The organism is Tsuneonella rigui (genome assembly GCF_003958625.1).
GTDB lineage: Bacteria > Pseudomonadota > Alphaproteobacteria > Sphingomonadales > Sphingomonadaceae > Tsuneonella > Tsuneonella rigui.
This window is the reverse complement of the sequence record NZ_RSEL01000027.1, coordinates 1-47979: the sequence shown is the minus strand read 5'-3', so window position 1 is coordinate 47979 and position 47979 is coordinate 1. Positions and strand designations below refer to the sequence as shown.

Sequence of the window (47979 nt, the reverse complement as noted above, 5' to 3'; positions counted from 1 at the left end):
ATGCGCATCGGCTGCCCCAAGGAAATCAAGAACCACGAATACCGCGTGGGCCTGACGCCCGAGAGCGTGCGCGAGCTGTCTGCGCACGGGCACGAAGTGTGGGTCGAGACCGGCGCCGGCCTCGGCATCGGCGCGGACGACGGGCAGTACCGCCAGGCAGGCGCGGCCATCCAGGACGGCCCGGACCCGATCTTCGCCGAATGCGAAATGGTCGTGAAGGTCAAAGAGCCGCAGGCGGTCGAGCGCGCCAAGCTGCGCGAAGGCCAGGTGCTCTACACCTACCTCCACCTCGCGCCCGATCCCGAACAGACCGCCGACCTCGTCAAGTCCGGCGTCACCGGGATCGCCTATGAGACAGTCACCGGCCCGGGCAACACGCTCCCGCTTCTGAAGCCGATGAGCCAGGTCGCGGGACGGATGAGCATCCAGGCCGGCGCCACCGCACTGGAAAAGGCGCACGGCGGCCGCGGCGTGCTCTTGGGCGGCGTCCCGGGCGTGCTGCCCGGCAAGGTGATGGTGATCGGCGGCGGCGTGGTCGGCTTCAACGCTGCGCAGATGGCGGTCGGTCTCGGCGCCGACGTGACGATCCTCGACCGCGATCCCGAAGTGCTCGAGCGGCTCGGCACGCATTTCGAAAGCCGCGCCAAGACGCTATTCTCGAGCCAGGCGAGCATCGAGCAGACGATCTGCGAGGTGGACCTCGTGATCGGCGCGGTGCTGATCCCCGGCGCCGCCGCACCCAAGCTCGTCAGCCGCGAGATGCTCAAGTGCATGAAGCCCGGCGCGGTGCTGGTCGATGTCGCGATCGACCAGGGCGGCTGCTTCGAAACCAGCCACGCGACGACCCACGCCGACCCCACCTACGTCGTCGATGGCATCGTCCACTACTGCGTCGCCAACATGCCGGGCGCGGTTGCGCGCACCAGCACTTACGCGCTCAACAACGTGACGCTCCCGCACGCGCTCAAGATGGCCGACCTCGGCTGGCGCGAGGCGCTGCGACGCAACTCGCACCTCGCCGAGGGGCTTAATGTGCATGCCGGCAAGGTGACCTACCAGGCGGTCGCGGAAGAGCTCGGCTATCCCTACGCCTCGGTGGCCGAGGTACTTGCGGGAAGCTGAGCGTTTAGTTCGGCTTCCAGCCGATATCGGCGTACTTGGCCGATCGGGGCACGTCGGTCACAGCCTCGTTGATGGTCATCGTTTCACCCGGAGCGAGACGCGACTTGGGCGGGGGAATTTCCCAGCTGTAGACGATCCGATCACGCGCATCGCTCAGCACGATCAGGATCGATGGCACCGACTGCGTTTCCCGGCCGATGTTCTTCACGGTCCCGCTGGCCCCGAAATACTCGGTGCCGTTGGGCAGGGTGCGCCGTTCCTGCTTGTCCTTCGGAAAGTCGAGCCGCAAGTCCGGTTGCGCCATACCGAAGATCGGCCGGCTGATGGGCACCCATTCGGGCAGGCCCCAATAGCTGACCGCGGCGACGGTGCCGAGCGCGAGCACCGCGAACAGCGCGGCGGCCGCGGTCCACACCTTGAGCATATTGCGCCGCGGGCTGAACGGCGGCGCATAGTCGAACTGCGAGACCTCCTCGCCATAGTCCTGCGCTTCCGGCTCGGGGGTGGGCGCGGTTTCGACCACGGTCGGCGCGGGCGGCTCCTCCCACGACGGCGGTTCGGCTAGCGCGTCGGCGGGACGCGCTTCGGCATAGGCCGCCTCCGGTTCCTCGGCGACCGGCTCCTCGAAGGAAGGCGCAGCCGGAGGCGGGGGAGGCGAGGCGGCGGGCGCTTCAGCAGCGGCCGGCGCCGCGGCGACCTCCGCCAGATCGAGCACCGGCCCGTCCTGGAACCAGCTGTGGCGGCATTTGGCGCAGCGCACCGTCCGCCCTTCCGCGCCGATGGCGCTGTCCGGCACAACGTAGCGGGTCGTGCAGGCGGGGCAGGCGATGATCATGGTAAAGAATCTGACGCAAGCCGGAGGTGCGCACAAGAGTCACCGCCGTGCATCGCACTGGCAGACGGCTTTTTTCCACATGGAAGCCGGTCTATAGCCGGTTTTGCCGATGATCGCTGTGCGCTTTTCCCCTTTTGTTTCGAGCGCTTCGCGGTGACCGGCGATTCCGCCGAGGTGGTCACGTTCGACAACGTGGGCCTGCGCTACGGCACCGACCGTGAAATCCTGAGCGACATCTCGTTCACGCTGCATCCGGGCGGGTTCTACTTCCTCACCGGCGCGAGCGGCGCGGGCAAGACCTCCATGCTCAAGCTGCTCTATCTCGCACAGCGCCCGTCGCGCGGGGCGATCCGCATGTTCGGGACGGACGTCATTACCCTGCCGCGCGACCGCCTGCCCGCGTTCCGCCGACGGCTGGGGGTCGTGTTCCAGGACTTCCGCCTGGTTCCGCACCTGTCCGCGTTCGACAACGTCGCCTTGCCGTTGCGCGTGTCGGGCGTACGCGAGAGCGAATTGCGCAAGCCGGTTTCGGATATGCTCGACTGGGTCGGGCTCACCCACCGCGCGGAGGCGCGCCCCGCGACGCTGTCCGGCGGCGAGCAGCAGCGCGTCGCCATTGCGCGCGCGGTGATCGGCCGGCCCGATATGCTAGTTGCCGACGAGCCGACCGGTAACGTGGACCCCGACATGGCGCTCAAGCTGCTACGGCTGTTCGAGGCATTGAACCGGCTCGGCACCACGGTGGTGGTCGCGACCCACGATGTGCATCTGCTGCGCAAGGTGCCGGATTCGCTGATCATGCGGCTCGACAAGGGCCGGCTGAGCGATCCCACCGGTGCGCTGCGCTTTCCGCCCCGCCGCGAGCCGCCACGGGTGCAGGCGCTGGCATGAAGCGTCCTCCCGTACTCGCCCGTGCGGTTGCGCGCAGCCTGGTGCCGTTTGGCGGCGAGCGCGCCGCCGCGCTGGTACCGCACGCGCGGCTCGCCGGGCCGATGCCGTGGGTGATCGCCATCATGGTGGCGCTGACGGTGATCGCCGGGGCCGGTGGACTCGCGCTCAGCAACCTTGCCCACACCGCGCGCAGCGAGCTATCGGGCGCGGCGACGGTGCAGGTGGTCGAGCCGCTCAAGGTCGAGCGCGACCGGCAGACGCGCGCGGCTGAGGCGGCACTGTCCGGTCTGCCAGAAGTCGCCAGCCTGCGGGTGGTCCCCGACGATGAACTCAACGCCTTGCTCGATCCCTGGCTCGGCAGCGAAGGCGACGAAGCGGTACCGGTCCCGGCGCTGATCGATGTCGAGCTGCGCGGGCCTGCCAATGCAGAGCGGCTGACCGCGCTGCGCCGCGCGCTCGGCCCGGTGGCCCCGGCAGCGCGGGTCGATGCGCAGTCTTCATGGCTCGGACCGGTGTTCACCGCAATTTCTTCCCTGCAGTGGCTGGCGATTGCCCTGGTCGTGCTCCTCGCGCTGACGAGTGCCGCGGCGGTCTGGCTTGCGGCGCGCAGCGCGCTTGGCGGCAACCGGGGGACGATCGAGATCGTCCACCTGCTCGGCGGCACCGACGCGCAGATCGCGCGCATCTTCCAGCGATCCGTGGGGTTCGATGCGGCTGCAGGCGGCGCGGTGGGCCTCGCGCTCGGCATGGCGGCGGTGCTGGTGCTGGGGCGCCAGTTCGCGGCGCTCGGCTCGGGCATGGTCGCGGGCGGCGGATTGGCCGCGATCGACTGGGTGCTAATCGCAGCGATCCCGCTGGTCGGCGTGGTGATCGCGATGTTCACCGCGCGGCTGACCGTGCTCGGCGCGCTGAGGAGGATGCTGTGATCGGCCGGGCGCTCTCGTTCCTCGCGCTGCTCTACGCGTTCGGCTTCCTGTGGTTCGCCGCCGCGCTGCCGCAGCCGATGGAGGGCGCGAAGACCGACGGGATCGTGGTCCCGACGGGCGGTCCCGGCCGGATCGACCGTGGGCTCAAGCTCCTGCGCGAGCACCAGGCCCGATCGATGCTGGTCACCGGGGTCGACCGGGAAGTGAAGCCGGGCGAATTTGCCGCCGAGTATCGCGTCCCTGCGTCAACGATGCAGTGTTGCGTGACGCTGGGCTTCGCGGCCGTGGACACGCGCAGCAACGCCGCCGAAACCGCGGAATGGCTGAAGCGCAACGACTACCACTCGCTGCGACTGGTAACGACCGACTGGCACATGCGCCGTGCGGCGGGCGAGCTCGAATCCGCCCTGCCCGGCGGCGTGACGGTCGTCCGCGACGCGGTTCCGTCGCGCCCGCGCCTCGGCATCCTGTTTCTCGAATACAACAAGCTGATCGCGAGCACGCTCGCGCGGCTGGTGCCGCAGGGCGGCTGAGATGGCGGTGCTGCGCAGCCTGCTGTTCTACCTCGTGTTCTACACGGGCTCGATCTTCTACACCTCAGGCTCGCTGCTGGTCCTGCCGTTCAGCGCGCGCGCATTCCGCAAGGTCGTGCGCGGGTGGGCGCAGTTCCACCGCGCCTGCGCTCGCGTGCTGCTCGGCATGCGGGTGCGGATCGAGGGGGATGTGCCGGATGGTCCGGCGTTCTACGCGATCAAGCACGAGAGCTTCTTCGAGGCGATCGACGCGCCCGCGCAGTTCCGCAATCCGTCGGTCTTCGCGAAGGAAGAGCTGTTTTCGATCCCGCTTTGGGGGCCTTCAGCGCGAGCCTATGGCCTGGTGCCGGTGGCCCGCGACCAAGGTCCCAAGGCGCTGCGGACGATGATCGCGGCGGCGAAGGAACTGGTCGCGAGCGGGCGCCCGCTGGTGCTGTTCCCCGAAGGCACCCGCGTGCCGCACGGGACCGGCCCCAAGCTGCAGGCGGGTTTCGCGGGCCTCTACAAGCTGCTCGGCCTGCCGGTGATCCCGGTCGCCGTGAACAGCGGCCCGCTCTATCACCGGCGGTGGAAGAAGAGCGGGGTCATCACCTACCGCTTCGGCGAGCCTATCCCGCCGGGCCTCCCGCGCGGGGAGGCCGAGGCGCGCGTGCACGCCGCGATCAACGCGCTGAACGACTAGCCGTCGTGGTCGCCGCGGCCGAAATCGGGCCGCGCGTCATCCTGGCCCTGCTCGACGATCGAGCGGCGGATGTCGCGGGTGCGGGTGAACAGGTCGAACAGCGCGTCGCCGTTCCGCTCCCGTATCGCGCGCTGGAGCGCGGTCAGGTCCTCGGTGAAGCGGCCGAGCATCTCGAGAACCGCCTCCCGGTTGGTCAGGAACACGTCGCGCCACATCGTGGGGTCGCTCGCGGCGATGCGGGTGAAATCGCGGAAGCCGCCCGCCGAGTACTTGATCACCTCGCTGCGGGTCACGCCTTCGAGATCGCTGGCGGTGCCGACGATGGTGTAGGCAATGAGGTGCGGGATGTGGCTGGTCACCGCGAGCACCAGGTCGTGGTGCGCGGCGTCCATCAGCTCGACCTTGGCGCCGAGTGCCTCCCAGAACGCCGATAACCTGGCGAGCGCGGCCGGATCGGTGCCTTCAACGGGAGTAAGGATGCACCAGCGCTGGCGAAACAAGTGCGCGAAGCCCGCGTCGGGCCCGCTGCGCTCGGTACCTGCGACGGGGTGCGCAGGGATGACCGTGGCTCCGGGCAGCGCCTTCTTCAGCGCCTCCCCCACCGCCGCCTTGGACGAGCCGACATCGCTGACGATTGCGTCGGTGGGGAGCACATCGGCGATCTCGCGCGCGGCCTGTTCCATCGCGCCGACGGGGACGCAGAAGATGACCAGTTCGGCATCGGCGACAGCCTCGGCGGCGCTGTCGCAGACCCGGCTCACCAGCCCGCGCACGCCCGCGCGGCGCCGGACATCGGGGTCCGCGTCGAACCCGGTGGTGGTGCAACCGGCGAGGCTTTCCCGCACCGCCAGCCCGATCGATCCGCCGAGCAGGCCGAGGCCGATGATCGCGACACGCGCGAAGCTCATGCCGCGCTCCGCGCCGCTCGGGCGATCGCGTCGGCGACCGCGTCCATGTCCGCGCGCGTGCCGATGGTGATGCGCAAGGCGTGGCCCAGACCCTGGCTCGGCAGGTGCCGCACCGCGTAGCCCGCGTCGCTGATCGCCGCCATCGCCGCTTCTGCGGACAGTGCGCCTTCGAATAGCACGAGTACGAAATTGCCCTGGCTTGGCACCGGGCGGATCCCGTGATTGCCGAGCGTCTCCAGCGCGACGACGAAGCGGGCGCGCTCGGCGGCATTCTTGGCCCGGCTGCGCTCGACCCACTCATCATCGCCCAGTGCGGCGAGCGCCGCCGCCTGACCGTGATTGGTCACGTTGAATGGACCACGGATGCGGTTGAGTTCGCCGATCAGATCGGGCGCCCCGGTCGCCCAGCCGATCCGCTCCCCGGCGAGGCCATGAATTTTCGAGAAGGTCCGCGTCACGAGCACGTTGGCGTGCCGCTCGGCCAAGGCCAGGCCCTGGTCGTCGTCAGCGGGATCAAGATACTCGGCGTAGGCCTGATCGAGCACGAACAGCACGTTCGCCGGCAGCCCTGCGTGCAGCCGCGCCACCTCGCTCGCGGTCAAGAAGGTGCCGGTCGGATTGTTGGGATTGGCGAGCATCACCACCCGCGTCCGCTCGGTGACCGCGGCGAGCAGGGCGTCGACGTCGCAGCCGTATTCGGCGTCCGCGGCCTCGATCGGTTCCGCGCCGCAGCGCCGCGCGGCGATGTCGTACACCGCGAAGCTGTAGCGCGGAAACAGCACCTCGTCGCCCGGCCCCGCGAATGCCTGCACTGCGAGGTTGAGCAGCTCGTCCGAGCCCGTCCCGCAGACGATGCGCGCCGGATCGATCTCGTGCTTGGCGCCGAGCGCCTCGCGCAGCGCGGTGCTACCGGGATCGGGGTAGCGGCTCGCCGGCGCCGCCGAGGCCATCGCCGCCAGTGCCGCAGGCGAGGTGCCGAGCGGGTTCTCGTTCGCCGACAGCTTGAACAGCGGACGACCGCCGTCGCTGCTCGCCTTGCCCGGCGTGTAGGCATGGATGCGCGCGATCCAGGGCTTCGGAGTGGGACGGTCGGCCATGCGCGGCGCTTATGGCAGCGCCGCCGCGCTTGCATCAAAGAAATGCGAGAGGTTGCCCAATGGCGGCTCTTCCTATTTAGCGGCCCGGCAATGGCTCCCACGACTGCCACCCAGAGCTATGCGCTCCCCGCCCCGCTGCCGCTCGACAACGGCAGCGCGCTTGAGGGCGTCACGGTGGCATACGAGACGTATGGCCAACTCTCGGAGAAGCGCGATAACGCGATCCTCGTTTGTCACGCGCTGACCGGCGACCAGTATGTCGCGAGCGCGCATCCGCTGACCGGCAAGCCGGGCTGGTGGGAGCGAATGGTCGGCCCCGGTAAGCCGATCGATACCGACCGCTTCCATGTCATCTGCGCCAATGTGATCGGCGGCTGCATGGGCTCGACCGGCCCCGCCAGCCCCGCGCCCGACGGCCAGCCGTGGGCGATGCGCTTCCCGGTCATCACCATCCGCGACATGGTGCGCGCCGAGATCGCCTTGCTCGATGGGCTCGGGATCGAGCGGCTGCATGCTGTGGTCGGCGGATCGATGGGCGGGATGCAGGCGCTGAGCCTTGCCGCCAACTTCCCTGACCGCGCCGCGCGGGTGCTGGCGATCGCGACCACCGCGCGCCACTCGGCGCAGAACATCGCCTTTCACGAGGTCGGCCGCCAGGCGGTCATGGCCGATCCCGAGTGGCAAAGCGGCGACTACTACGGATCGGGCCGCGCGCCAGACAAAGGGCTGTCGGTCGCGCGGATGGCGGCGCACATCACGTACCTGTCGGAGAACGGCCTGACCGAGAAGTTCGGTCGCAACCTGCAGGATCGGGAGGCCAAGTCGTTCGGCTTCGATGCGGATTTCCAGGTCGAGAGCTACCTGCGCTACCAAGGGAGCGGCTTTACCCAGCGCTTCGACGCCAACAGCTACCTCTACATCACCCGCGCGATGGACTACTTCGACATTGCCGAAGAGCATGGCGGCCGGTTGGCGGATGCCTTCGCCGGAGCCACGGCCCGCTTCTGCCTAGTCAGTTTCGACAGCGATTGGCTCTATCCCACCGCGGAGAGCCGCCACGTCGTTCACGCGCTCAACGCGGCAGGCGCGGCGGTGAGCTTCGTCGAGCTCTCCGCGCCGCACGGGCATGACAGCTTCCTGCTCGAGCACGCCGCGCTCGACCGGGTTGTGAAAGGGTTCATCGAGTGAGCGCGCTGCGGCCTGATCTGGCGGTGATCGCGCGCAACGTGCGCACCGGTGCGCGCGTGCTCGACATCGGCTGCGGCGACGGCGCGCTGATGGCCGAGTTGCAGGGCGAGCGCGGGTGCGATGCGCGCGGGATGGAAGTCGACCCCGTGCTCGTCGAGCGCTGCGTCGCCCGGGGCCTTAGCGTGGTGCAAGGCGATGCCGACCGCGACCTCGCCGACTATCCCGACAAGGCGTTCGACTACGCGATCCTGTCGCAGACCCTGCAGACCGCGGCGCGACCCGACCGCATGCTCGACGAACTGCTGCGGGTCGGCCGGCAGGCGTTCGTGTCGTTTCCCAACTTCGCCCACTGGCGCACCCGCGCGGCGCTGACCCTGCGCGGGCGGATGCCGGTGACGCGCCATCTGCCGGTGAGCTGGTACGAGACCGAGAACATCCACCACGTCACCGTCGCCGATTTCCGCGAACTGATCGCGGCCAAGGGCGTGCGCTGCGAACGCGCGTGGTACTTCTCCGGCGAGCGCGCATTGTCGCCCGCCTTTGCCAACCTGCGCGCCGAGTACGCGCTGTTCGAGCTTTCCCGATGACCGTTACCCGTTTTGCCCCCTCTCCCACCGGCAACCTGCACGTCGGCAATATCCGCACGGCGCTGCACAACTGGCTGCTGGCGAGGAGCGCGAGCGGACGGTTCCTGCTGCGGATCGACGATACCGATGCCGTCCGCAGCGCGGAGGAATACGTCGACGGAATCCGCGCGGACCTGACCTGGCTCGGCCTCGAATGGGACGGCGAGGAGCGTCAGTCGGCGCGGCTCGCGATCTACGAAACGGCGTTCGAACGATTGCGCGAGGCAGGCAGGGTCTATCGCTGCTACGAAACCGCGCAGGAGCTCGACCTCAAGCGCAAGGTGCTGCTGGGACGCGGCTTGCCGCCGATCTACGACCGTGCCGCGCTCGCGCTCACCGAGGCGGATCACGCGCGTTTCGCGGCCGATGGCGTCGCGCCGCATTGGCGGTTCAAGCTCGACCATGCGGAGCCGGTCGAGTGGGTCGACGGCATCCGCGGACGCCAGCACTTCGAGGCCGCACAACTGTCCGACCCGGTCGTCCGCCGTGCCGATGGATCGTGGCTCTACATGCTCCCGAGCGCGATCGACGACGTGGAGATGGGTGTGACCGACGTGCTGCGCGGCGAGGACCACGTCAGCAACACCGCCGCTCAGCTCCAGATGTTCACCGCGCTCGGCGCCAATCCGCCGCGCTTCGCGCACGAAGCGTTGCTGGTCGGCAACGAGGGCAAGCTGTCGAAGCGGCTGGGCTCGCTCGGGTGCGATGCCTTCCGCGAGCGTGGAATCGAACCGCAGACGATCGTCGCGTTGCTCGCCCGGCTCGGCACTTCGCAGCCGGTCGAGCCAATCATGGACCGCGCGCGGCTGATCGAGAGCTTCGATCTCGCCACCTTCGGCCGCGCGCCGGCGCGGTTCGACGAGGCCGAGCTGGAGCGCTTGAACCACGCGATCGTGCACCAGCTGTCGTATAGCGAAGTCGCAGATCGCCTGCCCGCCGGTATGAACGAGCGCGCATGGCTCGCGGTGCGTCCGAACCTGGAACGGGTCGCCGACGCGGCCGATTGGTGGCGGGTCATCACCGGACCGATCGTTGCGCCCGAGTTCGGAGAAGAGGATCGCGCCTTTCTCGCGCAGGCAGCCGATCTGCTCAGCTGGGGCGAGGATCCGTGGGGCGCACTGACCTCAGCCCTCAAGGACGCAACCGGGCGCAAGGGCAGGGCGCTGTTCATGCCGCTGCGCCAAGCGCTGACGGGCCGCGATCATGGCCCTGACATGCACGCCTTGTTGCCCCTGATCGGTGAACGGCGCGCGCGCGAGCGGCTCGACTTCTACCGCCAAGGCTAAGCCCCGACCTGGGGGCTCTATCGCGGCCAGCCAACGGGCCGCCGCATCTTTCATCGATCTCGGAACGGGCACGCGGGAAGGGGGTTGGTCCCACTCCTTCCAGACCCGGAACAAGAGGAATTTGCGATGTCTTTCCGTAAGTTGTCGTTAGCTGCCGCGGCTACGTCGTTGGCTGCGCTGCCGGTCGCCGCGCAGGCCGCGCAAGCTGCGCCGATGCCCCGCGCCAGCGCTCCCATCTCGGACGAATCCGAACTTGGCGGCAGCGACCTGGTGCGGGCGCTGATCATCGTGCTGATCGGCGCAATCGGCATGGGCGTCTTGTTGCTAAGCGACGACGACGCGCCGGTCAGCCCCTGACCTTACCCCGGGTGGCGGGTCAACTCGTCGCCGCTCAGCGTGACGACGTGCAGCAAGTTGGTGCTGCCCGGGGTCCCGAACGGCACGCCGGCGAGCGCAATCAGCTTGCTGCCCGCCTCGCCGAAACCGTGGCGCAGCGCCATTCGCTTGCCCTTGGCGATCATCTCTTCGAAGCTGCCGATGTCCTTGGTCGAGACGGGGTGCGCGCCCCATAGCAAGGCGGTGCGCCGAGCCGTGCGCACCGACGGCGTTAACACGATCATCGGCACGCTCGGCCGCTCGCGAGCCACGCGGCGGGCGGTGCTGCCAGAGCCGGTGAATACCACGATTCCGCTGATGGTGACGGTGTCGGCAATCGTCATGCACGCATGGCTGAGCGCGTCGGCGGTGGTCCGATCGGGCGGGGTGTCGAGGAAGCGCACCCGTGCGAGGTAGGCGTCGTCGCGTTCGACCTGGGTGGCGATGCGGTCCATGATCGCGACCGCTTCTTCGGGCCACTGGCCGGCGGCGGTTTCGGCCGACAGCATGACCGCGTCGGCACCGTCGTAGACCGCGTTGGCGACGTCCGAGACCTCGGCGCGGGTCGGCGTCGGGCTCTCGATCATCGATTCGAGCATTTGCGTCGCGACGATCACCGGCTTGCCCGCGGTGCGCGCGCAGTTGACGATACGCTTCTGCAGCGGCGGCACTTCTTCGGGGTCGAGCTCTACGCCAAGATCGCCTCGGGCGACCATCAGCCCGTCGCTCAGCTCGATAATCTCCTCCAAACGGCGCACAGCAGAGGGCTTCTCGATCTTGGCGCACAGCGCGCCGTGACCGCCCATCAGCCGCCGCGCCTCGGCCAGGTCCTCCGGCCGCTGGACGAACGACAGGCCGATCCAGTCGACGCCCTGGCTGATCGCAAAGGCCAGGTCGCGCCGGTCCTTGTCGGTCAGCGCGGGGATCGGCACTTCGGCGTCGGGCACGTTGACACCCTTGCGGTCCGAGATCACGCCGCCGACCTCGGCCGAGCACAGCACGCTGTCTGGCTCGGTCTTGATCACCCGCAGGCGGATCTTGCCGTCGTTGATCAGCAGACGCTGGCCCTTGTGGAGCACCGCGAACAGCTCGGGATGCGGCAGTTCGACGCGGGTCTCGTCGCCCGGCTCAGAATTGCGGTCGAGCGTGAAATGGCCTGAGTGGCGGATCACCGCCTGGCCGTTCTTAAAGGTGCCGACCCGCAGCTTCGGACCTTGCAGGTCGGCGAGGATCGCGATCGGGCGGCCGGTGCTCTTTTCCAGGTCGCGAATCGCCTTGATGGTCGCCGCGTGGTCGGCATGCTCGCCGTGGCTCATGTTGACGCGGAAGGCGTCGGCGCCTGCGCGCAGCAGCTTGGCGAGCATCTCGGGGGAACGGCTGGCGGGACCCACCGTCGCGAGGACCTTGACCTTGCGCTTGCGCGGTTCGAGCGTCTGCATGGAGCGCCGCCTAGGCAGCAGGCCCGATCAAGACAAGGATTGATATGACCGCGACCGACCCCCTCGATCAACTCGATGATGCCCAGGCCGCCGCCGCCTTCCGCCGGCTGGTGCGCCACCTGCGCCATCGCACTGACGCGCAGAACATCGACCTGATGGGGCTGGCGGGCTTCTGTCGCAATTGCCTGGCCGACTGGATCGGGGAGGCGGGCTATTCGGGCGACAAGGCAGCAGCGCGCGAACTCATCCACGGTATGCCGGCGGGGGAATGGAAGGCCAAGCACCAGGCCGAGGCGACGCCCGAGCAGCTCGCCCGCATGGAGGCGAGCCTCAAGCGCAACGCGGCGGAATAGTTTTCCACTCGGCCTTCAAACGCTCCAGCGGGCTGGCTATCGAGCGGCCAACCGATTCTCACATCTCACCGGAGCTCACTTGAAATGGCCGACGCCACCGACGACCGCCTGCGCCTGCTGATCGAACGCATCGAGCGTCTCGAGGAAGAAAAGAAGGGCATCGCCGACGACATTCGCGACGTCTACGCGGAGGCTAAGGCGGTCGGCTACGACGCCAAGATCATGCGCCAGGTGGTGCGCCTCAGGAAGATGAAGCCCGACGACCGCGCCGAGATGGAAACCATTCTCGAGGTCTACAAGAACGCGCTCGGCCTGGGCTGACGCGCGACGAAGCGGCGGAACGGCGCCGCAAAGTGTCGGTTGGGATGGGTGAAAGGACACTCATCCCCATGACTGAGGACACACAGGAACTCGAAACCGTCGACAAGGCTCACGTCGAGGAAACCGGCGAAGAGCCGCGGATGCCCGGCCACGAAAGCCAGATGAAGGACAAGCCCGAGTGGGAGCCGCGTTATCCCGGCTCCGGACGGCTCAAGGGCAAGGTCGCGATCGTCACCGGCGGCGACAGCGGGATCGGCCGCGCGACCGCCATCCTGTTCGCGCGCGAAGGGGCCAAGGTCGCCATCGCCTATCTCGAAGAGGACGACGACGCCAAGTTCACTGCCGACCGGATCAAGGACGAAGGCAGCGAAGCCCTGCTCCATCGCGGCGACCTGGGTGATCCGGAGGTCGGCAAGGAGCTGGTCAAGAAGACGATCCACCAGTGGGGCCGGCTCGACGTGCTGGTCAACAATGCGGGCGAGCAACACCCGGACGAGGACATCACCGACATCACGGTCGAGCAGCTCCAGCGTACGTTCCAGACCAACATCTTCTCGATGTTCTATCTTGTCCAGGCGGCGCGGCCGCACCTGAAAAAGGGTGCGTCGATCATCAACTGCACCTCGATCACGATGTACCAGGGCTCGAAGGAGCTGCTCGACTATTCGAGCACCAAGGGCGCGATTACCGCGTTCACCCGCTCGCTGTCGGAGAACCTGATCGCAGACGGGATTCGCGTGAACGGCGTGGCGCCGGGACCGATCTGGACCCCGCTCAACCCGTTCGGCGGCGCGTCGAAGGAAAAGATGAAGACCTTCGGTGAGGACACCCCGATGGGCCGGCCCGGCCAGCCGAACGAGGTGGCGCCCGCGTTCCTGTTTCTCGCGTGCGAGGATTCAAGCTACATGTCGGGACAAGTGCTGCACCCCAACGGCGGGACCGTCGTCAACGGGTAGGACTAGCTCGCCCCGAGCAGCATCAGGCCGGCGAATGCGGCGTTGTGCAGCATGTGCAACGCCGCGCCGGTGAACAGGCCGTAGTTCACCCGGATGTAGCCGAGCACCAGCCCGAGCATGAGCTGCGGCAGCACCAGCGGCAGGAACGTCGGCGAAATGCCGCCGGCGGCGAAATTGGTCAGGTGCATGGCCGCGAACAGCAGCGCGCTCGCGTAGTAGAACCAGCGGAAATGGCGCTGGAACCACGATAGCGCCGGTCGGCCGCGGAGCATGACGAGGGCCGCTATTGCAGTCAAACCGCCCGCGACGCCGACGAGTTTCACGATCGGATGCGGTATAATCACCAGCAGCGCGCCGCCGACCAGCAGTGCGACCACGGCGAGGATGTGGCCCGGTCGGCCCGACAGCCAACCGCGGAACAGCGCTTCCTCGGCAATCGGCGCGCCGATCACGATGAAGGCGATCAGTCCCGGGCTCAGCTGAAGCTCGTTGAGCATGTGCTCGGGCAGCTTGAGACCCAGCGCGGTGGCGACACCGATGCCACCCAACACCACCGCCATCAGCAGCATGTCGAGCACGAACAGCGGCGGCAGCGCGCGCGCCGAGCCGAGCAGCGAGATCCGCGCCCGGTCGGGCAGGACTGGATTGCGCAGGAACGCCGCGAAGGCGCGCCATTCGCCGGGCACGCGCCCGATCCATCCCGCTCTTGTCGGTTGCCCGCTCATGCGGCTAATGCGCCCCCGTTTTCGAAAATCACAGTCAGCAGAACGGACCCATGGCAGGCCATTCCAAGTTCAAAAACATCATGCACCGCAAGGGCGCGCAGGACAAGAAGCGCTCGGCGCAGTTCTCGAAGCTGTCCCGCGAGATCACCGTCGCGGCCAAGATGGGGGCGCCCGATCCGGACATGAATCCGCGCCTGCGGCTGGCGGTCAACAACGCCAAGGCGCTGTCGATGCCGAAGGACAATATCGCCCGCGCCATCGAGAAGGCGGCGGCAGCCGGGGGCGAGGATTACGAGGAAGTGCGCTACGAAGGTTACGGCCCCGGCGGCGTCGCGCTGATCGTCGAGGCGCTGACCGACAACCGCAACCGGACCGCCACCAACGTGCGCACCGCGTTTGCCAAGAACGGCGGCAATCTCGGTGCGAGCGGCGCGGTCAGCCACGGGTTCGAGCGCAAGGGCCTGATCGAGTATCCGGCGAGTGCGGGCGACGAGGAGAAAGTCCTCGAAGCCGCGATCGAGGCGGGCGCGGACGATGTCGAAAGCGACGATGACGGCCACACCATCTGGACCGACATGGAGTCCTTGCACGAAGTGGCGGGCGGCCTGCAGAAGGTCTTGGGCGAGCCGGAATCGGTCAAGCTGGCGTGGAAGCCGAACCTGACGGTCGACGTGGCGGAAGGGGATGCGCCCACGCTGTTCAAGCTGGTCGATGCGCTGGAAGACGACGACGATGTGCAGACCGTGTGGGGCAACTACACCGTCAGCGACGCGGTGGCGGAAAAGCTGGGATGACCTGGGCGCTCGTCGCCAGGGCGTTGCTCGCCGGGGCGATGATCGCGGCCATCTCGGAGATCGGGCGGCGGTTGCCGGCGACCGCGGCGGTGGTCGCGTCGCTGCCGCTGGTCTCGGTGCTGGGGATGATCTTCCTGTGGCACCAGAGGCCTGATGCGGAAAACATGGCCATCCACGCACAGGCGACCTTCTGGTACGTCCTGCCGAGCCTGCCGATGTTCCTGCTCATCCCCGCACTGCTGCGTGGCGGCGTCAACTTCTGGCTCGCGCTCGCGGCTGGCTGTGCGCTGACGGTGGTGCTCTACCTCGCAATGATGCAGGTCGGGCCGCGACTGGGACTGCGGCTCTGATAATGCCTTCATGATTATTCTGGGCCTCGACCCTTCACTTTCGTGCACCGGGTGGGGCGTCGTCCGCGCCGAGGGTTCGCGGCTGAGCCACCTCGCCAACGGCCAGATTCCGACCGACGCGAAGGCGCCGATGGCCGAGCGGCTGCACCACCTCCACGACGCGGTTGCCGCGCTGATCGCGGTCCACGCGCCCGACCGGGTCGGGATCGAGGAAGTGTTCGTCAACAAGAACCCGCAGTCGACCCTCAAGCTCGCGCAGGCGCGCGGCGCGGTGCTGGCGGCGTGCGGGCGGGCCGGGGTGCCGGTGCGTGAGCATGCCGCGCGGTTGGTGAAGAAAGCGGTGGTCGGCACCGGCGGCGCGGAAAAGGCGCAAGTTCAGGCCATGCTCAAGGTGCTGCTGCCCGGCGCGCAGATCGCGGGCGCAGACGCAGCCGATGCGCTCGCGGTGGCCATCGCCGACGCGCACCTGGGAGAGCGCTGATGTTTCTCGTCGTCTTTCGCAACCGCAAGCGCGGCGACATGGACGCCGCCGCCTATGATGCCGACGCCGACGAAATGGAGCGAATGGCGCAGGCCCAACCCGGCTACCGCAGCTTCAAGTCCTACACCGCCGACGACGGCGAGGTGGTCGCGATCAGCGAATGGGACGATGAAGCGAGCGCCCGCGCGTGGGGCAGGCTTGCCGAGCACCGCGCGGTCCAGCACAAGGGGCGCCAACAATACTATGCGGAATACACGCTGTTCGCCTGCGCTGAGCCGCGGGTGCACCGTTTTACTGGACAGGACCCATGACGATCCATTTCTACGGCATCACCAACTGCGACACGGTCAAGAAAGCGCGCACCTGGCTCAGCGCGAAGGGCACCGAGTACGAGTTCCACGACTTCAAGAAGGAAGGCGCCGACCAGGACCGCGTGCGCGGCTGGGTCGAGGCGGTGGGGTGGGAGAAGCTGCTTAACCGCCGCGGCACCACATTCCGCAGCCTCGAACCTGCGCAGCAGGAGAACCTCGACGCCGAAAAGGCGATCCGCCTGATGGTGGCGCGCCCGACGGTGATCAAGCGCCCGGTGATCGAGTGCGGCGAGGCGTGCGGCGGGGGCGTGCTGGTGGGGTTCGACGCGGCGGAATGGGAAGCCAAGCTGGGCTGAGCCGATGAGCCCGCTGGAGATCGCCGGGTTCGTCCTCGGCTTCCTCAACATTATTTTGCTGATCCGCCGATCGGTGTGGAACTTCCCCGTCGCGATGGCGATGGTCAGCTGCATCGGCGTGGTGCTGGTGGAGGCGCGCCTCTACGCGGAGGCCGGGCTCCAGGTGTTCTTCTTCATCGTCAACGCGTGGGGCTGGTGGCTGTGGTCGCGCGCCAAGGGGGCGGATGACGAAGTGCCGGTGCGCTGGCTAAGCTGGCCCGCCCGGATCGCCTGGCTCGCCGCCACCGCTGCGGGCAGCGTGGCGCTCGGGCTGACGATGGCGCGCTATACCAACGCCGCGCTGCCGATGGCGGACAGCGCCGTCACCGGCATGAGCATCGCCGCGCAGATCCTGCTCTCGTTCCGGCGGATCGAAAACTGGGCGGCGTGGGTGGTGATCGACGTGGTTTCGATCGTGCTCTACGTGATCCGCGATCTTCATCTGCTCGCGGTGCTCTACGCCGCGTTCCTGGTCCTATCCATCATCGGCCTGCGCGAATGGACCCGCGCCTATCGGGGGAAGCCGGCATGATCCGGGTGTGTTTTCACGGTGCCGAGAGCACCGGCAAGTCGACCCTCGCGCAGCAGCTTGCGGCGGACTTCGATTGTCCGCTGGTAGCGGAATACGGGCGCACCTACGCCGAGACGGTCTCGACAGAGTTCACCATGGACGCGCTGCTCACGATTGCGCGGGCGCAGGACCGATCGATGCGCGCCGCGACCGCGGACAAGCCCCGGCTGGCGCTGCTCGATACCGACCCGCTGATGACCGCCGCCTGGTCGCAGATGCTGTTCAACCATATCCCGGACGAGCTGCTGCAATACGACAAGGCGGAGCTCTACCTGCTGTTCTCGCCCGACGTGCCGTGGGTGTTCGACGGAACTCGCTTCTTCGGCTTGGAGGAAGCGCGCATGGAGTTTGCCCAGGTCGCCGAGGACCTCCTGCGACAAACGGGCGTCACTTATCGCACGATCTCGGGCGACTGGGCCGCGCGCGAAGCGCAGGCGCGCGAGGCGATCACCGCGGCGCTCGGTTGATATTCATCGGGCCCTTGCCACAACCGCCGCCATGCGAATCCTGCTTGTCCTCGCCGCCTTCCTGACGGCCATGCCCGCTCACGCCCAGCTGATCATCGCGCACCGCGGCGCGAGCGGGGAACGGCCCGAGCACACCCTCGCCGCCTACGAGCGCGCGATCGATGCGGGGGCCGACTTCATCGAGCCGGACCTCGTCGTAACCAAGGACCTGGTGCTGGTCGCGCGGCACGAGAACGAGCTGAGCGACACCACCGATGTCGCGGACCGCGAACAGTTCGCCGACCGACGCCGTTCGAAGGAGATCGACGGGCAGTTGGTCGTCGGCTGGTTTGCGGAGGACTTCACGCTCGCCGAACTGCGCACATTGCGCGCGAAGGAGCGCCTACCGGCGATCCGCCCCGGCAACGCCCGCTTCGACGGTCTCTATCAGGTGCCGACTTTCGCCGAAATCGTCAGCCTGGTCCGGGCCAAGGAGGCCGAGAAGGGCCACCGGATCGGTCTCTATCCGGAGCTCAAGCACCCCGCCTTCCTGCTCAGCCAGGGGATCGACAGCGTCGACTTGCTGGTCACGGCGCTGAAGAAGGAAGGTCTCGACACAGCCGACGCGCCGATCTTCATTCAGAGCTTCGAGGTGGCGCCGCTCAAGCGTCTCGACAAGCTGACCGACGCACGACTTGTGCAATTGGTGTCACCCGATGGCGGTCCGGCGGACGAGCCCGGCATGACTTATGCCGAGATGCTGACGCCCAGTGGTCTCGCCGAAATCGCGGCTTATGCCGATGCGATCGGGCCCGACGTTCGGCAGGTTGCCGCCGCCGACGGCAAGGCGACACCGCTGGTCGAGCAGGCGCATTCCGCGGGCCTCAAGGTGCACGCGTGGACGCTGCGGAAGGAGAACGCGTTCCTCCCCGCACCGCTGCGGAACGGCAGCGATCCCACCGCGGAGGGCAACTACGCAGCGGCTTGGGGCCTGCTCGCAGCGACCGGAGTTGATGGCCTGTTCACCGACGACCCCGCGCTCGCGGCGGCGCTCAGGCGCTCCGCACGGCCGTGACGATGTAGTTGAGCGACAGGTCGGGCGAGAGGTGCAGGCCTCTCGTCGGCGAGAAGGCGATGCCTTGGGGTTCGCCCATCGCCAGCCCGGCTCCGGCCAGCAGTTCCCGAAGCTCGTCGGGGGTCGCGAAATCATCCCAGTGATGGGTGCCGCGCGGGATCACGCCGACGGTCTCCGCCGCATCGACCAATAAGAGCCGCGACTGCGGCGTGCGGTTGGGCGTGGAGAGGATCATCAGTCCGCCCGGCGCCAGCCGCGCCGCCAGTTCGCCGATGAAGGCGCGTTTGTCGGCGACGTGCTCGATCACCTCGAGGCAGGTGACGAGATCGAAGGTCGCGGCTGGCAGCGTGGATAGCTCGCCCGCGCGATAGTCGATCGTCAGGCCCGATCCCGCGGCGTGCGCCTGCGCCGCCGCGATGTTCTCCGGCGCGGCATCGACCCCGGTGACGTGCGCGCCCAGCCGGGCGAGCGGCTCGCACAGCAGGCCCGCCCCGCAGCCGACGTCGAGCGCCGTCTTGCCGGTAAGTGGCCGCACGCATTCGCCGTCCAGGCGCCAGTGGCGGTCGATAGCGTCCCGGATGAAGCCGAGCCGCACCGGGTTGAGGCGGTGGAGCATCGCCGACGAGCCTTTAGGATCCCACCATTCGGCTGCCAGCTTGCCGAAGTGCGCGGCTTCTTCGGCGCGGATCGTTGCGGCCGGCAAAGATTTGCTAGCGGCGGGCTGTGTTGCATCGACCATGCGGCCCCCGTAACAGCGCCGCCGTAACGCATCCAGCGGGAGTCGTGCACACTTGGCGCGCATCGTGATGAAATTCGGCGGTACCTCGATGGCCGGGACCGAGCGCATCCGCCGGGTGGCGAACATCGTGCGCAAGCAGGCCGCGGGCGGGCACGAGGTCGCGGTGGTCGTCTCCGCAATGGCGGGCGAGACCGACCGGCTGGTCAATTTCTGTCGCGAGGCCAACCCGCTCTACGATCCGGCCGAGTACGACGTCGTCGTCGCCAGCGGCGAGCAGGTGACCAGCGGCCTCCTCGCGCTCACCTTGCAGGCATTGGGCTGCAAGGCGCGCTCGTGGCTCGGCTGGCAATTGCCGATCCACACCATCGAAGCGCACGCCAAGGCCCGGATCGAGGACATCGATAGCGAGGCGCTGCTCGCCAGCATGGCCGCGGGCGAGATCGCGGTGATCCCGGGTTTTCAGGGCCTGGGGCACGACAACCGCGTGACCACGCTGGGGCGCGGCGGGTCGGACACCTCGGCGGTCGCGGTCGCGGCGGCGATCGGGGCGGACCGGTGCGACATCTACACCGATGTCGACGGCGTCTACACCACCGACCCGCGCATCGTCGCCAAGGCGCGCAAGCTCAAGGCGGTGACCTACGAGGAAATGCTCGAGCTCGCGAGCGTCGGCGCCAAGGTGCTGCAGACCCGCTCGGTCGGGCTCGCGATGAAGGAGGGCGTGCGGGTGCAGGTCCTCTCGAGCTTCATCGGCGACGACGCCGTGCCCGCCGACGAGATCCCCGGCACCATGATCGTCTCGGAAAGCGAGATGGAAGAGATTTTGGAGAGAGGCGAGATGGAACGCCAGCACGTCACCGGCATCGCGCACGACAAGAACGAAGCGAAGGTCATCCTCACCCGCGTGCCCGACCGGCCCGGCGCGGTGGCGCATATCTTCGAGCCGCTTGCCGCCGCCAGCATCAACGTCGACATGATCATTCAGAACGTCGGTCGCGACAAGGGCGAGACCGACGTGACCTTCACCGTGCCGATGGCCGACCTCGCCCGCGCGCAGGCGCTGCTGGAGGACCGGCGCGAGGAGATCGGCTTCAACCGCATCATCACCGACAGCAAGATCGCCAAGATCAGCGTGGTCGGCGTCGGCATGAAGAGCCACGCGGGCGTCGCCGCGACGATGTTCAAGGCGCTCGCCGAGCGCGGGATCAACATCCAGGCGATCTCGACCAGCGAGATCAAGGTCTCGGTCATGATTGACGAGGACGAGACCGAGCTCGCGGTGCGCGTGCTGCACACCGCCTACGGGCTCGACGCGAGCGACGAGGCCGCCTGAGGACCCAAAGGTGAGCCACACCGCGACGATCCTGCTGCTCGGCTCGGGCGAGCTTGGGCGCGAATTCGTCATCTCGGCCAAGCGCCTCGGCGCTTATGTGATCGCGTGCGACGCCTATGACAACGCGCCGGCGATGCAGATGGCCGATGCGCGCGAAGTGTTCTCGATGCTCGACGGCGCGGCCCTGCGCGCGGCGGTGGAGAAGCATCGGCCGGACTTCATCGTGCCCGAGGTCGAGGCGATCCGCACCGAGGTGCTGGTCGAGCTGGAGAGCGAAGGCTTCCACGTCGTGCCCTCTGCCCGCGCGGCGCAGCTGACGATGAACCGCGACGCGATCCGCGATGTCGCGGCGGGAGAGCTGGGCCTCGTCACTTCGCGCTACCGCTATGCCGAGAGCCTGGAGGAAGTGCGCGCGGCAGCCGCGTTCACCGGCTTCCCGTGCGTCATTAAGCCGGTGATGTCGTCGAGCGGGAAGGGCCAGTCGACCGTCCGCAGCGAGGCCGAGCTGGCCGCAGCGTGGGACTACGCCGTTTCCGGAATGCGCGGCGACCGCGCGCGGGTGATCGTCGAGGCGTTCGTCGAGTTCGACTACGAGATCACCCTGCTCACCGTCCGCCACGCGGGTGGAGTCAGCTTCTGCCCGCCGATCGGTCACCGCCAGGAACGCGGCGACTATCGCGAAAGCTGGCAGCCGACTCCGATGTCCGAGACTGCAATCGCCGCCGCGCAGGATATGGCGCGCAAGGTGGTCGACGATCTCGGCGGCCATGGCCTGTTCGGGGTCGAGTTCTTCGTGAAGGGCGACGAAGTCATCTTCTCCGAACTCAGCCCGCGCCCGCACGATACCGGCATGGTGACGCTGGCCAGCCAGAACCTCAGCGAGTTCGACCTCCATGCCCGCGCGATCCTCGGCCTGCCGATCCCCGCCGCCATCCGCGCCCGGCCCGCAGCCTCGGCAGTGATCCTGGCCGATCGCGACAGCGAGACGGTATCCTACTCCGGTCTCGCTGAGGCGCTGACCGAGGAGGGCACCGACGTGCGCATCTTCGGCAAGCCCACCAGCCGTCCCTATCGCCGCATGGGAGTGGCGTTGGCGACCGCCGGGGATGTCGAGGACGCCCGCCGCAAGGCACGCGATGCCGCCGCCCGCATCACGCTGTCCTACGGCAGCTGATCGCCCCCTCTTCGCAGCCCCCGCCGGGCGGTGTATGGCCCGAAAAATGGGACGCCGTTCGCGGCGCGTGAGGGAGGCAAGTCCATGAAATTTCGTCTGATCGCCGGCACGGCGGTGGTTTGCGGCGCGGCCGCGGCGGTCACGCTTCCGGCGCCGGCGGTGTCGCAAGGCGCCTCGACCACGGTGGCGCGCTATACCGTCGATGCCTCGACGCTTTCGGGCATGGCGGGAATGGGCGCCGGCGGCAGCGGACTGGGCATGGCGATGAACATGATGCGCGGCGGCGGCGGGCAGGTCGCGCACACGGTGGAGCTGCGGCTCGGCTCCAATCGCGCGGCGACCGGCGCGCCCAAGGCGGATCACTTTATGCCGGCCGTCGCCAAGCTGGGCGCTTCGGTTCCGCTGATCACGCCCGAGCGCGCGCAGGCGCCTGAATACGTGCCCGGCACCATCCCGCCGGGTCAGATGCCCAAGGGACGGCTGCTCCTCTATTGGGGCTGCGGGGAGCATGCGCCCAAGGGGCAACCGGTCGTGATCGACTTCGCCAAGCTCGCCAAGGGGCAGGTCCCGCCAGGCCTGTTCGCCCAAGGGGTGAACCTACCCGAAGACTGGCAGATTCTCGCTTCCAACAGCGCGACCTACGGCGAATGGCCCAACGCGCGCGACAGCAAGCAGGTGTCGGCGCAATCCTCGCTGCTCGGCCCGCACAAGGTGGTCAGCACGTACGCACCGCAGATCGACTTCACCCTGGCGGACGATTTCATGCCGGCGCTACAGGCGCGCTCGGCCAACCTGCCGAGCGGCGCTGTCCAACTGAACTGGAACGCGCTGCCCAAGGCGACCGGCTATTACGCCTGGCTGATGGGCGCGAAGGACGGCGGGCAGGGCGGCGACATGGTGTGGTGGAGCTCGGCCTCCAGCCAGCAATTCGGCGGCGCGCTCGCGGGCTGGCTCTCGCCCGCCGCGGTCGGCAAGCTGGTGGCGGCGGGGACGGTCATGCCCTCGTCGCAAGTCAGCTGCACCGTGCCCGCGGAGGTCAAGCAGGCAGCCGGCGAGGTCGCGATGACGCAGCTCTACGGCTACGGCCCGCAGGCCGATTTCTCCTACCCGCCGCGCCCGGCGAACGCGAAAGCGGCGTGGAAGCCCGACTGGATCGCGCGCGTGCGCTTCCGTTCGAACACCACGCTGATGCTCGGCCTGCCCGGGATGGATGGCACGCCGCAGGCGGAAAATGCCGCACCCGCGCCCTCCGGCAAGCCCAAATGCAAGGGTCTCTCCGGGATCGCCAAACGGGCCGCGGGTCTTTGCGAATAGGCGCCGTCCCGCTTGCCCGGTGGGCTCGCCGTCCCTAAGCGCCCGCGCATGAGCAGCTATCCCAAGACCAGCGCGCTGATGCGCCGCGGCCGCGAGTTTCTCGGCACCGAGTATGCCATCCTGTGCGGGGCGATGAGCTGGGTTTCCGAGCGCAACCTCGTCTCGGCGATCAGCAACGCGGGCGGCTTCGGGGTGATCGCGTGCGGAGCGATGACGCCCGAGCTGCTCGATGCCGAGATCGCTGCGACCAGGGCGCTCACTGGCAAGCCGTTCGGGGTGAACCTCATCACCATGCACCCGCAGCTGTTCGACCTGATCGAGGTCTGCGGGCGGCACGGGATCGGCCACGTGGTGCTCGCGGGCGGCATCCCGCCCAAGGGCAGCGTCGAGGCGATCAAGGCAGGCCAAGGAAATGGGGGCGGCGCCAAGGTGCTGGTGTTCGCGCCGACGCTCGCGCTGGCGAAGAAGCTGCTGCGCTCGGGCGGCGACGCGCTGGTGATCGAAGGGATGGAGGCGGGCGGCCACATCGGTCCGGTCTCGACCAGCGTGCTGGCGCAGGAGATGCTACCCGAGCTCAATGAGGAATACCTCGTGTTCGTCGCCGGCGGGATCGGCCGGGGCGAGGCGATCGCGGGCTATCTGGAAATGGGCGCGGTAGGGGTGCAGCTTGGCACCCGCTTCGCCTGCGCGACCGAGAGCATCGCGCACCCGAACTTCAAGAAGGCGTTCTTCCGCGCCGGTGCGCGCGATGCGGTGGCGAGCGTGCAGGTCGATCCGCGCCTGCCGGTGATCCCGGTCCGCGCGCTCAAGAACAAGGGCACCGAGCTGTTCACCGCCAAGCAGCGCGAGGTCGCTGGCCTGCTCGACAGCTCCGCGGTCGAGATGGCCGAGGCGCAACTGCAGATCGAGCACTACTGGGCCGGTGCGCTACGCCGCGCGGTGATCGACGGCGATGTCGAGAACGGCAGCCTCATGGCGGGCCAGTCGGTCGGCATGGTCAAGGCGGAGGAGCCGGTCGCCGACATCATCGCCGAGCTAATGAGCGAGAGTGAGGCCGCACTGGCCCGCCGCTAATAATTATCAGGTCGACTGAAACCGGAGCGGCTCTGGTTCGTTAACTTTGCAACCATCTCCGCTGCGATGAGGTTGCCCATGTCCACGCCGATCATCCCCAAGGCGACGCTGCATGGCGTGCCCATCCATGCGATGCTGGTGCCTTTCCCGATCGTGTGCTTCATCGGCGCGCTGCTGACCGATATCGCCTATGCCAACACGGCGAACGTGCAGTGGACCAACATCTCGCAATGGCTGCTCGCGTTCGGTACGCTGTTTGCGGGAATCGCGGCGGTGTTCGGGGCGATCGATTTCTTCCTCGGCACTTGCAAGGATGGTCGGCCGCTGATCGGCTGGATCCACATGATCGCCAACCTCGTGCTGTTCGTGGTCGCGCTGTTCAACAACTTCGTCCACGCCCGCGACGGGTGGACCTCGGTGGTGCCGACGGGGCTGACGCTGTCGATCATTACCGTGTTGCTGCTCGTCGTCAGCGGACACCTCGGGGGGCGGCTCGCCTATGTCCACGTGGTGAGGAGGGACGAACGATGAGCCCGCGCCTGCTCGCTACCGCCGCTCTCGCCGCGCTCGCGCTGACGGGGTGCTCGAAGGAGATCATCGACCCCTCGCGCCAGATCGGTGCCGATCCGTTCCTGCCTGAGCCGCAGCAGTTCCTGATCCCGCCGATGGGCATCGCCAACATCGTCGGTTGGAAGAGCGGGCAGACGCCGACAGTCCCCGAAGGGTTCACCATCACTGCGTTCGCGACCGACCTTGCCGGCCCGCGCCGGGTGCTGGGTCTGCCCAACGGCGACGTGCTGGTGGTCGAATCCGGCGGGCCTGGCCTCGAGGGAGTGAACCGGCCGAAGGACATCATCTACGGGATGGTGCTCGGCGCGTCGCACGCCGACAAGCCACCCGCAAACGACCTGCTGCTGCTCCGCGACACCGATGGTGACGGCAAGGCGGACCAGAAGACCGTGCTCGCCTCGAAGCTCGATTCCCCATTCGGCATCGTCGTCAACGGCGGCTATCTTTATGTCGCGGAGACGGGCGCGATCCTGCGGTGGGATTTCACGCCCGGCCAGACCAGGCTCGGCCGCCCCACGCGGTTGACCGACTTGCCCAAGGGCACGATCGATCACCACTGGACCAAGGACCTGACCATCAGCCCCGACGGCAGCCGCCTCTATGCCGGGGTCGGCTCCAACTCGAACATCGTCGAGAACGGGCTGGAAGCCGAGGAAGGCCGCGCCGCCATCTGGGAAGTGCACCCGGAGGACGGCGCCAAGCGCATCTATGCCACCGGCCTGCGCAATCCCAACGGCCTCACCTTCAACCCCACCACCGGCGAGCTGTGGACCGTGGTCAACGAGCGCGACGAGCTCGGCAACGATCTCGTGCCCGACTACATGACGCACGTGCAGGCCGGGGCGCACTACGGCTGGCCGTGGAGCTATTACGGCCAGCATGTCGACAAGCGGGTGAAGCCCGAGCGGCCCGACATGGTCAGGAAGGCGATTCCGCCTGACTACGCGCTGTCATCGCACGTCGCCGGGCTTGGGCTTGTCTTCGAGAACGGCTCGGCCTTCCCCGCGCAGTACAAGGGCGGTGCGTTCATCGGCGAGCATGGCAGCTGGGACCGCGAGAAGCCCAACGGCTACCAGGTCGCGTTCGTGCCGTTCGCCAATGGCCGGCCGAGCGGCAAGGCGCAGACCTTCGTCGGCGGGTTCACAGACAAGGACTTCACCGTGCGCGGGCGCCCGGTTGGTGTCGGGTTCGACGCGAGCGGCGCGCTGCTGATCGCCGACGACGGCGGCAACGTGATCTGGCGGGTGGCGCCGAAGGTGGCCGCCACGCCCCCGAAGCCCGCCGCCTGAACGGTCGCCTTCAGCCCATCGGCTTCGGCTCCCACAGCTCGATCTTGCGGCCATCGGGATCCATGATGTGCGCGAAGTGGCCGTTGGCCTCGTTCGGCATGTGCAGGATCGGCTCGACCCCGTGCCCGGCGCAGCGCACCAGCATGCTTTCGAGATCGTCGACCATCAGGTTGATCATGAACTGCTCTTCCGACGGCGCGAAGTAGTCGTTCGCCGCGTCGAACGGGCTGAACACGGTGCCGGCGCCAGGGTGGGCGGCAGCGGTTTCGGGCAGGAAAACGGTTCCCCCCCAGCCTTCGAACTCGATGCCGAGCACCTGATTGTACCACTCGCGAGTGGCCTGCGGGTCGGCCGACTTGAAGAATATGCCGCCCACTCCGAGCACTTTTGCCATCATCGTCTCCCTATCGGGCGCGTGCCGGCAGGAAGCCGGGCTTGCGCAGCAATGCGGCCGCGATCAGCGTCACGATCAGCGCGACCGGGGCGATCTCGCTGAGGGTGAACAGCAGCCGGATCAGCGGGTTCTCGTACGATTTGGCGAACGCGTCCATCTCTGCCGACATCTTCGCGATCTCCTGCGCCGAAGCGCCCGCGGCGCGCTGCGCTTCGATCAGGCTGGCGGTGTATTCGGGCATGAAGCGATAATCGGTGGCGTAGAGGTACGCCTCCCACCCCAGCGCATAGAACAGCGAGGCTACGCCAGAGATGCCGAGCCCGACCGCGATCGCGGTCCAGAAGCGGATGGTGCCGCCCAATTGCTCGTCGCGGTATCGCTTGATGCCGATGAAGACCATGCTCAGCGCCACAAGCATCGACAGGTAGCCCAGCACTACGCTGTGCACGCCCGAGCCGATCGACAACAGCATGATCGCGGTGACGATACCGCCGGCGGTCGATCCGTAGAGCAGAATTATGCGAGTCATCTTCCAGTCCCCCGTGTTGGCCTGAGCCCGCGAGGCTAACCCGAACCGCACCAAAACCAATCGCCCATCCGGGTGATTTGCGCGATTTCAGGGCAGGATATCGAGCGCGCGCGCCTTGGCGATCGCCTGCGTCCGATTGGTCGCCTCCAGCTTCTCGAACAGCCGCGCGAGGTGCGTCTTCACCGTGTTGGGCGAGATCGCGAGTTGGCGGGCGATGACCTTGGTCGAGGCGCCTTCGGCCAGCCGATCGAGCACCTCGAGCTCGCGCGCGCTGATGCCGAGCGCGGCGATGCCCGCGGCATTGCGCTCGAAAGCCTCGCGCCGCCGGGGCGACAGGCGCAGCCCGAGCCAGATGCCGAGCCCCGAGAACAGCAGCGCGAGCATTAGCCCCGACAGCCGCGCCGGGCCGCCGCCGAGCGTCAGGCGGAAGTCGATCAGCGCCGCCGCCAGCGCGAGGATCGCCAGTACGCCGCCATAAAGCAGCGCGTGGCGGATCAGCGGACGGTAGGACGATCCCATACGCCGGCACCTGACGACGAAGGCGAGCGATTCGCTAGAGCGTTTCGACCAGCATCCACGCGCCGACCGCGACGAACAGCGCGGCGGCGGCGATCCGCACGGCTTTGAGCGACACGCGCTTGACCAGCGCATCGCCCAGCAGGACCGCGGGTACGTTGGCGATCATCATGCCGAGCGTGGTGCCGGCCGCGACCGCCAACACATCGTGATACTGCGCGCCGAGCGCGACCGTCGCGAGCTGGGTCTTGTCGCCCATCTCGACGATAAAGAACGCGACCAGAGTGGTCAGGAACGCACCCCGCGACGTTACCGCGGGCGCGTCGTCGTCATCGAACTTGTCGGGTATCAGGGTCCACAGGCCCATCACGACGAAACTTGCGGCAACGATCAGGCGAAAGGCCTGCCCGGCAAAGAACTCGGCGGCCAAGCTTCCCGCCCAGGCGGCGAGCGCGTGGTTCGCGATGGTGGCGAAGAAAATACCGGCGATGATCGGCAGGGGGCGGCGAAAGCGGGTGGCGAGGACGATCGCCAGCAGCATTGTCTTGTCGCCGATCTCGGCGAGCGCGACCAGCGCGGTGGAGGTGAGCAGGGCTTCCATATCGGCGGCGCTGTGGCGGGCGCCGCCGTGGAGAGCAAGGGAGGTTACCGGAACCAGCCCCGCTTGCGCTTGGCCTGCGGCAACCGCTCGGAGATCGAATAGAGGTAGTTTGCCAGCACGACCGCCTGGTTCTTGGTCATGAAATAGCGGAATTCATCAAGCGTGCTGTCGGAGCCAAGGTCCGCATGCTGCGTGCTCTGCAGCCGCACCATCACCCGGTCGCCGAGGTCCTGGTGATCCCACCCCACCAGCGCGCCGAAATCGGCCGGGATGTCCGTGCCCTTTGCCATCGTAATCCTCCCCGGCGCGAGAGACTACGCTCGCCGCGCCGGGGTGGGAAGTTCCCAAAGTTAGGCGAAGGCGTCCTTCTTGACCGTGATCACCTGCGGGTAGGTGAACTCCTTCAGGCCTTCGAGGCCGTACTCGGCGCCGAAGCCCGACTGCTTGTGCCCGCCGAACGGCGCGAAGGGCGACAGGTGGAGGTACTCGTTGACCCACACGGTGCCGGTCTCGAGCTGCTCGGCGACTTCGACTCCCTTGGCCGGATCGGCGGTCCACACCGCGCCGGCGAGGCCGTATTCGGAGTTATTGGCGCGCTCGATCGCTTCCTCGGTGGTCGAGAACTTCATCAGCGGCATGACCGGGCCGAACTGCTCTTCCGCGACGATCCGCGCATCCTCGGGCGGATTGTCGAGAATGGTGATCGGCACGTAGTAGCCGGTGCCCGAGGGATCGACGTCGCCGCCGGTCAGGAACTTGTAGCCGTTGTCCTTGGCGTCCTGGATCAGCTCGCACACCCGGTCGAACTGCTTCTTGTTCTGGATCGGACCGACGCCGGTCCCCTGCTCGGAACCGTCGCCGACTTTGACCTGCTTGGCGTACTCGGCGATCGCTTGGGAAAGCTCGTCGTAGATGTCCTCGTGGATGTAGATCCGCTTGGCGGCGACGCAGATCTGCCCGGCGTTGGAGAAGCTCGACCAGAACAGTTGCTCGGCGACCTTGGAGACGTCGGCATCGGGCAGCACGATCGAGGCGTCGTTGCCGCCGAGCTCCAGCGTGATGCGCTTGAGGTCCTTCGAGGCGCCTTCCATGATCTTCTTGCCGGTCGCAGTGGAGCCGGTGAAGGTGATCTTGTCGATGTCCGGATGCTCGGTGATGAGCGGGCCGAGGCTGTCCTCGCCGGTGATGATGTTGACCGTGCCGGCGGGCACCACGTCCTTGATCAGCTCGGCGATCTTGAGCGTGGTCAGCGGGGTGAACGGGCTCGGCTTGAGCACGATCGTGCAGCCCGACAGCAGCGCGGGGACGATCTTCTGGATCGCCATCATCACCGGGAAGTTCCACGGGACGATGCCGCCGACCACGCCCACCGGCACCCGGCGGGTACGGCTGAGGCGCTGCTCGTCATCCTGGTTGATGGTCTCTTCGAGATTGAGCGTCGATTGCGCGGCGGCCATGCCGGCGGCGCCGTAGATCTCCATCTGCGCCTGCGCGTGGGGCTTGCCCTGTTCGGTGGTGAGCAGGCGGAACAGCTCGTCGGCGTTGTCCTTGATCGCGGCGGCGATGCCCTGGATCACCTTGCGGCGATCGTCGACCGGGGTCTTCTTCCAGGTCTGGAACGCGCGGCGCGCGGCGGCGACTGCGCGGTCGAGCTCGTCCTTGCCGCACGAGGGGACCAGCGCGATGACCTGCTCATTCGCGGGGTTCAGCACTTCCATCGTCGCGGCGGTGGTGACCAGCTCGCCATCGATCAGGTTGGGATAGGTCTCGGGCATCGGGCTCTCCGGGTTTTGTTTGGAATCGGTTTCGGGCGGCAACCTACCACGCGCGGGCGGGTGGCCAAATGGTTATTGCTGCTAAGCCCTCTCCCCTTGAGGGAGAGGGTTGGGAGAGGGTCGGCGGCGTGAGCCGCCGCTGGCGCGGCGGTCCCCTCTCCCTCCGCGCCTGACGGCGCTCCTCCCTCTCCCGCAAGGGGAGAGGGCTAAGGAATCAGCGCTTCCCCTCCAGCGCCTTGTCCTCGTTGGCGCGCTTGATCAGGTACTGGCGGATCGCCTCGGCATCGGCCGGGCGCAGCGCGCTGGCGAAGCTGACCATGCCGTTGTGCTGCAATGCCCCGTCGATCACCACCGACTTGATCGTATCGGGATAGCCGATCGCCGCCGAGTGCCGGAGGTCGGGCACCAGCGCGCCGGCGACCGCCGCGTCGCCGTGGCAGACCGAGCAGTAGCGGCCGAACAGGTCGCTGCCGAGCGCGACCTGTTGGGGCGTGCCGGTAAACGGCGGCGGGTCGAGCACCTGTTTCGCCATCGGCTTGACCGCCGGCAGCTTGGCGGTGCCGCCGAGCTTGAACACCAGCAGGCGGCTGATGTTGCGGACCGGGCCCGACTTATCGGCCACCACGCCCGCGGCAAGGTCGTACACGCCGCCCCAGCCGGCGAGGATGGCGACGTACTGCTCGCCATTGATCGAGTAGGTCATCGGCGCGGCGATCACCCCGGTTTGGGTCGGGAAGGACCACAGCTTGCCGCCGCTCTTGGCATTGTAGGCGACAAACTGGCCGGTCGCGGTGCCCTGGAACACGAGGTTGCCGGCGGTCGCCAGCGTGCCGCCATTCCACGGACCGGGATAATCGACCTTCCACGCGGGCGCCTGCTTGACCGGATCCCACGCCAGCAGCGCGCCGGTGGTCGCGGCCTTGGCCGCGGCGCGCGCCTTGGCGTCGGCCGGCACCGCGGTCTTGCCGCTGTCGAGCCCGACCTGGAAGCCGATGTCGCTTTCCTTCCACCCCTGCGCCGCGAGATAGGCCGCGGCGACCTGGTTGGTCGGAATATACACGAGGCCGGTCTGCCGGCTCATGCTCATCGGCTGCCAGGAGTGCGCGCCCATCGCGCTGGGGAGCGAGATGAACGGCTTGCCGGTGACCTCGTAGCGCGCCTCCGGATTGATCGCGGGCTTGCCGGTCTTGGGGTCGATCCCGGTGGTCCAGTTCTGGGTCGCGAAGGGCTTCGCGTTGAGGAACTGCCCGGTCTTGGCGTCGAGGACGTAGAAATAGCCGTTCTTCGGCGCGTGCATCGCGACGTGGCGCTGCTGGCCGCCGATCTCGAGGTCGGCCATGATGATCTGCGCGTTGCTGTCGAAGTCCCACCGGTCCTCGGGCGTCTCCTGGAAGTGCCAGCGATACTGGCCGGTGTCCGCATCGACTGCCACGATCGAGGCGGTGTAGAGCGCGTCCCCCGTGCCGCGATCGATCGCCTTGGGATTCCACGGCTCGGCATTGCCGGTGCCGAACAGGACGAGGTTGGTCTGCGGATCGTAAACGATCGAATCCCACACCGTCCCACCGCCGCCCAGCTTCCACCACTCGCCGCCCCAGGTCTTCGCCGCGGTCTCCATCGCCTTGGCGTTGACGCCGTCCTTGTCGAACCCGTCGGCGGGGTTGCCGGGCACGGTGTTGAAGCGCCACACCTCGTTGCCGGTCTTCCAGTCGTAGGCCGCGATGTAGCCGCGCGCCTTGTACTCCGAGCCGCCGCTGCCGAGCAGGATCAGGCCCTTGGCCGCGCGCGGAGCGCCGGTGATGGTGTAGTTCTTCTGGTCGGGCACCGCGAGCTTAGACCAGGCGACCTTGCCGTCGCTTTGGTTAAGCGCGACCAGCCGCCCGTCGAGGGTGCCGAGATAGACCTTGTCGCCGTAGAGCGCGACACCGCGGTTGACCGCGTCACAGCACGCGCGGACCAGCGTCTCGCGCGGGACTTGCGGATCGTACGACCACTTGAGCTGGCCGGTCACCGCGTCGAACGCATAGACCTTGCTCCACGCGCTGGTGACGTAGAGCACGCCGTTGTGCATCAGCGGGGTCGCTTCCTGCCCGCGCGCGGTGTCGAGGTCGAAGAACCACGACAGGCCAAGCTTGCCGACCGAGCTTTCGTCGATCTGGGTCAGCGGGGAGAAGCGCTGCTCGGCGTAGTCGCGGCCGTAGGTCAGCCACTCCTCGCCCGCGGCGGCGGCGATCATCGCGTCGGTGACGCCTTCGGTCGGGGGAGTGACCTTGGCCGCACTCTCGGCCCCGCCGCTGCCCGAGTTGCACCCCGCCAGCGCCAGGGCCATCGCGAACCCCACGAACCACCGCATCCCAGTCCTCCCGCTTTCCGCGTTGTCCGCGGCTGAGAGACGGTCTTGCATTGCAGGTCCTCGATTGCAACCGGCCTCGCGGCTGGACGCGCGCGGACCGGCTGATAGATTGCGCCGCGACGGGACCATGAGGAGCTGACAGCATGTGCGACGAGACCAATCTTGACGAGTTCGCCAGCAAGGGCCTCAGCCGCCGCGCGTTCGCCGCCACCGGCGCGCTCGCTGGTCTGGCCGCCTGCACCTCAATGGAGAATTCGGGCAGCACCAGCGGCCTGACGGAGAGCATGGTCCAGGTACCCACCGCCGACGGGACGATGGACGCGTTCTTCGTCCACCCCGCCAAGAAGGCGCCCGCGGTGATCCTGTGGCCCGACATCGCGGGCTTGCGCGAAGTGAAGAAGCAGATGGCCCGGCGGCTGGCCGGCGAAGGCTACGCGGTGTTGGTCGCCAACCCGTATTACCGCGACGTCCCCGCGCCGCAGTTCGCGGACTTCGCCGATTTCATGAAGAACAATGGCTTCGAGAAGGTCACGCCGTGGCGTACCAAGGCGACCGCGCCCGCCGCGATCAATCGCGATGCGAAGGCGCTGGTGGCGTGGCTCGACGGCCAGCGGGCGGTCGACACCCGGCGCGGCATCGGCAACCAGGGCTACTGCATGGGCGGGGCCTACACGATCTATTCGGCCGCCGCGGTGCCGGAGCGGGTCAAGGCCGCGGCGAGCTTCCACGGCGGGGGCCTCGCGACCGACAAGGGCGACAGCCCGCACCTGATGCTGCAGCGGGGCCACCATTACCTCATCGCGATCGCGCAGAACGACGATGCCAAGCAGCCCGAGGCGAAGAATATCCTGCGAACAGCAGCCAACAAGATCGGCGCGAATGCGGAGATCGAGGTCTATCCCGCCGACCACGGCTGGTGCGTGCCCGACAGCCCTGTCTACAACGCCGCGCAGGCCGAGCGCGCGTGGGAACGCCTGCTGGCGCTTTACGCGAAGCTCTAGGCGAACTCCTCGGTATCGACGCTCGCCTGCGCTGCGGGTGAATAACGCGGGCCGCTGACGCTCGCCTGGTTGATCAGGGCGTTGGCTTGGTCGAGCACCGCGCTGGGCACGTCGAGCGACAGCGTGGCGAAGTTCTCTTCCAGATGCGCCACGCTGGTCGTGCCGGGGATCACATGCACGTGCGGCCCCTGTGCGAGCACCCACGCCAGCGCCAACTGCGCCGGGGCGACGCCGGCGTCAGCGGCGAGAGCGTCGAAGCGCTCGATCAGCGCAAGGTTCCTGGGCCAGTGATCGGCGTCGAAGCGCGGCATCTTGCGGCGCAAGTCCTTGTCGCCCAGCGTCGAAGGATCGCGCAGCTCTCCGCCCAGCGCGCCGCGCGCCACCGGCGAGAACGCGACGAACGCAATGCCTAGCTCGCGGGTCGTCTCCAGCACTGCGATCTCGGGGTTGCGAGTCCACAGCGAGTATTCGGTCTGCACCGCCGCCATCGGGTACACGGTATGCGCCTCGCGGATGTGGGCGGCGCCCCACTCGGACACGCCGTAAGCGCCGATCTTGCCCGCCTCGATCGCCCGCGCGAGCGCGCCGACCATGTCGGCGACCGGCACCGTGCGGTCGAGCCGGTGCATGTAGAACAGGTCGATGTGATCGGTCTTCAGCCGCGCCAGGCTCTCGTCGAGCGAGGCCAGCATCGCCTCCGGCCGGCAATCGATCCCGCGGCCGGCGCCTTGCACCACGATCCCGGTCTTGCTCGCGAGCAGGAACCGTTCCCTAGCGTGCATGATCGCCTCTCCGAGCAGCGTTTCATTGCGCCCCAGCCCGTAGATGTTCGAGGTATCGAAGTGATCGTAGCCGAGCTCCAGCGCCCGCTCGAGCAGGAGCACCTTGTCCGCGTGCGGCGGCGGGTCGCCATAGGCCCACGACAGATTCATGCAGCCCAGCCCGACGGGATGGACCATGCGGCCGGCGAGTTCGCGCTTCTCCATCCGCCGCGCCCTAGGGTCCAGACCCATAGCTGGCAACGCCCGTGACGGAGCGGATTTCGGTTCGGGGCCAGGAGCGAGGAGGGAGCGATGCAGCGCATCGTGACTGACGAGGGACGCCGCCCTGGGCCGAAATCGGCCCGCCGCTTCGCGGTCGCCCGCAGAGGGCCTGTGGTCGGCCTCGCTTGGCTTGCGCGTAGCGCCGCTACGCGCCGACGCCGCGCTCCTTGCCACAGGCCCTCTGCGGGCGATCCCGGCCATTGCCAGCTATGGGTCTGGACCCTCCAGGCAGCGGCGGCGGATTAGAAGTTGCCGCGCACCGATAGCGTGAAGATCGGCCCGATCAGGCGGTCGCGCGACTCGGTGAAGGAGATCGGCGTTACTCCCCGCAGGCCCGTCCACACCGTCCGCTCGCGCCGCGATCGCGCATTGAGCACGTTGCCCACGTCCGCCCGCACGGTCAGGCCGGCGATGTCCTTGTTCTCGACGAACACATTCGCGAACCACGGGCCTTCCCACGTCTTGTCGACCGAGTTGCTGCGATAGCGCGGCTGCCGGAAATTGTGGCTCGCTTCCGCGCCGAACGCCCAATCGGTTTCGGGCATGTCGTAGCGCAGGGTAGCGAAGAGCTGCCGAGTGACGAACCCGCTCCATTGCCGCTTCTCGCCGGTGAAGGGATCGCGCAGGCGTGAGGTCTGCAGCACCCCGGTCATGTCGAGCTTCAGCCCCTTGAGTCCGGCGGGATCGAACTTGATCGTGCTGGTCGAGACGATCGCCGCCGCCCAGGACTTGGGAATGTTGCCGACCGATTCGCCGCCCGCCACGGGGATCACGTCGACGAAATCCTCGACGTCGCGGTAGACTAGGCGGACCTGCTGCGAACCCCACGGTCCCAGCTTCTTGTTGATCTCGCCCTCGTAGCTCCAGTCCTGTTGCGGCCGCAGTTCATTATTGCCGGCGTTGGCGTTCCCGTCGTTGAGGAAGGCCCGGGCCAGGAAGTTGTAGAAATCGAGCTGCAGGACGCGGCGGCGGATTTTCAGTGCCATGTCGAAGTCGTTGGACGGCTTCCACGCCAGCGATAGCGTGCCCTTGGGCCGGAAGAAGCTGCGGGTCAGGCCATTGGCGCCGGTTTGCGAGATGGTCGAAGTCTCCGCGCCGCCGACGATCTGGAACGACAGCGTATCGGTCAGCTTGCGGCCGAAGCTCAGCATTGCCTCATAGCGGTCTTCTTTCACCCCGCCGGTGCCCTCGGGATAGGGAATCTCGATGAACTGGCCGTTCGGATCGAGCGTGAACAGCCCGGATACGTTGTCGAGCGTGTTGTACGCGGCCTCGGCGGAGAGCTGCCAATCGCCGCCGAACATCTTCCAGCTGTACTCGCCGCGCGCGATCGTTTCGCCGAGATTGCCGGTCTGCGTGAAGCGGTCGCCGGTATGGGGGCTGTTGTCGGCAAATTCGGTCCGCGTCTCCTGCAAGTACGGCTCGTGGCTGTAGCGCCTGAGGCCGATCGTCTTCAGCTTGCCCGGGCCAAAGCCGAACTCGTAATCGCCGCCCAGCTCGTAATTCCAGGTATCGTTCCGCTCGATGAACCCGCGCAGGCGGTCCGGCAGCCCAGGCGAGACGCGCAAGCCCAGTTCGTCGTAATGCGAATAGGTGCGCTGGTAATCCGCGTGGCCGTGCGCGACGCTGCCGCCGGCGCCGGTCCAGGTCAGCTTGCCCGACACTTTGGGGGCGTCGTAGTTGCTGGTCCACTCGTCGGAGCGAGTCTCGATGATCGCGCCGCTGCCACCGCGGATCAGCGTCGGTCCGCCCGCGGCGCTGCGGCCGGCGCCGCTGTTGTCGATTCCAGCTTCGTATTCGAGCGCACCGCTGCGCCCGCTGATCGAAACGCTCCCGCGGGTGAACAACGGATCGGCGTAGTGCGCGCGCATCTCCCCGGTCCAGGCGAACTGGCCCGACAGCGAGGAGGACTGGTAAACGATGTTGGCGACCTGCCCGGAAAGGCCGGGGATATCGAGCGTCGCACCATCGACGATTTCGATCCGCTCGACGTTCGCCGCCGGAATGCGGCTGAGGAGGTCGAACAGCGAATCCGACTTGGTCGAGGACCGCTTGCCGTTGAACAGCACGTTGCCCGTTGCCTGGCCCAGGCCCCGCAGCTGCTCGCTTTCGCGGATCTGGAAGCCGGGCACCTGCTGGATCATGTCCGCTGCGGTCTTCGGCGCATAGCGCGCGAAGTCGGCCGGGGTGTAGACTTGGCGGCCGGCAGGCGTCTCGCTCGGCGGAACGATTTCGGTCGCTTGGGGAGGGGGCGCGTCCCTGATCGGTGCGTCCTGCGCTTGTCCCGGCACGGCCATCGCCGCACTGCACAGCAGCGCCGTTGCGGTAAGCTTCATGTCCCCAATCTCCATCGAGCGCGGCTGCGCGCTTCGTCCCCGCCGTGCTGCTAGCGGAGGTGGCGGAGAGTGCGCGGCCGGCTCGACGAGCGCCCGCGCTCGGTCGACGACCGTGTGGGCCATTCGACGAGCGTCTGCGTGGGGTCGACGAGCAGCAAAAAGGCGTTTCCTACATGGACTTAGCCTGCTTCAAACGACGCCTATGGGCGCCTGTCACCTCCATCGTCCCGGCAAGATCACGTGATCGTGTGGCTTTCACCCGACCCGAAAGTCACACGCGCCCGATCGCGGCGACCTTATTCGCCGAGGACCGACCGGCCCAAAGTCACAGAGTTTCGAGGGCCGTTTTGCGTGACACCCTGCCCATGACCGGCGATCCGGTTTTCCTTGCGGGCGGGCCGCCTGCCGCTACGATATCGTTATGTTTGAGGAGTGGGAAATGGGTCTGATACTGATCCTGGTCGTCGCGGTTCTGCTGATCTTCTTGCTGAGTTCGGTGCGCGTGGTGCGGCAGGGCTACGTCTATACGATCGAGCGGTTCGGCAAGTTCACCAAGTCGGCCGCGCCGGGCCTGCACATCATCACGCCTTTCGTGGACCGCGTCGGCCAGAAGGTGAACATGATGGAGCAGGTGCTCGACATCCCGGGCCAGGAGATCATTACCGCCGACAACGCGATGGTCGGAGTCGACGCGGTGGTGTTCTTCCAGGTGCTCGATGCCGGCAAGGCGGCGTACGAAGTCCACAACCTCTACCAGGCGATCAACGCCATCACGACGACCAACCTGCGCACGGTGATGGGCAGCATGGATCTCGACGAGACCTTGTCGAAGCGCGACGAGATCAACGCCCGCCTATTGGGCGTGGTCGATCACGCGACTTCGCCATGGGGCCTCAAGATCACCCGGGTCGAGATCAAGGACATCCGCCCGCCGACCGACATCTCCGAGGCGATGGCGCGGCAGATGAAGGCCGAGCGCCTGAAGCGGGCCGAAATTCTCGAGGCCGAGGGCGAACGCGCCAGCCGCATCCTGCGTGCCGAGGGCGAGAAGCAGTCGGCGATCCTCTCCGCCGAGGGCAAGAAGGAAGCCGCCTTCCGCGATGCCGAGGCGCGCGAGCGCGCAGCCGAGGCCGAGGCGCAGGCGACCCGCGCCGTGAGCGAGGCGATCGCCCAGTCCGGCAACCAGGCGATCAACTACTTCATCGCGCAGGAGTACACCAAGGCGGTCGGCAAGTTCGCCACCTCGCCCAACGCCAAGACCATCCTGTTCCCGGTCGAGGCTACCCAGCTGATCGGTTCACTCGGCGGGATCGGCGAGCTGGTGCGCGAAATCGCCAGGCCTGGGGAGGGCGCTCCGGCCGCGCCGGGTGACGGCGGGGTCCAGCTAGCCAGGCCGCGCCCGCGCGCCGCCGTGCCGCGCACGGGCAACGACGAAAGCGCGTGATGGACTGGTTGACCGATCTCGACGCCGCCTGGGCCTGGATCGGCCTCGGCCTCGTGCTCGCCGGGTTCGAGATGATCGTGCCCGGCGTGTACCTGATCTGGCTGGCGCTCGCGGCCCTGATGACCGGCGCGCTCACTTTCGTGTTCGATCCGGGGGTGTCGCTGCAGGTCGTGAACTTCGTGTTCCTCTCGCTGATCGCGGTCTACACCGCGCGGCGGATGTTCGGCGAGACTCCGATCGAGAGCGACGATCCGCTGATGAACAACCGCATGGGGCGGCTCGTCGGCCAGACTGGCACGGTCGCCGTGGCGATCGAGCACGGGGAGGGCCGGGTGACCCAGGGCGACAGCCAATGGCCCGCGCGCGGTCCCGAGCTTCCCGCCGGCACGCGGGTGCGGATCATCGGTTCGGACGGCGGCACGCTGATCGTCGAGCCGCTGACGCTGCTCAAGGATGAAGGGAACGCTCCGCCGGCCGAGGCTTAGCTCGGGGCGCGCTCGTTGAAGCGGCCGTACCTGCGGTAGCGTGTCATCCAGCGGTCGAGGAACAGCCCAAGCGGGCGCGGCGTAATGCCGAGTTCCTTGAGGCCCGGATGCACGCCTGAGGGCTTGTTGCCCGCTTTGAGCAGGGTCCACTGGTCGCTATTCATGGGGGTGCCGGGCAGCGCGGCGAAAAGGGCCGACAGCGCATCGGGCACTTCGATCAGGCCACGCTTGCGGTTCTGGCTGGCGCAGATGCGGCGGTTGAGCTCGAGCATCGTCACGGCCTCTGGCCCGGCGATTTCGTAAATCTTGCCGCCGTGCTTGGCCGGATCGGACAGCGCCGCCGCGACCGCCTCGGCCGCGTCGTCGACGAACAGCGGCTGCAGCTCGGCTTGCGGCGCGAACACCGGCAGCACCGGGAGGCGCGCGATCAGGCCGGCAAACATCTGCACGAAGCGGTCGTCCTCGCCGAATAGCACGCTCGGCCGCAGGATCGTCGCGGTCGGGAACGCGGCCAGCACCACCGCCTCGCTCTCGGCTTTGGCCCGTGCGTAGTCCGCCGCCGATTCGGCATCGGCTCCGATCGCGCTGACATGCACCAGCGCCTCGCACCCGGCCCGCGCCGCAGCCTGGGCGATGTTCTGCGCGCTGCCGCAGATGGTCCCCATCACGTCGCCGGAGAAGGTGCCAATCAGGTTGACCACGGCATCTGCCCCGGCAACCGCCGCGGCGGCGCTGTCGGCCCGCGTCGCATTGCACCGCGCGAACTGGATCTGCCCGAGCTGCGCGAGCGGCTTGAGCCGATAGGCCTTCTCGGGATGGCGGCTGGCAATCCGCACCCGCGCCCCGCGCCACAGCAGCGCCTGCACCACGTGGTCGCCCAGGAACCCGCTGCCGCCGATCACCGTCACCAGCTTGCCGTTCAGGGGGTCACGTCGTGCCATTGTTCACTCACTCAGGATCGAATTCTGACGAGCGCCCTGCCGCAAACGCCCTTTCGCCGCAACCGCATCGTTGACAAGCTGCGCGTGCCCCCGCTATCGGCCCGCGCCTACCCGACGACCGGCTCTGACGACCGGCCAGTCGACAAGTGCCCAGATGGCGGAATTGGTAGACGCACCGTCTTCAGGTGGCGGCGCTCGCAAGGGCGTGGAGGTTCGAGTCCTCTTCTGGGCACCATTTGTTCTTCGGCGAAGCTCGCCGGCGATTTCCGCACCCTCTGAAATAGCGTAGAAAATCGCCAGCATTGGCGATCGCTGCCTAGGGGACTCGGGGGGCGGCATGTGCCCCCGGCCCATCAGCTTCGGGATGGAGGTCAATTCCCGTTTGTGCGTGAAAATCCGCGCGTGCGTCGCCGTGTGCTGACTCGAAATAGCTGTCAGAAGAGCTCGGCTGATCGGTACTGCCTCCTATTCCCTCATGGCGGCCATTTAGGCGGATTTCCAGACTCTCACCCAAGGGAGGCGCGACATTATTTGTTTAAGAGCGTGCGGTTAAGCGCCGATCTCAGGCTTCCTGCAGACTAAATCGTAGGGACTTGCAGGGGCTCCTGAGAATTAGAGAGTATGAATCAAACCCGACTATCTGATACTTAGGAAACGGATTGAAGACGGTAGTTTGACTCAATCCGACGTCCGCTACCGGGCCGGTAGCCGAAAGCCCGCCTCGGGTGAAAATCACGCAATAGCGGACACTGGCGCCACTTCGGTAATCACGGTTGCGCGCTGCCATCAGTCATGTAGCCTCGAGAGTGGTCGCGCTGGGGAGACGTGATGGCTCTTTCAAAAACTCGCCGCATGCTTTTTGCTGCAGCCTTGTGTGCCGCGCCGGTTCCGACATTGGCGCAAGATGAGCACGCCCATGGCGAAGCGGAGCGCGTAACAGTGGCTGATTGGGCCAGCGGCGCACAGTTGTTCGACGGTTTAGGCGTCTTCCGCCGCCCAATTTCCACTCGGTCCACTGAAGCTCAGCAATATTTCGACCAAGGAATGCGGTTTGTCTGGGCCTTCAACCATGACGAGGCCACCAGGTCCTTTGCTAAGGCGGCCGAGATCGACCCGGCATGCGCGATTTGCTATTGGGGTGTCGCTCTCACGCTCGGCCCGAATTACAACATGCCGGCCATGAGCGAGGCCCGGGCGCAAGCGGGTTGGGAGGCCCTGAGGAGGGCGCGAGACGCGTCGACGGGCGGCTCGCCCGTAGAGCAGGCACTGATTTCGGCGTTGGCGGTCCGGTATGATGGCGCGAAGGCGCTTGATCCGACGAACTTGGGCCCGCGGATGACCTCTTACGTTGAGGCGATGCGCAAGGTCGCGAGCGATTTCCCGGGCGACAATGACGTTCAAACGCTCTTCGCCGAAGCGCTGATGAACACCAATCCCTGGAAGCTTTGGAACGTTGACGGTTCGCCCAACCCCGGAACCCTCGAGATCGTGGCAACCCTTCAGCGGGTTCTGGCGTCTGACGCCAATCACCCCGGCGCCAACCATTACCTCATTCATGCCGTGGAGGCGTCGAAGAATCCCGAAACCGGTCTCGCAGCAGCGGAAGCATTGAAGACTATGATGCCCGCGGCCGGACACTTGGTGCACATGCCTTCGCACATCATGCAGCGCGTCGGCAGATACGAAGAGGCGGCGGAAGCCAACCGCTTGGGGGCGGCCGCAGACGTGGCTTATATCTCCCGCACGGCGCCGCCGGACTATTACCCGATGTACCTCGTGCACAACTACCAGTTCCTCGCCTTTGCAGCCGCGATGGGCGGGCGATCGGAAGAGGCGATATCGGCCAGCCGGGCAGCGCGCGAAGCGATGCCCGACAGCATGCTGCTCGCCATGCCTGGCCTCGATTGGTCGATTGGATACTTGTACGACGTCTTGGTGCGCTTCGGGCGCTGGGATGAGATGCTTCGTGAGCCGGTTCCCAACCCGCAGCTTGCCGGGCTTTCGATCTCGTTCCACCAGAACCGGGCGACCGCTCTCGCAGCCACTGGGAATATCACGGAAGCAGAGCGTGAGTTGGACGCGGCGAAGGCGCTGATCGCCGCTTCGCCCCCTGATGCCGGTCAAGGCATGAATATCGGGCGTTCGCTGTACGAAATCGGTCAACGCAAGGCTGCAGCTCGTCTTGCTTCGGCTTCCGGTGACTCCATTGCAGAGATCGCGCTACTCAAGGATGCTGCAGCGTTGGAAGACGGACTTTCGTACAATGAGCCGGAAGATGTGTTCTTCCCGGTCCGCCACCTGCTCGGCGCTGCCTTGCTCAAAGCCGGTCGGTCGTCCGATGCGGAATCTGTCTTCCGCGAGGACCTGGCGCGTCATCCCAACAACGGGTGGGCGCTGAACGGGCTTGTCCAGGCTCTGAGGGCGCAAAAGCGCGAGTCTGAGGCCGAATTGATCGACAGCGAACGGCAAAAGGCATGGGCAAATGCCGATCGCGAAATCGCGCTATCCGCTTATTGAGGAACCTCAGAAGGCATATTCGAGCAGACCGGCCATGGGCCGGGATCGGTCATGCCGCCTGGTCGCCACAGAGTGGCAGAAGCAGACTACTCCTTTGTCTCGCTGTCGACAGCCGCCCCGAGGCTTTTTGAAGACTTAGTCACAAGGGTTTTTTCGCCATCGCCGACAATAACAAATGCCGCCCAATAGTACGGGTGCGAGGTGTCGGGATCGTCCATCAGACTTTCCTGAGCCAGCTCCAGAGCGCCCGCGATCGGTTCGTCTGGGCGCGCATCGAGTAACCCGCTGATCAGCCGCTTGGTAGCGTCAAAGTCGTCAGGAACCGGCCAATGGCTAGCGATGACCGTGCGTGCTCCCGCGCCCACGAAAGCGCGAACCAGACCATCGAGAGCATAGTTGCCGCCCGTGCTGACACCGGCTTCGCGCGACGCATCGACTGTCGCCATGCCCGCCGTGTTGCACGCCGACAGGATCACTAGATCGGCATTGAGGTTGAGGTCGAAGATCTCCCGGAAGCTCAGCAGCCCGTCCGATCCACTGTCCCCGAAGGAAGTCACTAGGGCCGGACGTGCCGGACACCCGGCCCGAGGTGCCGACACGAGACCGTGGGTGGCGAAGTGCAGGATCTTGTATTCGTCGAGCGACTGATCCGACAGCAGAGCGCTGTCGGTGAATTGCGAACCGGTCAGAACGCCGCTCGACTCGCCTCCGAACTTGGTCTGCGCGAACAGCAATTCGTCGGGCGCGATCGGGTGCTGCCATACCGCGATCGGCCAGTCGCATTCGGTGGCCACGGCACCGAGCGGCCGCTCCGGCAAGGGCGCGTTGTTGCCCAGGCCCAGGTACGCGCGGGTTGCCTGCGACGGCTGTAACTTGCGAATGTCGAGGAAGCCGCGCGGGCTGACCGCGATGGAAACCTTGCGGCCCCGCCCCAACCAGTCGATGCCCGTGAAGTCGTATTCGTCGGCCTTCGGCTGCTTCAAACGGTCCTGATAGGCGGTGATCCCGCGGTCGTCGGTAATCAGCAGGTACGGCGGCAATTGCAGCATCGGCCCGTCGGGCTCGAAGATCAGGTGCTTCAGCCCTTTGATCTCGCTATCGAGCGAGCCGAACAGTTTGACGTATAGCGCGCGGGCTTTGACGACATCGAACGGGTCGATGATCGGTTGACCGCTGACCACGCTGACCACGCTGTCGCGCACGGCCTGAACATCTTTTTCCAGTTCGCCGCGGGTGCCGGGAAGGGGCAGCACGCGCGCCTCGCCATGGGTCGCGAAGAGTCCATAGAGATCGTCGCCAACGACGATCAGCTTGTAATAGCCCTCGCCCGGTTGGAGCGCTGCCTGAAGATCGCCGATGCCGACGGTCTGCGGCGCGAGCACATTGTAGCGCGGGAACGCCGAGAGCTTGGAAGCGAGAGCGGCCTGTTCCTGCTTGAGCGCGGCGAGAGTTTCTTGCGCGATACGCAGATTGTCGAGGTCCGCCGCGGTGGGGCTTGCAATCGCCCGCATCCGCGCAAGGTCTACCTCTTGCCGTGCGATCTCGCGGCTGCGCCCGACCGCGAGGCGGAACAGCGACGAGGCCTCGCCATTGCCTTCCGAAAGTTGCCGCGCGAGAATGGCCTGCGTTTGCGCGACGCCGGGCCGTTCCAGCACTTGCGACGCGTCGAACATCGCTGCGGCGGCGTCGGCCCCGCCCGCGCTGGCGAGCAGCGAGAAGTAAGGGCCCAGGAGCGACCGCAGCGTCGGCCCGGCGTCGGGAATTCCCGGCGCGAGCTCGACCACCTGCTCGTAAAGGGCGCGCGCCCCAGCGACATCGCCACCGCGGCCCAGGAATCCCGCCTTGCGCGCCATAGCGGCCACCAGGGCAGGGGAATTGGGATATGAGGCGTTGATGGCAGCGATAGCGTTGTCGAACGCACTGGCAGCTTCGGCCCGCCGGCCCTGCGCCTCGGCAATCAATGCAAGCTCAATCTGGATTTCGGAACGCAGGAAGCCGGTCGAGGTAACCCGTCCGTCCCGCACGGCGTCGATCTGGTTGGCCGCCGCCGTGAGGAGCGCTGCCGCATCCGCCAACTTGCCCTGCTGGCGGCTGGCGATGCCCTGTAGCATCTGCGCCTGGCCCTCGAGGATTTGTCCCCGCTCGGCCGCGCTCAGGCCGGGGTCGAGACCGGCGATCCGTTGCAGGCCGGAATTTTCGCGGTTGATCTGCGCCGCCAGCGGCGGATTGATCTGTCCCTGGCGAAGCGCCTCCACATCGAAGTCCTCGTCCACCGGAGCGACGGCTTCCGCCAGCACCTTGAGCGCGCGGGTGGACTGCCCCTGGTTCAGCAGATTGATCGCCCGGTAGTTGCGTAGCAGACGCTGGGAAACATCATCGCCGCGCGCGACCTTCGCTGCCGCCTGCGCAAACAGGCGGTCGGCAGCCTGGAAGTTTCCGAGATTGGAAAACTGCAGGCCCTCGTTGGCCAAAGCTTCGGCTTGCCGGGCCGGATTGTCGGCATTGCGAGCGGCAGCGGTATCAAAGAATTCGGCCGACTCCGCGAAGCGGCCGCCGTTGTTGCGCGAATATCCCTCGAGCGCGGCATCGCCCGCTTCGAGCAGGCCCGCCTGGACCCGCGCAAAGGCGGCGGGATCGCTGACTTCGGTCGAAGCGACGCGAATCTCGCCCGGTTCGGGCCGTCCGTTCACGACCGAGGCCAGCGCCAGGCGAAGCGCCGGGTCGTAGCCGGCCAGGCCTTCGACAAGATAAGACACCCCATCGCGCTCGATCGCATAGCGGCGGTAGTCGACGTTCACCTTGGCGTCGCGGCAGGTGACCGTCTCGACCGTGCCGACGCTCGCGAGATCGGTGCGGCCGACTTCTCCGCACGCTAGATCGACTGCGCCGAGTGCGCTGGGCTCGGCCGCCGGAGCGACCAGTCGGCGCACTGCGATAAGACTTCCGATCGCGCCCGCGGCATCGCGGCAACTCAATTTGTAAGCACGATCGAACATGCCGTGGATGCGCGGATCGCCCGGCGAGTTTTGGGCCGTGCACGCGACCCCCGAGGTGCCGACTCGGAATGTAGAGCGCACCGACAGCGGAGTGGCTTGTCCCGCGACGGGAGCACTCAATGCGAGTGCAAGGGCCCCGAGCGCGGCGCCGGAGAACGGACGACCGGTCATTCGCTTTCTCCCTCGGCGATGGTTTCGTCGACGGCAGACCCCAGCAGCGCCGGGTTGCCGGCCCCCGAGACCGGGTCAGCGACGTTGAGGTCGGGATTGAGCTGGCGCGTGTTGATCAGCGGAGCGGGCGGCGCGATCGGCGAATCGTCGGCGTCGTCTGCGTCTTCCTCGTCCTGGCGATCTTCGCTCTCGCTGGCTTCGTCGCCGCCCTCGTCGGCATCCAGGGCCGCCGGCGCGCGCGGTGCGTCGTCGAGTGTCGTCCCGGTCACTATCGTGATCTCGCTCGAGAGCGCCGCGACCGGGTCCGAGGTGATGCTGGTGGCGCACACGCCCGTCAGGAACACGCACCCGTTGAGTTGGCTCGTGCCGCTGAACCCCTCGAACACTGTGGGGTCCGTCGTCTTCAATCCTTGCACGAGATTCGAAGCATCGCGGCCGGTCGCCAGTCCCGTCGCCGTCTGGAACTGGCCGTTGATGACCACTTCGATGCCGTTGGCCGGCGGCGTGGCAGGCAGCACGACATCGGTGTTGTCCAGCGTCGTAAGGAAGCCGGCAGGCGTTCCCGCAGTGCCCGTATTCTGAATGTAGAGGGTCTCCCCGGGGAAGAATTCGATGCCGAGCGCATTGAGCACGCCGTCTGGGCGCGTCACGAGTGAAGGCGAGTTCAGCTCGCTGATATGGTCGGCATATGCCGGGTCGGCACGCAGCTTGGTCAGGATCGCGTCCGTCGCGACGTGGATGTGAGCGGCATCAATGGTGACCAACCCGCCGAGGTTGCTGGAGCCATCGCTCACCTTGATCGACCCATTCGCCGCCTCGATCTCGACCGTGCCCGCGAGCAATCCGAGCTCATTGGTCGCTGCGAAGCCGGTCGCATTCAACGCTCCCGCAACGCGGACGATGCCGCCCGGCGTTTGTGTCAGCCGGTCGCCGGTCGCGAAAAACACCGAGCCGCCCGCCCCGTAAAGCTGGTTGCCGGTGATCGTCAGGTTGCCGATCGTCATGTCGGTTGCCTGCTGCGTGTCGAGGCCGACCACGCCGATCTCGCCCGCCTTGATGCGGCCGAACTCCGCATTATCGAGAGCATAGCCGCTGCCGCTCTGCCCGTCGCCCACGGTGACCCCGGCGGCGTTGCTCGAGGCAAGCTCGATCACGCCGTTGACCGACAGGGCATCGAGCGACCCGGCCGAACCGATCGCAATATCGCCTGAAACGATCTCGATATCGGGCGCGCGCCAGGCGCCGCCGATCGACGCCAGCCCGCCCGCCGACAAGCTGAGGAAGGACTGGGCGTCGATCGCCTGGGCCGAAAGGGCGCCGGTCACTGCCCCGCGTACGGCGCCGGCCTGCAGCGGCCCGCTGAAGGTCGCCGATCCGTTGAGCGCCAGCGGGTCCGCTGGAAGCAGCGACAGCAATCCGCCGGCGGTCTGGAACGGCTGGAAAACGTTGGTCGAACTGGACGCCATGGCGACGCTGCCGAAGTAAATTTGGCCGGTCGCCTGTGTTCCGTTGAGCGCCGATATCGACCCTGTGTTGAGGTTCCCGCCCGATAGCAGCACCACGTCGCGCCCGACGAGATTGCCGGTAGTGATCGACCCGACCGACTGGATGCCGAGATCGCCCGTGCTCTGCATCGTTCCTGCGGTGAGCGGACCGCTCGAAGCGATCGCGATCTTTCCCGCGCCGGGCGTCGTCCCGCCCGAACTCAGGTTGCCGATCGAGGTGGTTCCACCGGACACGAGGAAGATGCCGTTGTCCGAGGTGATCGCCGCAGTCGCCAGGTTCTGCCCCGCGTTGAGCGAGACCAGCCCGGCGTCGATGGTGCCGGTCGTGATCGAACCCACCGCCGACAGATCGAGCGTGCCGCCGAACGTGAGGTCGCCGGTGGACACCGATCTATCGGCATCGAACAAGCCGTCTCCCGCCACGTTGAAGTTGGCGTAGGCGAGGAAATCGAGGGTAGAGGAGATGTCGAAGGCCCCCGCGACGTTGAATGTTCCACGGGTAGTCGGCTGGGTCGGCCCGGCGACGAAGTTGCCGGCCGAGAGGAACAGATCGCCTACTTTGACCGTCGAATTGTCGAGCGTGACAAAGAGGTTGCCGGGCGTCTCGATGCTCAGGCTCCCCGGGATATCGACGGTGCCGTTCGCGATGCTTACGTAACTGGGGAGGGTGCCGGTTGCTGTGTCACCGCTCGCCGAGAGGCTGAGCGAATTGGCCGAAACATCGGCGCCGCTCACTTCGAACTGCACCGCCGAATCGACTACGCTGGCGGCGCCAACGATCGTACCGTCGCCGCCGAACGCTTGGGTCGACCCGAAGATATCTTGCGCGTTGAGGAAACCGCGCTGGGCCGGCTGCTGGAAACGCGAGGTGACCGCCACCGCCACTCCGGTGCCGCCGGCGCCGACAGTCGCGGCGCCGCCGTTGCCCATGTTTGCGCCCGAGCCGCCGTCACCCCCGACTGCGTCAGCGGTCATGAGCACGCTGCCCGTAATCGTTACCTGGGACCCGCGAACGAGAAGCACCGTGCGCCCGGAATTGGCGGCACCGCCGTCGCCGCCGTTCCCGGTGGTCGACGTGCCGACTCCGCCGTCGCCGCCGAAGCCGCCCGAGCCGGTCGCGGTCGCGACCACCGAGGTGAAATTGGTGTTGCCGGTGTTGAGGCTGCCGGTGTCGGGTCCGCTGCGGGTGCCGA

Annotated in this window: 48 protein-coding genes and 1 tRNA gene; 31 read left to right on the top strand and 18 right to left on the bottom strand. The window is 67.2% G+C overall.

All coding sequences use genetic code 11. The features are described 5' to 3' along the window. Window positions 1–1122, top strand: a 1122-nt coding sequence (gene ald / locus ELY12_RS11620; protein ID WP_126176876.1) for an alanine dehydrogenase, incomplete at its 5' end; no start/stop codon positions are given. Window positions 1123–1126: 4 nt separating this feature from the next. Here ald and ELY12_RS11615 read toward each other — a convergent pair. Continuing rightward, entirely contained in the window at window positions 1127–1957 is an 831-nt protein-coding gene (locus tag ELY12_RS11615; protein WP_126176875.1) for a zinc-ribbon domain-containing protein, read from the bottom strand. A gap of 153 nt (window positions 1958–2110) precedes the next feature. On the opposite strand from ELY12_RS11615, the gene ftsE reads away from it, so the two are divergent. Genes ftsE through ELY12_RS11595 form a run of 4 tightly spaced genes read left to right on the top strand, consistent with a single transcriptional unit; the run spans window position 2111 to window position 4989 of the window. Then, entirely contained in the window at window positions 2111–2848 is a 738-nt protein-coding gene (ftsE, locus tag ELY12_RS11610; protein ID WP_126176874.1) for a cell division ATP-binding protein FtsE, read from the top strand. Further along, window positions 2845–3774, top strand: coding sequence for a cell division protein FtsX (locus ELY12_RS11605; protein ID WP_126176873.1), 930 nt, complete (start codon window positions 2845–2847; stop codon window positions 3772–3774). The genes ftsE and ELY12_RS11605 overlap by 4 nt, the downstream gene beginning before the upstream one ends. After that, window positions 3771–4307, top strand: a complete 537-nt coding sequence (locus ELY12_RS11600) for a YdcF family protein (RefSeq protein WP_241229836.1) — start codon at window positions 3771–3773, stop codon at window positions 4305–4307. The genes ELY12_RS11605 and ELY12_RS11600 overlap by 4 nt, the downstream gene beginning before the upstream one ends. A gap of 1 nt (window position 4308) precedes the next feature. Beyond that, window positions 4309–4989 carry a lysophospholipid acyltransferase family protein gene (locus ELY12_RS11595; RefSeq protein ID WP_126176872.1) on the top strand — a complete coding sequence of 227 codons (681 nt, stop codon included), beginning with the start codon at window positions 4309–4311 and terminating at the stop codon, window positions 4987–4989. Here the strand turns inward: ELY12_RS11595 and ELY12_RS11590 are convergent. Further along, a complete protein-coding gene (locus ELY12_RS11590; RefSeq protein WP_126176871.1) occupies window positions 4986–5897 on the bottom strand; it encodes a prephenate/arogenate dehydrogenase family protein in 912 nt (303 codons plus the stop codon). The two genes, ELY12_RS11595 and ELY12_RS11590, sit on opposite strands and share 4 nt — an antisense overlap. After that, window positions 5894–6994 (bottom strand): histidinol-phosphate transaminase, encoded by a 1101-nt coding sequence (gene hisC, locus ELY12_RS11585; protein WP_126176870.1) that lies wholly within the window; start codon window positions 6992–6994, stop codon window positions 5894–5896. Before hisC ends, ELY12_RS11590 begins: the two co-directional genes overlap by 4 nt. Before the next feature lie 90 nt (window positions 6995–7084). Here hisC and metX point away from each other — a divergent pair, with 90 nt between their 5' ends. The 4 genes from metX (at window position 7085) to ELY12_RS11565 (ending at window position 10451) form a co-directional block, all read left to right on the top strand. After that, window positions 7085–8182, top strand: coding sequence for a homoserine O-acetyltransferase MetX (gene metX, locus ELY12_RS11580; protein WP_126176869.1), 1098 nt, complete (start codon window positions 7085–7087; stop codon window positions 8180–8182). Further along, window positions 8179–8769: a methionine biosynthesis protein MetW gene (gene metW, locus ELY12_RS11575; protein ID WP_241229835.1), complete on the top strand. Its 591-nt coding sequence runs from the start codon at window positions 8179–8181 to the stop codon at window positions 8767–8769. The genes metX and metW overlap by 4 nt, the downstream gene beginning before the upstream one ends. Continuing rightward, entirely contained in the window at window positions 8766–10094 is a 1329-nt protein-coding gene (gene gltX / locus ELY12_RS11570) for a glutamate--tRNA ligase (RefSeq protein ID WP_126176868.1), read from the top strand. Before metW ends, gltX begins: the two co-directional genes overlap by 4 nt. A gap of 168 nt (window positions 10095–10262) precedes the next feature. Continuing rightward, window positions 10263–10451 (top strand): hypothetical protein, encoded by a 189-nt coding sequence (locus ELY12_RS11565; protein ID WP_126176867.1) that lies wholly within the window; start codon window positions 10263–10265, stop codon window positions 10449–10451. A 2-nt stretch (window positions 10452–10453) separates the two neighbouring features. On the opposite strand, the gene pyk is transcribed toward ELY12_RS11565, so the two are convergent. Continuing rightward, complete coding sequence (pyk, locus tag ELY12_RS11560) at window positions 10454–11908, bottom strand: pyruvate kinase (protein ID WP_126176866.1); 1455 nt, start codon at window positions 11906–11908, stop codon at window positions 10454–10456. Between the two features lie 44 nt (window positions 11909–11952). Between pyk and ELY12_RS11555 the strand changes: the two genes are divergently transcribed. The 3 genes from ELY12_RS11555 (at window position 11953) to ELY12_RS11545 (ending at window position 13538) form a co-directional block, all read left to right on the top strand. Next, a complete protein-coding gene (locus tag ELY12_RS11555) occupies window positions 11953–12261 on the top strand; it encodes a DUF1244 domain-containing protein (RefSeq protein ID WP_126176865.1) in 309 nt (102 codons plus the stop codon). A gap of 84 nt (window positions 12262–12345) precedes the next feature. Then, window positions 12346–12582: a DUF2312 domain-containing protein gene (locus tag ELY12_RS11550; RefSeq protein ID WP_126176864.1), complete on the top strand. Its 237-nt coding sequence runs from the start codon at window positions 12346–12348 to the stop codon at window positions 12580–12582. Between the two features lie 68 nt (window positions 12583–12650). After that, the gene (locus tag ELY12_RS11545; protein ID WP_206435821.1) at window positions 12651–13538 is read left to right on the top strand and encodes an SDR family oxidoreductase; all 888 of its coding nucleotides are present in this window, start codon (window positions 12651–12653) and stop codon (window positions 13536–13538) included. A gap of 2 nt (window positions 13539–13540) precedes the next feature. On the opposite strand, the gene ELY12_RS11540 is transcribed toward ELY12_RS11545, so the two are convergent. Then, window positions 13541–14263, bottom strand: coding sequence for a CPBP family glutamic-type intramembrane protease (locus ELY12_RS11540; RefSeq protein ID WP_126176863.1), 723 nt, complete (start codon window positions 14261–14263; stop codon window positions 13541–13543). Window positions 14264–14313: 50 nt separating this feature from the next. Between ELY12_RS11540 and ELY12_RS11535 the strand changes: the two genes are divergently transcribed. From ELY12_RS11535 to ELY12_RS11500, 8 genes are read left to right on the top strand one after another with little or no spacing between them, the layout of a single operon-like run. Beyond that, window positions 14314–15057: a YebC/PmpR family DNA-binding transcriptional regulator gene (locus ELY12_RS11535; protein ID WP_126176862.1), complete on the top strand. Its 744-nt coding sequence runs from the start codon at window positions 14314–14316 to the stop codon at window positions 15055–15057. Then, a complete protein-coding gene (locus ELY12_RS11530) occupies window positions 15054–15407 on the top strand; it encodes a DUF3147 family protein (protein WP_126176861.1) in 354 nt (117 codons plus the stop codon). The genes ELY12_RS11535 and ELY12_RS11530 overlap by 4 nt, the downstream gene beginning before the upstream one ends. 10 nt (window positions 15408–15417) lie before the next feature. After that, complete coding sequence (gene ruvC / locus ELY12_RS11525; RefSeq protein ID WP_126176860.1) at window positions 15418–15888, top strand: crossover junction endodeoxyribonuclease RuvC; 471 nt, start codon at window positions 15418–15420, stop codon at window positions 15886–15888. Further along, on the top strand, window positions 15888–16199 hold the full coding sequence (locus ELY12_RS11520) for an antibiotic biosynthesis monooxygenase family protein (protein WP_126176859.1): 312 nt from the start codon (window positions 15888–15890) through the stop codon (window positions 16197–16199). Before ruvC ends, ELY12_RS11520 begins: the two co-directional genes overlap by 1 nt. Then, the gene (locus ELY12_RS11515) at window positions 16196–16555 is read left to right on the top strand and encodes an arsenate reductase (RefSeq protein WP_126176858.1); all 360 of its coding nucleotides are present in this window, start codon (window positions 16196–16198) and stop codon (window positions 16553–16555) included. The genes ELY12_RS11520 and ELY12_RS11515 overlap by 4 nt, the downstream gene beginning before the upstream one ends. Before the next feature lie 4 nt (window positions 16556–16559). Beyond that, complete coding sequence (gene pnuC, locus ELY12_RS11510; protein WP_126176857.1) at window positions 16560–17126, top strand: nicotinamide riboside transporter PnuC; 567 nt, start codon at window positions 16560–16562, stop codon at window positions 17124–17126. Then, window positions 17123–17632: an AAA family ATPase gene (locus tag ELY12_RS11505; protein ID WP_126176856.1), complete on the top strand. Its 510-nt coding sequence runs from the start codon at window positions 17123–17125 to the stop codon at window positions 17630–17632. The genes pnuC and ELY12_RS11505 overlap by 4 nt, the downstream gene beginning before the upstream one ends. A gap of 31 nt (window positions 17633–17663) precedes the next feature. Beyond that, window positions 17664–18686 carry a glycerophosphodiester phosphodiesterase gene (locus ELY12_RS11500; protein ID WP_126176855.1) on the top strand — a complete coding sequence of 341 codons (1023 nt, stop codon included), beginning with the start codon at window positions 17664–17666 and terminating at the stop codon, window positions 18684–18686. Here the strand turns inward: ELY12_RS11500 and ubiG are convergent. Beyond that, window positions 18664–19425 carry a bifunctional 2-polyprenyl-6-hydroxyphenol methylase/3-demethylubiquinol 3-O-methyltransferase UbiG gene (gene ubiG, locus ELY12_RS11495; RefSeq protein WP_126176854.1) on the bottom strand — a complete coding sequence of 254 codons (762 nt, stop codon included), beginning with the start codon at window positions 19423–19425 and terminating at the stop codon, window positions 18664–18666. The genes ELY12_RS11500 and ubiG overlap by 23 nt on opposite strands. A gap of 52 nt (window positions 19426–19477) precedes the next feature. On the opposite strand from ubiG, the gene ELY12_RS11490 reads away from it, so the two are divergent. The 6 genes from ELY12_RS11490 (at window position 19478) to ELY12_RS11465 (ending at window position 26179) form a co-directional block, all read left to right on the top strand. Next, window positions 19478–20758, top strand: a complete 1281-nt coding sequence (locus ELY12_RS11490; protein ID WP_126176853.1) for an aspartate kinase — start codon at window positions 19478–19480, stop codon at window positions 20756–20758. A 10-nt stretch (window positions 20759–20768) separates the two neighbouring features. Beyond that, the gene (purT, locus tag ELY12_RS11485; protein WP_126176852.1) at window positions 20769–21932 is read left to right on the top strand and encodes a formate-dependent phosphoribosylglycinamide formyltransferase; all 1164 of its coding nucleotides are present in this window, start codon (window positions 20769–20771) and stop codon (window positions 21930–21932) included. Between the two features lie 84 nt (window positions 21933–22016). Continuing rightward, window positions 22017–23246 carry a hypothetical protein gene (locus ELY12_RS11480; protein ID WP_126176851.1) on the top strand — a complete coding sequence of 410 codons (1230 nt, stop codon included), beginning with the start codon at window positions 22017–22019 and terminating at the stop codon, window positions 23244–23246. A 48-nt stretch (window positions 23247–23294) separates the two neighbouring features. Beyond that, window positions 23295–24320 (top strand): NAD(P)H-dependent flavin oxidoreductase, encoded by a 1026-nt coding sequence (locus ELY12_RS11475; protein WP_126176850.1) that lies wholly within the window; start codon window positions 23295–23297, stop codon window positions 24318–24320. Between the two features lie 78 nt (window positions 24321–24398). Then, window positions 24399–24851 (top strand): DUF2231 domain-containing protein, encoded by a 453-nt coding sequence (locus ELY12_RS11470; protein WP_206435820.1) that lies wholly within the window; start codon window positions 24399–24401, stop codon window positions 24849–24851. Next, on the top strand, window positions 24848–26179 hold the full coding sequence (locus tag ELY12_RS11465) for a PQQ-dependent sugar dehydrogenase (RefSeq protein ID WP_126176849.1): 1332 nt from the start codon (window positions 24848–24850) through the stop codon (window positions 26177–26179). The genes ELY12_RS11470 and ELY12_RS11465 overlap by 4 nt, the downstream gene beginning before the upstream one ends. Window positions 26180–26189: 10 nt before the next feature. Here the strand turns inward: ELY12_RS11465 and ELY12_RS11460 are convergent, their stop codons facing one another. The 7 genes from ELY12_RS11460 to ELY12_RS11430 form a co-directional block, all read right to left on the bottom strand. After that, window positions 26190–26573, bottom strand: a complete 384-nt coding sequence (locus tag ELY12_RS11460) for a VOC family protein (protein ID WP_126176848.1) — start codon at window positions 26571–26573, stop codon at window positions 26190–26192. A gap of 10 nt (window positions 26574–26583) precedes the next feature. Continuing rightward, window positions 26584–27102, bottom strand: a complete 519-nt coding sequence (locus ELY12_RS11455; RefSeq protein ID WP_126176847.1) for a DUF4199 domain-containing protein — start codon at window positions 27100–27102, stop codon at window positions 26584–26586. 87 nt (window positions 27103–27189) lie between these two features. After that, window positions 27190–27621 carry a helix-turn-helix transcriptional regulator gene (locus tag ELY12_RS11450; RefSeq protein ID WP_126176846.1) on the bottom strand — a complete coding sequence of 144 codons (432 nt, stop codon included), beginning with the start codon at window positions 27619–27621 and terminating at the stop codon, window positions 27190–27192. A 34-nt stretch (window positions 27622–27655) separates the two neighbouring features. Continuing rightward, window positions 27656–28219 (bottom strand): TMEM165/GDT1 family protein, encoded by a 564-nt coding sequence (locus tag ELY12_RS11445; protein ID WP_126176845.1) that lies wholly within the window; start codon window positions 28217–28219, stop codon window positions 27656–27658. 44 nt (window positions 28220–28263) lie between these two features. After that, on the bottom strand, window positions 28264–28509 hold the full coding sequence (locus ELY12_RS11440; protein WP_126176844.1) for a hypothetical protein: 246 nt from the start codon (window positions 28507–28509) through the stop codon (window positions 28264–28266). Between the two features lie 60 nt (window positions 28510–28569). Beyond that, window positions 28570–29994, bottom strand: coding sequence for an aldehyde dehydrogenase family protein (locus tag ELY12_RS11435; RefSeq protein ID WP_126176843.1), 1425 nt, complete (start codon window positions 29992–29994; stop codon window positions 28570–28572). 214 nt (window positions 29995–30208) lie between these two features. Further along, window positions 30209–32347, bottom strand: coding sequence for a PQQ-dependent dehydrogenase, methanol/ethanol family (locus ELY12_RS11430; protein ID WP_164549492.1), 2139 nt, complete (start codon window positions 32345–32347; stop codon window positions 30209–30211). Between the two features lie 143 nt (window positions 32348–32490). On the opposite strand from ELY12_RS11430, the gene ELY12_RS11425 reads away from it, so the two are divergent. Next, a complete protein-coding gene (locus ELY12_RS11425) occupies window positions 32491–33348 on the top strand; it encodes a dienelactone hydrolase family protein (protein WP_126176842.1) in 858 nt (285 codons plus the stop codon). On the opposite strand, the gene ELY12_RS11420 is transcribed toward ELY12_RS11425, so the two are convergent. Beyond that, complete coding sequence (locus tag ELY12_RS11420) at window positions 33345–34334, bottom strand: aldo/keto reductase (protein WP_126176841.1); 990 nt, start codon at window positions 34332–34334, stop codon at window positions 33345–33347. The two genes, ELY12_RS11425 and ELY12_RS11420, sit on opposite strands and share 4 nt — an antisense overlap. Window positions 34335–34633: 299 nt before the next feature. Next, window positions 34634–36727: a TonB-dependent receptor plug domain-containing protein gene (locus ELY12_RS11415; protein ID WP_126176840.1), complete on the bottom strand. Its 2094-nt coding sequence runs from the start codon at window positions 36725–36727 to the stop codon at window positions 34634–34636. Between the two features lie 439 nt (window positions 36728–37166). Between ELY12_RS11415 and ELY12_RS11410 the strand changes: the two genes are divergently transcribed. Both ELY12_RS11410 and ELY12_RS11405 read left to right on the top strand, forming a co-directional pair. Next, window positions 37167–38171 (top strand): SPFH domain-containing protein, encoded by a 1005-nt coding sequence (locus ELY12_RS11410; RefSeq protein ID WP_126176839.1) that lies wholly within the window; start codon window positions 37167–37169, stop codon window positions 38169–38171. Beyond that, window positions 38171–38656 carry an NfeD family protein gene (locus ELY12_RS11405; protein WP_126176838.1) on the top strand — a complete coding sequence of 162 codons (486 nt, stop codon included), beginning with the start codon at window positions 38171–38173 and terminating at the stop codon, window positions 38654–38656. The genes ELY12_RS11410 and ELY12_RS11405 overlap by 1 nt, the downstream gene beginning before the upstream one ends. Here ELY12_RS11405 and ELY12_RS11400 read toward each other — a convergent pair. After that, complete coding sequence (locus ELY12_RS11400) at window positions 38653–39597, bottom strand: NAD(P)H-binding protein (RefSeq protein ID WP_126176837.1); 945 nt, start codon at window positions 39595–39597, stop codon at window positions 38653–38655. The genes ELY12_RS11405 and ELY12_RS11400 overlap by 4 nt on opposite strands. Window positions 39598–39745: 148 nt before the next feature. Between ELY12_RS11400 and ELY12_RS11395 the strand changes: the two genes are divergently transcribed. Both ELY12_RS11395 and ELY12_RS11385 read left to right on the top strand, forming a co-directional pair. Beyond that, window positions 39746–39832: transfer RNA gene (locus ELY12_RS11395), tRNA-Leu, on the top strand. Between the two features lie 593 nt (window positions 39833–40425). Further along, on the top strand, window positions 40426–42114 hold the full coding sequence (locus tag ELY12_RS11385; RefSeq protein WP_126176835.1) for a tetratricopeptide repeat protein: 1689 nt from the start codon (window positions 40426–40428) through the stop codon (window positions 42112–42114). A gap of 86 nt (window positions 42115–42200) precedes the next feature. Here the strand turns inward: ELY12_RS11385 and ELY12_RS11380 are convergent, their stop codons facing one another. Further along, on the bottom strand, window positions 42201–45281 hold the full coding sequence (locus ELY12_RS11380) for a CHAT domain-containing tetratricopeptide repeat protein (RefSeq protein ID WP_126176834.1): 3081 nt from the start codon (window positions 45279–45281) through the stop codon (window positions 42201–42203). After that, window positions 45278–47979, bottom strand: a 2702-nt coding sequence (locus tag ELY12_RS14360; RefSeq protein ID WP_164549491.1) for a beta strand repeat-containing protein, incomplete at its 5' end; no start/stop codon positions are given. The genes ELY12_RS11380 and ELY12_RS14360, both read right to left, overlap by 4 nt.

What these genes read in the sequence shown, in the direction of transcription:
- ELY12_RS11615 (WP_126176875.1), bottom strand. Translation starts at nt 1,957, where the DNA reads ATGATCATCGCCTGCCCCGCCTGCACGACCCGCTACGTTGTGCCGGAC.
- ELY12_RS11605 (WP_126176873.1), top strand. Translation starts at nt 2,845, where the DNA reads ATGAAGCGTCCTCCCGTACTCGCCCGTGCGGTTGCGCGCAGCCTGGTG.
- ELY12_RS11595 (WP_126176872.1), top strand. Translation starts at nt 4,309, where the DNA reads ATGGCGGTGCTGCGCAGCCTGCTGTTCTACCTCGTGTTCTACACGGGC.
- ELY12_RS11590 (WP_126176871.1), bottom strand. Translation starts at nt 5,897, where the DNA reads ATGAGCTTCGCGCGTGTCGCGATCATCGGCCTCGGCCTGCTCGGCGGA.
- hisC (WP_126176870.1), bottom strand. Translation starts at nt 6,994, where the DNA reads ATGGCCGACCGTCCCACTCCGAAGCCCTGGATCGCGCGCATCCATGCC.
- metX (WP_126176869.1), top strand. Translation starts at nt 7,085, where the DNA reads ATGGCTCCCACGACTGCCACCCAGAGCTATGCGCTCCCCGCCCCGCTG.
- gltX (WP_126176868.1), top strand. Translation starts at nt 8,766, where the DNA reads ATGACCGTTACCCGTTTTGCCCCCTCTCCCACCGGCAACCTGCACGTC.
- pyk (WP_126176866.1), bottom strand. Translation starts at nt 11,908, where the DNA reads ATGCAGACGCTCGAACCGCGCAAGCGCAAGGTCAAGGTCCTCGCGACG.
- ELY12_RS11555 (WP_126176865.1), top strand. Translation starts at nt 11,953, where the DNA reads ATGACCGCGACCGACCCCCTCGATCAACTCGATGATGCCCAGGCCGCC.
- ELY12_RS11550 (WP_126176864.1), top strand. Translation starts at nt 12,346, where the DNA reads ATGGCCGACGCCACCGACGACCGCCTGCGCCTGCTGATCGAACGCATC.
- ELY12_RS11545 (WP_206435821.1), top strand. Translation starts at nt 12,651, where the DNA reads ATGACTGAGGACACACAGGAACTCGAAACCGTCGACAAGGCTCACGTC.
- ELY12_RS11540 (WP_126176863.1), bottom strand. Translation starts at nt 14,263, where the DNA reads ATGAGCGGGCAACCGACAAGAGCGGGATGGATCGGGCGCGTGCCCGGC.
- ELY12_RS11535 (WP_126176862.1), top strand. Translation starts at nt 14,314, where the DNA reads ATGGCAGGCCATTCCAAGTTCAAAAACATCATGCACCGCAAGGGCGCG.
- ELY12_RS11530 (WP_126176861.1), top strand. Translation starts at nt 15,054, where the DNA reads ATGACCTGGGCGCTCGTCGCCAGGGCGTTGCTCGCCGGGGCGATGATC.
- ruvC (WP_126176860.1), top strand. Translation starts at nt 15,418, where the DNA reads ATGATTATTCTGGGCCTCGACCCTTCACTTTCGTGCACCGGGTGGGGC.
- ELY12_RS11520 (WP_126176859.1), top strand. Translation starts at nt 15,888, where the DNA reads ATGTTTCTCGTCGTCTTTCGCAACCGCAAGCGCGGCGACATGGACGCC.
- ELY12_RS11515 (WP_126176858.1), top strand. Translation starts at nt 16,196, where the DNA reads ATGACGATCCATTTCTACGGCATCACCAACTGCGACACGGTCAAGAAA.
- pnuC (WP_126176857.1), top strand. Translation starts at nt 16,560, where the DNA reads ATGAGCCCGCTGGAGATCGCCGGGTTCGTCCTCGGCTTCCTCAACATT.
- ELY12_RS11505 (WP_126176856.1), top strand. Translation starts at nt 17,123, where the DNA reads ATGATCCGGGTGTGTTTTCACGGTGCCGAGAGCACCGGCAAGTCGACC.
- ELY12_RS11500 (WP_126176855.1), top strand. Translation starts at nt 17,664, where the DNA reads ATGCGAATCCTGCTTGTCCTCGCCGCCTTCCTGACGGCCATGCCCGCT.
- ubiG (WP_126176854.1), bottom strand. Translation starts at nt 19,425, where the DNA reads ATGGTCGATGCAACACAGCCCGCCGCTAGCAAATCTTTGCCGGCCGCA.
- ELY12_RS11480 (WP_126176851.1), top strand. Translation starts at nt 22,017, where the DNA reads ATGAAATTTCGTCTGATCGCCGGCACGGCGGTGGTTTGCGGCGCGGCC.
- ELY12_RS11475 (WP_126176850.1), top strand. Translation starts at nt 23,295, where the DNA reads ATGAGCAGCTATCCCAAGACCAGCGCGCTGATGCGCCGCGGCCGCGAG.
- ELY12_RS11470 (WP_206435820.1), top strand. Translation starts at nt 24,399, where the DNA reads ATGTCCACGCCGATCATCCCCAAGGCGACGCTGCATGGCGTGCCCATC.
- ELY12_RS11465 (WP_126176849.1), top strand. Translation starts at nt 24,848, where the DNA reads ATGAGCCCGCGCCTGCTCGCTACCGCCGCTCTCGCCGCGCTCGCGCTG.
- ELY12_RS11460 (WP_126176848.1), bottom strand. Translation starts at nt 26,573, where the DNA reads ATGGCAAAAGTGCTCGGAGTGGGCGGCATATTCTTCAAGTCGGCCGAC.
- ELY12_RS11455 (WP_126176847.1), bottom strand. Translation starts at nt 27,102, where the DNA reads ATGACTCGCATAATTCTGCTCTACGGATCGACCGCCGGCGGTATCGTC.
- ELY12_RS11450 (WP_126176846.1), bottom strand. Translation starts at nt 27,621, where the DNA reads ATGGGATCGTCCTACCGTCCGCTGATCCGCCACGCGCTGCTTTATGGC.
- ELY12_RS11445 (WP_126176845.1), bottom strand. Translation starts at nt 28,219, where the DNA reads ATGGAAGCCCTGCTCACCTCCACCGCGCTGGTCGCGCTCGCCGAGATC.
- ELY12_RS11440 (WP_126176844.1), bottom strand. Translation starts at nt 28,509, where the DNA reads ATGGCAAAGGGCACGGACATCCCGGCCGATTTCGGCGCGCTGGTGGGG.
- ELY12_RS11435 (WP_126176843.1), bottom strand. Translation starts at nt 29,994, where the DNA reads ATGCCCGAGACCTATCCCAACCTGATCGATGGCGAGCTGGTCACCACC.
- ELY12_RS11430 (WP_164549492.1), bottom strand. Translation starts at nt 32,347, where the DNA reads ATGCGGTGGTTCGTGGGGTTCGCGATGGCCCTGGCGCTGGCGGGGTGC.
- ELY12_RS11425 (WP_126176842.1), top strand. Translation starts at nt 32,491, where the DNA reads ATGTGCGACGAGACCAATCTTGACGAGTTCGCCAGCAAGGGCCTCAGC.
- ELY12_RS11420 (WP_126176841.1), bottom strand. Translation starts at nt 34,334, where the DNA reads ATGGAGAAGCGCGAACTCGCCGGCCGCATGGTCCATCCCGTCGGGCTG.
- ELY12_RS11415 (WP_126176840.1), bottom strand. Translation starts at nt 36,727, where the DNA reads ATGAAGCTTACCGCAACGGCGCTGCTGTGCAGTGCGGCGATGGCCGTG.
- ELY12_RS11410 (WP_126176839.1), top strand. Translation starts at nt 37,167, where the DNA reads ATGGGTCTGATACTGATCCTGGTCGTCGCGGTTCTGCTGATCTTCTTG.
- ELY12_RS11405 (WP_126176838.1), top strand. Translation starts at nt 38,171, where the DNA reads ATGGACTGGTTGACCGATCTCGACGCCGCCTGGGCCTGGATCGGCCTC.
- ELY12_RS11400 (WP_126176837.1), bottom strand. Translation starts at nt 39,597, where the DNA reads ATGGCACGACGTGACCCCCTGAACGGCAAGCTGGTGACGGTGATCGGC.
- ELY12_RS11385 (WP_126176835.1), top strand. Translation starts at nt 40,426, where the DNA reads ATGGCTCTTTCAAAAACTCGCCGCATGCTTTTTGCTGCAGCCTTGTGT.
- ELY12_RS11380 (WP_126176834.1), bottom strand. Translation starts at nt 45,281, where the DNA reads ATGACCGGTCGTCCGTTCTCCGGCGCCGCGCTCGGGGCCCTTGCACTC.